General features: G+C 60.1%; 49 protein-coding genes, 2 tRNA genes, 3 rRNA genes and 3 pseudogenes (1 of these 57 cut by a window edge). 27 read left to right on the forward strand and 30 right to left on the reverse strand.

From position 1 onward, the window contains the following. Positions 1–1,364: the 5' portion of an MBL fold metallo-hydrolase gene (locus IPJ76_18775; GenBank protein ID QQR88512.1), read on the reverse strand. The gene continues 40 nt to the left of window position 1, outside the view; the window shows 1,364 of its 1,404 coding nt (coding positions 1–1,364); its start codon is at positions 1,362–1,364; the stop codon falls past the left edge of the window. 160 nt (positions 1,365–1,524) lie between these two features. Between IPJ76_18775 and IPJ76_18780 the strand changes: the two genes are divergently transcribed. The 3 genes from IPJ76_18780 (at position 1,525) to murQ (ending at position 7,128) form a co-directional block, all read left to right on the forward strand. Beyond that, a complete protein-coding gene (locus IPJ76_18780; GenBank protein QQR88513.1) occupies positions 1,525–4,356 on the forward strand; it encodes a TonB-dependent receptor in 2,832 nt (943 codons plus the stop codon). A 90-nt stretch (positions 4,357–4,446) separates the two neighbouring features. Further along, entirely contained in the window at positions 4,447–6,261 is a 1,815-nt protein-coding gene (locus IPJ76_18785; protein ID QQR86596.1) for a T9SS type A sorting domain-containing protein, read from the forward strand. A gap of 60 nt (positions 6,262–6,321) precedes the next feature. After that, complete coding sequence (gene murQ / locus IPJ76_18790) at positions 6,322–7,128, forward strand: N-acetylmuramic acid 6-phosphate etherase (protein QQR86597.1); 807 nt, start codon at positions 6,322–6,324, stop codon at positions 7,126–7,128. Position 7,129: 1 nt separating this feature from the next. Here murQ and IPJ76_18795 read toward each other — a convergent pair whose 3' ends face one another. The 3 genes from IPJ76_18795 to dnaB form a co-directional block, all read right to left on the reverse strand. Then, positions 7,130–7,747, reverse strand: a complete 618-nt coding sequence (locus IPJ76_18795; protein ID QQR86598.1) for an AhpC/TSA family protein — start codon at positions 7,745–7,747, stop codon at positions 7,130–7,132. Positions 7,748–7,762: 15 nt separating this feature from the next. Beyond that, the gene (locus IPJ76_18800) at positions 7,763–9,001 is read right to left on the reverse strand and encodes an asparagine synthetase B (protein ID QQR88514.1); all 1,239 of its coding nucleotides are present in this window, start codon (positions 8,999–9,001) and stop codon (positions 7,763–7,765) included. Positions 9,002–9,065: 64 nt separating this feature from the next. Further along, complete coding sequence (gene dnaB, locus IPJ76_18805; GenBank protein ID QQR86599.1) at positions 9,066–10,622, reverse strand: replicative DNA helicase; 1,557 nt, start codon at positions 10,620–10,622, stop codon at positions 9,066–9,068. Positions 10,623–10,800: 178 nt separating this feature from the next. Here dnaB and IPJ76_18810 point away from each other — a divergent pair, with 178 nt between their 5' ends. Continuing rightward, the gene (locus tag IPJ76_18810) at positions 10,801–12,093 is read left to right on the forward strand and encodes a hypothetical protein (protein QQR86600.1); all 1,293 of its coding nucleotides are present in this window, start codon (positions 10,801–10,803) and stop codon (positions 12,091–12,093) included. Between the two features lie 3 nt (positions 12,094–12,096). Here IPJ76_18810 and IPJ76_18815 read toward each other — a convergent pair whose 3' ends face one another. Both IPJ76_18815 and IPJ76_18820 read right to left on the reverse strand, forming a co-directional pair. Next, positions 12,097–13,083, reverse strand: a complete 987-nt coding sequence (locus IPJ76_18815; protein QQR86601.1) for an acetyl-CoA carboxylase carboxyltransferase subunit alpha — start codon at positions 13,081–13,083, stop codon at positions 12,097–12,099. A 63-nt stretch (positions 13,084–13,146) separates the two neighbouring features. Further along, on the reverse strand, positions 13,147–13,638 hold the full coding sequence (locus tag IPJ76_18820; GenBank protein QQR86602.1) for a cytochrome P460 family protein: 492 nt from the start codon (positions 13,636–13,638) through the stop codon (positions 13,147–13,149). Positions 13,639–13,698: 60 nt separating this feature from the next. Here IPJ76_18820 and ispE point away from each other — a divergent pair, with 60 nt between their 5' ends. Next, positions 13,699–14,529, forward strand: coding sequence for a 4-(cytidine 5'-diphospho)-2-C-methyl-D-erythritol kinase (gene ispE, locus IPJ76_18825; GenBank protein QQR86603.1), 831 nt, complete (start codon positions 13,699–13,701; stop codon positions 14,527–14,529). Here ispE and lepB read toward each other — a convergent pair. From lepB to mtgA, 9 genes are all read right to left on the reverse strand, one after another. Further along, entirely contained in the window at positions 14,518–15,216 is a 699-nt protein-coding gene (gene lepB / locus IPJ76_18830) for a signal peptidase I (protein ID QQR86604.1), read from the reverse strand. The two genes, ispE and lepB, sit on opposite strands and share 12 nt — an antisense overlap. After that, on the reverse strand, positions 15,213–16,541 hold the full coding sequence (locus IPJ76_18835) for a TlpA family protein disulfide reductase (protein ID QQR86605.1): 1,329 nt from the start codon (positions 16,539–16,541) through the stop codon (positions 15,213–15,215). The genes lepB and IPJ76_18835 overlap by 4 nt, the downstream gene beginning before the upstream one ends. A gap of 70 nt (positions 16,542–16,611) precedes the next feature. Continuing rightward, positions 16,612–16,724, reverse strand: a 5S ribosomal RNA gene (gene rrf, locus IPJ76_18840). A gap of 75 nt (positions 16,725–16,799) precedes the next feature. Further along, a 23S ribosomal RNA gene (locus IPJ76_18845) occupies positions 16,800–19,691 on the reverse strand. Between the two features lie 88 nt (positions 19,692–19,779). Then, positions 19,780–19,853, reverse strand: a tRNA-Ala gene (locus IPJ76_18850). 11 nt (positions 19,854–19,864) lie between these two features. After that, positions 19,865–19,941, reverse strand: a tRNA-Ile gene (locus IPJ76_18855). A gap of 110 nt (positions 19,942–20,051) precedes the next feature. Beyond that, positions 20,052–21,575: ribosomal RNA gene (locus IPJ76_18860) — 16S ribosomal RNA — on the reverse strand. Together the 16S, 23S and 5S rRNA genes with 2 tRNA genes alongside form the textbook arrangement of a ribosomal RNA operon. A gap of 381 nt (positions 21,576–21,956) precedes the next feature. Continuing rightward, positions 21,957–22,655: an SDR family oxidoreductase gene (locus IPJ76_18865; protein ID QQR86606.1), complete on the reverse strand. Its 699-nt coding sequence runs from the start codon at positions 22,653–22,655 to the stop codon at positions 21,957–21,959. 13 nt (positions 22,656–22,668) lie between these two features. Next, positions 22,669–23,598, reverse strand: a complete 930-nt coding sequence (gene mtgA, locus IPJ76_18870) for a monofunctional biosynthetic peptidoglycan transglycosylase (GenBank protein ID QQR86607.1) — start codon at positions 23,596–23,598, stop codon at positions 22,669–22,671. Between the two features lie 102 nt (positions 23,599–23,700). On the opposite strand from mtgA, the gene IPJ76_18875 reads away from it, so the two are divergent. The 7 genes from IPJ76_18875 (at position 23,701) to IPJ76_18905 (ending at position 31,206) form a co-directional block, all read left to right on the forward strand. Beyond that, on the forward strand, positions 23,701–24,264 hold the full coding sequence (locus IPJ76_18875) for a hypothetical protein (GenBank protein ID QQR86608.1): 564 nt from the start codon (positions 23,701–23,703) through the stop codon (positions 24,262–24,264). A gap of 804 nt (positions 24,265–25,068) precedes the next feature. Beyond that, positions 25,069–25,698, forward strand: coding sequence for a hypothetical protein (locus tag IPJ76_18880; GenBank protein ID QQR86609.1), 630 nt, complete (start codon positions 25,069–25,071; stop codon positions 25,696–25,698). Positions 25,699–25,849: 151 nt separating this feature from the next. After that, on the forward strand, positions 25,850–27,922 hold the full coding sequence (locus IPJ76_18885; protein QQR86610.1) for an N-6 DNA methylase: 2,073 nt from the start codon (positions 25,850–25,852) through the stop codon (positions 27,920–27,922). Then, the gene (locus tag IPJ76_18890; GenBank protein QQR86611.1) at positions 27,919–29,013 is read left to right on the forward strand and encodes a PD-(D/E)XK nuclease family protein; all 1,095 of its coding nucleotides are present in this window, start codon (positions 27,919–27,921) and stop codon (positions 29,011–29,013) included. The genes IPJ76_18885 and IPJ76_18890 overlap by 4 nt, the downstream gene beginning before the upstream one ends. Positions 29,014–29,078: 65 nt before the next feature. Next, positions 29,079–29,618, forward strand: a complete 540-nt coding sequence (locus IPJ76_18895) for a restriction endonuclease subunit S (protein ID QQR86612.1) — start codon at positions 29,079–29,081, stop codon at positions 29,616–29,618. Between the two features lie 56 nt (positions 29,619–29,674). Further along, positions 29,675–30,361, forward strand: coding sequence for a restriction endonuclease subunit S (locus tag IPJ76_18900; GenBank protein ID QQR86613.1), 687 nt, complete (start codon positions 29,675–29,677; stop codon positions 30,359–30,361). Then, positions 30,358–31,206, forward strand: a complete 849-nt coding sequence (locus IPJ76_18905) for a hypothetical protein (GenBank protein QQR86614.1) — start codon at positions 30,358–30,360, stop codon at positions 31,204–31,206. The genes IPJ76_18900 and IPJ76_18905 overlap by 4 nt, the downstream gene beginning before the upstream one ends. Positions 31,207–31,570: 364 nt before the next feature. Here the strand turns inward: IPJ76_18905 and IPJ76_18910 are convergent, their stop codons facing one another. Continuing rightward, positions 31,571–31,978 carry a hypothetical protein gene (locus tag IPJ76_18910; protein QQR86615.1) on the reverse strand — a complete coding sequence of 136 codons (408 nt, stop codon included), beginning with the start codon at positions 31,976–31,978 and terminating at the stop codon, positions 31,571–31,573. Positions 31,979–32,445: 467 nt separating this feature from the next. Between IPJ76_18910 and IPJ76_18915 the strand changes: the two genes are divergently transcribed. From IPJ76_18915 to IPJ76_18955, 9 genes and pseudogenes are all read left to right on the forward strand, one after another. Continuing rightward, a complete protein-coding gene (locus tag IPJ76_18915) occupies positions 32,446–32,673 on the forward strand; it encodes a hypothetical protein (protein QQR86616.1) in 228 nt (75 codons plus the stop codon). A 245-nt stretch (positions 32,674–32,918) separates the two neighbouring features. After that, complete coding sequence (locus tag IPJ76_18920; GenBank protein QQR86617.1) at positions 32,919–33,119, forward strand: hypothetical protein; 201 nt, start codon at positions 32,919–32,921, stop codon at positions 33,117–33,119. 1,467 nt (positions 33,120–34,586) lie between these two features. Next, positions 34,587–35,084, forward strand: coding sequence for a hypothetical protein (locus IPJ76_18925; GenBank protein ID QQR86618.1), 498 nt, complete (start codon positions 34,587–34,589; stop codon positions 35,082–35,084). Positions 35,085–35,253: 169 nt separating this feature from the next. Continuing rightward, a pseudogene (locus IPJ76_18930) lies at positions 35,254–35,469 on the forward strand (DUF488 family protein). 3 nt (positions 35,470–35,472) lie between these two features. Further along, a pseudogene (locus IPJ76_18935) lies at positions 35,473–36,308 on the forward strand (hypothetical protein). Between the two features lie 23 nt (positions 36,309–36,331). After that, a pseudogene (locus IPJ76_18940) lies at positions 36,332–37,682 on the forward strand (type I restriction endonuclease subunit R). After that, complete coding sequence (locus IPJ76_18945; protein QQR86619.1) at positions 37,675–37,824, forward strand: hypothetical protein; 150 nt, start codon at positions 37,675–37,677, stop codon at positions 37,822–37,824. Before IPJ76_18940 ends, IPJ76_18945 begins: the two are co-directional and overlap by 8 nt. Positions 37,825–37,899: 75 nt before the next feature. After that, positions 37,900–39,195 (forward strand): type I restriction endonuclease subunit R, encoded by a 1,296-nt coding sequence (locus tag IPJ76_18950; GenBank protein QQR86620.1) that lies wholly within the window; start codon positions 37,900–37,902, stop codon positions 39,193–39,195. 11 nt (positions 39,196–39,206) lie between these two features. After that, positions 39,207–39,365, forward strand: a complete 159-nt coding sequence (locus IPJ76_18955; protein QQR86621.1) for a hypothetical protein — start codon at positions 39,207–39,209, stop codon at positions 39,363–39,365. Positions 39,366–39,443: 78 nt separating this feature from the next. Here the strand turns inward: IPJ76_18955 and IPJ76_18960 are convergent, their stop codons facing one another. Further along, positions 39,444–39,626, reverse strand: a complete 183-nt coding sequence (locus IPJ76_18960) for a hypothetical protein (GenBank protein QQR86622.1) — start codon at positions 39,624–39,626, stop codon at positions 39,444–39,446. Between the two features lie 329 nt (positions 39,627–39,955). On the opposite strand from IPJ76_18960, the gene IPJ76_18965 reads away from it, so the two are divergent. Continuing rightward, positions 39,956–40,480: a hypothetical protein gene (locus IPJ76_18965; GenBank protein ID QQR86623.1), complete on the forward strand. Its 525-nt coding sequence runs from the start codon at positions 39,956–39,958 to the stop codon at positions 40,478–40,480. A 36-nt stretch (positions 40,481–40,516) separates the two neighbouring features. Here IPJ76_18965 and IPJ76_18970 read toward each other — a convergent pair whose 3' ends face one another. The 6 genes from IPJ76_18970 to IPJ76_18995 form a co-directional block, all read right to left on the reverse strand. Further along, positions 40,517–41,047 carry a hypothetical protein gene (locus IPJ76_18970; GenBank protein QQR86624.1) on the reverse strand — a complete coding sequence of 177 codons (531 nt, stop codon included), beginning with the start codon at positions 41,045–41,047 and terminating at the stop codon, positions 40,517–40,519. Between the two features lie 14 nt (positions 41,048–41,061). After that, on the reverse strand, positions 41,062–41,904 hold the full coding sequence (locus IPJ76_18975) for a T9SS type A sorting domain-containing protein (GenBank protein ID QQR86625.1): 843 nt from the start codon (positions 41,902–41,904) through the stop codon (positions 41,062–41,064). An 82-nt stretch (positions 41,905–41,986) separates the two neighbouring features. Further along, the gene (locus IPJ76_18980) at positions 41,987–42,232 is read right to left on the reverse strand and encodes a hypothetical protein (GenBank protein QQR86626.1); all 246 of its coding nucleotides are present in this window, start codon (positions 42,230–42,232) and stop codon (positions 41,987–41,989) included. After that, positions 42,232–42,453, reverse strand: coding sequence for a hypothetical protein (locus IPJ76_18985; GenBank protein QQR86627.1), 222 nt, complete (start codon positions 42,451–42,453; stop codon positions 42,232–42,234). Before IPJ76_18985 ends, IPJ76_18980 begins: the two co-directional genes overlap by 1 nt. Continuing rightward, positions 42,450–42,827 carry a hypothetical protein gene (locus IPJ76_18990; protein ID QQR86628.1) on the reverse strand — a complete coding sequence of 126 codons (378 nt, stop codon included), beginning with the start codon at positions 42,825–42,827 and terminating at the stop codon, positions 42,450–42,452. The genes IPJ76_18985 and IPJ76_18990 overlap by 4 nt, the downstream gene beginning before the upstream one ends. A 29-nt stretch (positions 42,828–42,856) precedes the next feature. Further along, positions 42,857–43,255, reverse strand: a complete 399-nt coding sequence (locus IPJ76_18995; protein QQR86629.1) for a hypothetical protein — start codon at positions 43,253–43,255, stop codon at positions 42,857–42,859. Between the two features lie 63 nt (positions 43,256–43,318). Between IPJ76_18995 and IPJ76_19000 the strand changes: the two genes are divergently transcribed. After that, positions 43,319–43,987: a hypothetical protein gene (locus IPJ76_19000; GenBank protein QQR86630.1), complete on the forward strand. Its 669-nt coding sequence runs from the start codon at positions 43,319–43,321 to the stop codon at positions 43,985–43,987. A gap of 69 nt (positions 43,988–44,056) precedes the next feature. Here the strand turns inward: IPJ76_19000 and IPJ76_19005 are convergent, their stop codons facing one another. Both IPJ76_19005 and IPJ76_19010 read right to left on the reverse strand, forming a co-directional pair. After that, positions 44,057–44,575 (reverse strand): DUF4440 domain-containing protein, encoded by a 519-nt coding sequence (locus tag IPJ76_19005; protein ID QQR86631.1) that lies wholly within the window; start codon positions 44,573–44,575, stop codon positions 44,057–44,059. Between the two features lie 493 nt (positions 44,576–45,068). Beyond that, entirely contained in the window at positions 45,069–45,293 is a 225-nt protein-coding gene (locus IPJ76_19010) for a CsbD family protein (GenBank protein QQR86632.1), read from the reverse strand. A gap of 170 nt (positions 45,294–45,463) precedes the next feature. Here IPJ76_19010 and IPJ76_19015 point away from each other — a divergent pair, with 170 nt between their 5' ends. From IPJ76_19015 to IPJ76_19030, 4 genes are all read left to right on the forward strand, one after another. Next, positions 45,464–46,294 (forward strand): hypothetical protein, encoded by an 831-nt coding sequence (locus IPJ76_19015; GenBank protein QQR86633.1) that lies wholly within the window; start codon positions 45,464–45,466, stop codon positions 46,292–46,294. 523 nt (positions 46,295–46,817) lie between these two features. Next, positions 46,818–47,414 carry an alpha/beta hydrolase gene (locus tag IPJ76_19020; GenBank protein QQR86634.1) on the forward strand — a complete coding sequence of 199 codons (597 nt, stop codon included), beginning with the start codon at positions 46,818–46,820 and terminating at the stop codon, positions 47,412–47,414. Beyond that, positions 47,396–47,833, forward strand: coding sequence for a hypothetical protein (locus IPJ76_19025; GenBank protein QQR86635.1), 438 nt, complete (start codon positions 47,396–47,398; stop codon positions 47,831–47,833). Before IPJ76_19020 ends, IPJ76_19025 begins: the two co-directional genes overlap by 19 nt. A gap of 2 nt (positions 47,834–47,835) precedes the next feature. Then, positions 47,836–48,066 (forward strand): hypothetical protein, encoded by a 231-nt coding sequence (locus IPJ76_19030; GenBank protein QQR86636.1) that lies wholly within the window; start codon positions 47,836–47,838, stop codon positions 48,064–48,066. Between the two features lie 171 nt (positions 48,067–48,237). Here IPJ76_19030 and IPJ76_19035 read toward each other — a convergent pair whose 3' ends face one another. From IPJ76_19035 to IPJ76_19055, 5 genes are all read right to left on the reverse strand, one after another. Then, entirely contained in the window at positions 48,238–48,675 is a 438-nt protein-coding gene (locus IPJ76_19035; protein QQR86637.1) for a hypothetical protein, read from the reverse strand. A 105-nt stretch (positions 48,676–48,780) separates the two neighbouring features. Further along, positions 48,781–49,107, reverse strand: coding sequence for a hypothetical protein (locus tag IPJ76_19040; GenBank protein QQR86638.1), 327 nt, complete (start codon positions 49,105–49,107; stop codon positions 48,781–48,783). Between the two features lie 134 nt (positions 49,108–49,241). Continuing rightward, positions 49,242–49,562, reverse strand: coding sequence for a hypothetical protein (locus IPJ76_19045; GenBank protein ID QQR86639.1), 321 nt, complete (start codon positions 49,560–49,562; stop codon positions 49,242–49,244). A gap of 217 nt (positions 49,563–49,779) precedes the next feature. After that, the gene (locus IPJ76_19050) at positions 49,780–50,040 is read right to left on the reverse strand and encodes a hypothetical protein (GenBank protein ID QQR86640.1); all 261 of its coding nucleotides are present in this window, start codon (positions 50,038–50,040) and stop codon (positions 49,780–49,782) included. Between the two features lie 142 nt (positions 50,041–50,182). Next, positions 50,183–50,416 carry a hypothetical protein gene (locus IPJ76_19055; GenBank protein QQR86641.1) on the reverse strand — a complete coding sequence of 78 codons (234 nt, stop codon included), beginning with the start codon at positions 50,414–50,416 and terminating at the stop codon, positions 50,183–50,185. Positions 50,417–50,925: the final 509 nt, after the last annotated feature.

Consider the following 50,925-nt stretch of genomic DNA (forward strand, 5'->3'; position numbering starts at 1 on the left):
CTCTTGAAGCCGGCCTCCTCGCACTTGGCCTTCAATGCGCTAAGACCCTTCTCAATGCCGTGCACGAGGAACGTCCGTTGCACTTTGCTTGCATCCTGGCAACTGAGGTAGCGCATCAGTTCGCTCTGCCCCGCATGCGCGCTGTAGAACTCCATGCACAGGATGCTTGCCTTCACCGGGATCGCATCACCGAAGATCCGCACTTCGGGCTGACCTTCCAGCAGCTTGGCTCCCAACGAACCCGGCGCACAGAATCCTACCACGAGCACAGCATTGCGCTCATCGGCCAGGTTGTAGCGCAGGTGGTGCCGTATGCGCCCCGCTTCCATCATGCCACTGGCGGCGATGATGATGCAAGGCTCCGTTCGGGCATTGAGGGCTTTGCTCTCCTCGGCCTTCTGCACCCATTGCACGCCATGGAAGCCGAACAGGTCGGGGTCGCGTTCCAGTTCGGCGCGCACGTCCTCCTGCAACAAGTTGCTGTGGCCGCGGTAAACACCCGTGGCATTGATGCTAAGCGGACTGTCCACGAACACCGGTATGCGGGGCAACTTGCCTGCATTGCTGAGCGCGTTCAACGTGTATAGGATCTCCTGTGTCTTGCCGATGCTGAAAGCCGGGATGAGCAGCTTGCCGCCCTGCTCAACGCACACGCGCTGCACGTGGTGCAGCAGTTCGTCGTGGGCGACTTCCACGGGCGCATGATCGCGATCGCCGTAGGTGCTTTCGCAGATCAGCACGTCGCACTGCGGAAAGGGCGCTGGATCGGGTAGCAGACGGTCCACATAGCGGCCCACATCGCCGGTGAAACTGATCCGGCGCGTTCCCTCGGGCTGTGCGATGGCCAGGTGCACGGCGGCACTGCCAAGGATGTGGCCCGCATCCGTGAAAGTCAGCTCCACGCCCGGCAGTATCTCCTGTGCCTTCCCATACGGTACGGTCTGCATTCGGGCCAGAACGGGCTTTACGTCATCAACGGTGTAGAGCGGTTCGGGCCACTCCGGGTTCCGGCCTTGCTTCTTCGCGCGCTTGGTGTCGAACTCGAAATCGCTTTCCTGGATGCGCGCGCTGTCCTCCAGCATGATGGCGCAGAGATCGCGCGTGGCGGGCGTGCACCAGATGGGCCCGTTGAAGCCTTCGGCGACGAAGCGTGGCAACAAGCCGCTGTGATCGATATGGGCGTGGCTGAGCACCACGACGTCCACTTCATGCGGTGCAAAACCGAAATACCGGTTGCGTTTATCGCTTTCGTGTCCTTCGCCCTGGCTCATACCGCAATCGAGCAGGATGCGCTTGCCGTCCACTTCCACCAGATGCTTGCTACCGGTCACGGTGCCGGCCGCCCCATAGAACGAAATGCTGATCGCCATGGGGCGAAGGTCGCGCGCAGCATCGTGCGCACCACTCACGCTTCTATATTGGCCCGACACCGAACGCATGCAGCACCCCTACTCCGGTCGCGCGCCGTGGCGCAAGCAGTTCACCTGCTGGCTCTGCGCCTTGCTCGCCATGGCCTTGGCTTCCATGGCCAACGCGCAGTACACCTTGAAGGGCAAGGTGACGGACAGCGGCACCGGTGAGCCGCTGTTCAGTGCCAGTGTCGGCTTGAAGGGCACCAACAACATGGTGCTCACAGAGGACGATGGAAGCTTCGCCCTGAAAGTTGACGGCCTTCCACCTTACACGTTGGTCATTGCGATGATCGGCTACGGACGGCAGGAGGTAGTGGTGCAGAGCCTCGACCAGGAACTGAAGTTCAAGCTCACTACCGAACAAGTGGTACTGAAAGAGACGAAGGTGCGCGGCAAGCGGATCAGCGAAAAGACGAAACAAGCGGCGCTCACCGTGGAAAGCATGGACCTCATCGCCATCCGCGAAGCGGCCAGCGGCGATTTCTACGAAAGCCTCGGGAACCTCAAAGGCGTTGACATGACAGCGGCCAGTTTCGGCTTCAAGGTCATCAATACCCGCGGCTTCAACAGCACCAGCCCGGTGCGGTCGTTGCAACTGATCGACGGTGTGGACAACCAGAGCCCGGGGCTCAACTTCAGTTTGGGCAACTTCCTGGGTGCAAGCGACCTGGACGTGATGAAGGTGGACGTGATCGCTGGAGCGAGCAGCGCGTTCTACGGTCCAGGTGCGTTCAACGGCGTGATCAACATGACCACCAAAAGCCCGTGGTTGTTCCCCGGCCATGCGGTGACCTTCAAGATGGGCGAGCGGGGATTGAAGGATATGGCGCTGCGCTTCGCGGAGATCTTCAAGAACAAGAAGGGCCGCCCCAACTGGGCCTTCAAGGTGAACCTGAGCGGCATGATGGCCGATGACTGGGAAGCGACCAGTCGCGAAGCCACGGTGAACAGCCCCACAGGCACCGGCAACCCCGGCCGCTACGATGCCGTGAACGTGTACGGCGACGAGAGCACCACGGTGAACAACGACGCATCGAGGGATTCGCTCGAGAACATCAACTACCCGGGCTTGGGCACATGGTTGCGTCGCGGGTACAACGAGGAAGACCTGGTGGATTACAGCACACGGAACCTGAAGATCGGCGCGGCCGTCCACCACCGCTTCACCGATAGCCTTGAGCTGGTCCTGGCCAGCAACTACAGCACAGGCAGCACGGTGTACCAAGGCGACAACCGCTACCGCTTGAAAAACGTCCAGTTCTGGCAGCAGCGGTTGGAACTGCGCAACGAGGGGAAATGGTTCCTGCGCGGCTACCTGACCAGCGAGGACGCAGGCGATACCTACGACATCTTCACCACGGGCGTGCGGCTCCAGGAAGCCACGGGTGAAAGCACCAGCGACTGGAACCTCCGCTACCAATCGCTTTACAGCAACTGGATCGTCAACGGTAACCTGAACAACAGTGCGGAGTTCATCGACCTGGGCGAGGCCCCTGGGGCGGGCTTCACTTCCGTGGCCGGTTACACCGCGTATCTGGACAGTTTCGTTACAGCGAACCAAGCGATGTTCACGGGCTTCCATCAATCGGTGCTCGATTCGGTGAACAGTGTCAATTCAGGTTTCGTGACGCCCTTCTTCGAGCCGGGTACCGCTCGCTTCGACAGCGCGTTCGCCGCCATTGCGAGCAAGCGGTTCACGGAGGGCGGCTCGCTCTTCTTCGATCGCAGCAAGCTGGCCCACGTCATGGGCGAATACCGTTTCAAACCCTCGTTCGGCGACATCGTGATCGGCGGCAATCACCGCTGGTACATGCCCAACAGCGCGGGTACCATTTTCAAGGACACGGGCGATGTGGTGATCCGCAACCGCGAGTTCGGCGTGTATGCGGGGCTCGAAGGGAGGATGCTGGAGGACAAACTGCGCCCTACGATAACCGTGCGCGTGGACAAGAACCAGAATTTCGATGCAGTGGTGAGCCCGGCCGCATCACTGGTTTACCTGCCGAACAAAGACAACGTCTTCCGTGTGAGCGCATCACGTGCGGTGCGCAACCCAACGTTGGCCGATCAATACCTCTACTACAACGTCGGACGTGCGATCCTTCTAGGGAACATCGAGGGCCAGTTCGCTGAGGGAGCCGACGACCTGTTCACCATCGAGAGCTTCAACGAATACCGGAACGCCGAGTCGCTCTCTGCCGGCGTGAGCCGCCTGGACTATTTCCATGTCGACCCGGTGCGCCCCGAGAAGGTGTTCACCCTGGAGGGCGGTTATCGGGGAACCTTGGGCCGCCGGATCTATGTGGACATGGGAGCCTACCACTCGTGGTACACCGACTTCATCGGTTATGTGATCGGCATCGATGGCGAGTTCGACGCGAGCGGTTTCCCGATCGGGGGCCTGCAGGTGTACCGCCTGGCGGCGAACGCCGCATCCCAAGTGACCACGTTCGGCGCGAACGCAGGGCTGAACTACTACCGCGACAACCATGTCTGGTCCGTCAACTACAGTTGGAACCGGTTGACAAGCGGCGCGGACGACCCGATCATCCCTGCGTTCAACACGCCCGAGCACAAGTTCAACATCGGCCTCACCGGCCACGATATCCGCATCAGCGACAACGAACGCGTGAAGTTCGGCTGGGGCCTCAATTACCGTTTCATCCAGGGCTTCACCTTCGAAGGGTCACCGCAGTTCACCGGTGACCTGCCGACGTACGACATGCTTGACCTACAGATGAACCTCTCCTGGCCAAAGGCCCATACCATGCTGAAAGTGGGCGCCAGTAATATCCTGGGCGTTGTGCCCCTATTCGATCCCGACGTGCCGGGCGACGAACGCTTGGTACGCGCCTGGGACAATGACGTGATGATGGTGTTCGGCGGCCCGCGCGTAGGGCGACTGGCGTACGTGCAGTTGATCTACGAACTGAACAACCGGTAGGCATGCCTACTTTCGGGGCGAACCCTTCCCATAGGGATGCATCCCAATGGGCCCGGCAACGATCAACGAACCAAACCAAAACGACAGGACATGAAACGAACCCTACGCAATGGTGCACTTGCTTTCGGCGTGCTCGCCGCTGGTGCGGTCACTGCGCAAACGCGGTACATCGATGAGGTGTTCACCGACGCGGAGATCACGGTGACCAGCAACGTTATTTACGGTACCAACATCGATTTCCTCCGCAGCGTTTTCACCCAGCCCGCCATTTACGGGCCCGAGATCGTGCAGCTGCAGACCTTGGTGAGCACGCAACAACCGATCCCGGCTGACTTCTATAGCCCCGACACGAACCTGACCAAGGTGAAGGTGACGGACCTGAGGATGGACGTTTACCAACCCGACCAGGGCGTGGACACCGTAGCTGCACGCCCGGTGATCCTGTACCTGCACACGGGCAACCTGCTCCCGCCGCCCTTCAATGGCAGCCCGAACGGCTTGAGGACCGATAGCTGTGCCGTAGTGGCCTGCCAGAAGCTCGCGAAACGCGGTTACGTGGCCATCAGCGTGTCCTACCGCGGTGGTTGGAACCCGCTGGGTGCGACCGTGCAAGTACGCCGAGGCACCCTGCTGAACGCGGTGTACCGAGCCATCCATGACGTGAAGCAGTGCACCCGCACCCTTCGTGCGGATGCAGCCGGTTCGAACTTATACGCCATCAACCCGGACAAGTTGACCGTTTGGGGCGAAGGCACCGGTGGCTACATCGCATTGGCCGACGCCACCATGGACGACCCCGCTGAACTGTTCGTTCCCAAGTTCCGCCCCAACCCGTTCGATCCCACGATCAGTTACATCGACACGAACCTGGTGGGCAACCTTGAGGGCTTGAACGGACAATTGGCCCTGTACCGGGACAATGGCTTCAGCACCGAGGTGAACATGTGCGTGAACATGGGCGGCGCGCTCGCCGATACGACTTGGTTGGAGCAGGGTGATGTTCCCATGGTGAGCATGCACACCGTGCGCGACGACTTCGCACCCTTCGAGTACGGCTTGGTGATCGTGCCCACCACGAACGAGGAGGTCGTGGATGTCCCTGGCCCGAACAAGTTCATCCCGTTGGCCGTGAGCTACGGTAACAATGCTTCGTTCGAGAACCTCAGCAACGACCCCATCACCGCTGCGGCCCGTGCTCTCTACGGCACGACTTGGGACCGTTTCGGTGACGGCGGCGCACCCACCACGGTGACCATCGCGAACGCTGAAGGGCTGTACCCCTTCGTTCGCGACCTGCGTCCATGGAAGGCCAATGAAGCAAGCCCCTGGCAGTGGTGGGACCAGAGCAGCATCCTTGCGCAACAGATCGTGGATCCCGGTCCCCCTCCTGTAACTGCCAACCAGGCCAGCCTGTTGAGCAACCCGGACATGACGAGCGCGAAAGGCCGTGCCTACTTGGATACTTGCATAGGCTACGCAGCCCCACGCATCGTTTGCGCACTTCAACTGGGTCCTTGCGCCTTGGGCACGCCTGATTGCCTCGGTGTGATCGACGGACCCGATGTGCCCGGCCAACCCTGCGATGATGGCAACGCGAACACGGTGAACGATTCGTGGACGGTGAACTGCGACTGCATCGGCCAGCCCATCGGCATCAACGAACCCGCCGCCGCAGCCGCCTTGGTGCTCGCTCCGAACCCCGCGCAGGACGTATTGCGCATCAGCAGCCCGGCCGGTAAAGTGCTCGGCTACACGGTGCATGCCACCGACGGCCGCCTGATCCACAACGCCAGCGTGAACACGAACAGCATCATGCTGGAGCGTGGTAACCTGGAGAGCGGCAGCTACTTCATAACGCTGCAGTTCGCTGACGGCCGTGCGGTGCGCCGTGTTGTGTTCAACTAGGTCATAACTCCTTCACGGGAAAAGGGCTCCGCCATGCGGGGCCCTTTTTCTTTGTGCATCATGCAACGCATAACCGAGCAACCCAGCAACCACGACCACCTCGAGAAGAAGAGCACGGAAGAACTGCTGCGCGGGATCAACGCCGAAGACAGCAAGGTTGCGGCCGCCGTGCAGGCGACCATCCCGTCCATCCTTCCGCTCGTGGATGCCATTGCCGAACGCATCGTGCGGGGTGGCCGGTTGTTCTATATGGGGGCCGGCACGAGCGGCCGTTTGGGCATCGTGGACGCCAGCGAGTGCCCGCCCACGTTCGGTGTGCCGCACGGCATGGTCATGGGCCTTATTGCAGGCGGCGACAGCGCTATCCGCAAAGCCGTGGAATTTGCGGAGGACGATACCGCGCAAGGCTGGAAAGACCTTCAGGAACACGCTATCGGCCAGGACGATACTGTGATCGGCATCGCAGCCAGCGGCTCCACGCCCTACGTCATCGGAGCGTTGAAAGCGTGCAACGAAGCAGGTATCCTTACCGGGTGCATCACATGCAATCCGGGCAGCCCCGTAACTCAAGTGGCGAAGCACCCGGTGGTTGCGGTCGTGGGACCGGAGTACGTAACGGGTAGCACGCGCATGAAAAGCGGCACCGCTCAGAAACTGATCCTGAACATGATCAGCACAAGTGTGATGATCAAGTTGGGCCGTGTGAAGGGCAACCGCATGGTGGACATGCAGCTGAGCAATAACAAGCTCATCGACCGGGGCACCCGGATGGTGATGGAAGGCTTGGGCGTGGATTACGCCAAAGCGAACGAACTACTGAAGGTGCACGGAAGCGTTCGGAAGGCCGTGGAAGCCTGGGCGAAGTGAACTAGCGGGGCAGTGCGGCGAGGATGGCCTTCACGCTCATGCGCTCCTTGTAGTCCTCTTCGAAGTGCATCGCCGCGATCCGGCCATCACTGCCGATGACGAACGTGGCCGGCACAGGCAGCACGCCGTCAGTGTTTCCGTTGGATCCGTCCACGTTGATCCCGACGAGCTTCAACCGCTTCTTCTTCTTTGCGTCCATGAAGTATGCAGTACCGTACGCGCACATGATGGAATAACCGGAATCGTGCACCACGCCGAAGGTGGCTCCGCTCTTGCGGATGATGTCCTCGGAACTCTCCGGCAATTCAGGTGAAACGGCGACCACCGTTGCGTTCCGGTCGAGCAACAGTTGCAAACTGTCCTGCAAATGGCTCATGTGCTTGTTGCAGTACGGGCACCAAGCGCCGCGGTAGAAGACCAGCACCACGGGTCCTTTGGCAAGCGCCTGTCCAAGCCGGAGCGTATCGCCATGGTTATCCGTCGCCGTGAACAGTGGAGCTGAATCCCCTACCCTCAGTTCCGCAACGCTATCGCACGGGTGGCCTATTGAAATGGGTTCTTGGCCCGCAATTCCAAAAGCATGGACCAACAAAGAGCAACTGATCAGGAGCCGCAGCATAGCCATTAATGTTCTTCAGGTCTTCTGCTTCTTCTTGCGCGCCGCGGGGAAGAGTATGTTGTTCAGGATGAGCCGGTAGCCGCTGCTGTTGGGGTGCAGGCTCAGGTCGGTCGGCGGGTCGCCCACCATGTGCTGGTAGTCTTCCGGGTCGTGACCTCCGTAGAACGTCCACTGACCAAGGGCATACTCACCGTGGATGTACTTCACGGTGCCTTGGGCCTTGTTCTCGCCCATCACGAGCACGTCGCTCTTCACCATCTGCTTGCGGAACGCCGTGGTCTGTCCCATGAAGCCCTTGATGACCTGCTCGTGGCTCTGGCACAGCATGGCCGGCACCACATCCCACTTGGCACTGAAGTCGAACAGCGTGAAGAAGTCGCGCTCTTGCCCGATAGAGCCATGGATGTCGGTAGCGTCGATGTTGCTGAACTCGTACACCGCCGGGTTCATCTCCAACAGGAAATCCTTGAAGGCGAGCGAGCGGGAGTAGTCTACCTTCTGCTGGCTGGCCGGATCGGCCGGATCACCGTCGAACATCTCAGCGCAGATGTCCACGCCCTCGGCCGCCAGCGCAATGTCGTAGCTGTCCGTGCCGCTGCACATGGTGAAGAGATAACCGCCACCGGCCACATAATCCCGGATGCGCGTTGCCACGCCCAATTTCATTTGGCTCACCTTCGCGAACCCGAGCCGTTGCGCCATCTCCTCGCTTTCGCGCTGTTGCTCCTGGTACCATGCGGCGTTGCGGTAGTTGCGCCAGAACTTGCCGTACTGCCCGGTGAAGTCCTCGTGGTGCAGGTGCAACCAGTCGTAAAGCGGCAGTTTACCAGCGATCACTTCTTCGTCGTAGATCCGTTCGTAGGGGATCTCCGCATAGGTCATCACCAGGGCAACGGCATCGTCCCACGGCTGGAAACTGCCGGGTGCGTACACGGCGATCTTCGGTGCCTTCTCCAGTTTCACCACTTCCATGTTGGCCTCGGGGTCGGAGATCTCCATGAGGATCGCATTCGCTTGGCCGTCAGCGATCACCTGATACGTAACCCCGCGCACGATGCACTCCTGCTCGATGGTCTTCAAGTGGTCGATCATGAAGCTGCCACCACGGTAGTTCAGCAGCCATTCCACCTCCAACCCCTGTGTCAGCGTCCAGTAGGCGATGCCGTAGGACTTGAGGTGGTCCTTCTGCGTTTCGTCCATGGGCAGCAGCAGCTTGGTGGCCGACGCGTTGCCTGAAAGCAGGAACAAAAGCAGGACAGCGAGCGCGTTACAAACGCGTTTCCCGAAGGTCCGCGTTGCAAACGCGGACCGGCAAAGCCTAGAACGGTGCAATGTCATCGTCTCCCCCGAAATCACTGTTCATCTTCGATGGACGCGTGACCGTTTGAGGTTGACCAAAGGTACCACCGGACACGCCGCCATCGCCGAGCCCTTGCCCGCCGCCCGGTGTGAACCCACCGAAATCGGTGGTCTCCAGGTCGGCGAACTTGGCCAGGTCAGCAATAAAACGCAGCAGCACGTTGTCCAGTGCGCCGTTACGATGTTTTGCAATAATGACCTCCCCTACGCCCAGCGTGCTGCCGTAGTGGTCTTCGTAGATCTTGTAGTACTCGGGGCGGTAGAGGAAGCACACCAGGTCGGCGTCCTGCTCAATGGCGCCTGACTCGCGCAGGTCGCTCAGTTGCGGGCGCTTATCGCCACCGCGGGTCTCCACGGCGCGGCTCAACTGGCTCAATGCGATGATGGGCACGTCCAGTTCCTTGGCGATGCTCTTGATGCTGCGGCTGATGCTGCTGATCTCCTGTTCCCGGTTGCCGCTGCGGTTGTCGCCGCCTGCGGTCATCAGTTGCAGGTAATCGATGACGATCAGCTCCACGTTGTGCTGGCTCTTCAGGCGGCGGCACTTGGCGCGCAGTTCGAAGATGTTCAGCGCTGGGGTATCGTCGATGAAGATGGGCGCCTTGTCCAGGCGCGCCATGTGGTGGTGCAGCAATTGGAACTCGCTGTCGGAGAGGTCGCCCTTGCGGAGCTTCTCACTGCTGATGCCGGCCTCACTGGCCATAAGACGGGTGACGAGCTGCGTACTGCTCATCTCCAGGCTGAAGAGCGCCACGGCCTTCTTGTGCTCCACGGCAATGTTGCGCGCCATGCTCAGCACGAAGGCGGTTTTACCCATACCGGGCCGCGCCGCCACGATGATCATATCGCTCTTCTGCCAGCCCGCTGTGAGCTTGTCCAGCTTCGCAAAACCCGTGGGCACACCGCTCACGCCGCCGGTGTTGTTCTTGGCGTGTTCGATCTGCTCAATGGCACCGCGGAGCAGGTCGCTCATCGGCTCGTAGTTGCGCTTCAGGTTGCCGCTGGTGATGGCGTACAGGTCCTGCTCGGCCTTGTCCAGCAGATCGAAGACGTCGCTGGTGTCGTCGTACGCGTCGCGTGTGGTTTCGGCGCTGATGCGGATGAGCTCGCGCAGGATGTGCTTCTGGCTGATGATGCGCGCGTGGTAGGCCACGTTGGCGCTGCTGGCCACCTTGTTGGTGAGCTGGCTGATGTAGTAGGGTCCGCCGACGATGTCCAGATCGCCGCTCTTGCGCAACGCCTGTGTCACCGTAAGGATGTCGATGGGCTGGTCGTCGCGGAAGAGGTTCTGGATACCGGTGAAGATGCGCTTGTGCGCTTCAACGTAGAAGCTCTCCGGCTGCAGGATGTCGATGGCCTCGTTCACCGCATTGCGCTCGAGCATCATGGCGCCGAGCACGGCCTGTTCGAGGTCGGGTGCCTGGGGCGGCAGTTTGCCGGCCTCCAGCGCAGTATCAAGGAGCGAGCTGGCAGTGCGCCGCTTGCGATCGTTCCGTGTTTGTGAAGTCTCAGCCATACCTATGATGACAGCTGCCGGGTGGGGATGCGGCCGCTGGAAGGGGCGCGAATGTAGAGTCGATGATTTCCCATGAAAGGTAACGTGGTCTTCATCCGTTCACCACATACCAACAATGCCGCTTGTTCACATGTTCTTCGCTGCATCCGCAGCAGGCCACCAGCGTACCTTTCCGCCGATGCGCTATCAACATTGCTTGCTGGTCGTGGGTTGCAGCGCGGCGCTCCTCGGCTCATGCAAGAAGGACAAGGAAAGCGGCCCGCCCGTGGTGACGATCACCGCCCCGGGCAATGGCCTCTCCGTCAGCGTGCCGGACACCTTCTTCATCAGCGCCTCGGCCACCGACGACGGCGGCGACCACATCGAGCTGAGCATGGTGGTGGTGGACGCGAACGGGATACCGATCGGGCCAACCATCATCCGCAGTGGAAGCAATGGTTCAGTAAGCGCTAACGAACTTTATCCGGTGGTGGGCGATCGGATCATCAGTGGACCGCACACCCTTCGTGTCGCGGCCATGGACGGAGAGCACACCACATTGGCCTTCCGCAGCATCAACGTTGTTGGTGCCCCGTTGAGGTTCAGGGCCTTGCTGGCACCCATGTCCGATGGAACAGTTCACAAGCTGGACAGTGTGTTCACGGCATCCACCTTGGGTTCGTTCGCTCAGGAAGTGAACGACGCGGCCGTCAGCTCCTGGCAACAGATGATCTACCTGAGCGGAGGGAACACCGGGCCTTGCACGGCCGTGGACGTCAACACCGGGCTCGTGCGATGGTCATTGCCCAACAACAACACCCAGGGCAGTCCGTACTTCACGTATTGCACCACCACGAACAGTGACACGCGGCTATTGGTTGGCCGCAACAACGGCTCATTTGCCACGGTGAGCAGTGCGCATGGCGGCGGGCTGACCACCTTCCAATTGCAAAGCGGCTATCGACCGACCGTGGGGCTGATGACCGAGCAGTACACCATCAGCGAGCAGCGGCACGAGGTGTTGGGCAATAGCGTCATCTCGGTGCACACGCTCTGGAGCAGCGATCTGCAGGCCGTTGACCCGGTCGATCAGCAGGTGGTTGCCATGTTCGACCGGTCGAGCTCGCACATGCTGGTCTTCGGCAACCGCAATGGCGAAGGCGTGGTGGAAGACCGGAACATCCTGCAGGGGGGTGGTTTCGAGCCGCACATCTTCACCCAAGGCGAGCTGCGCGCTGCCGTTCAATTGAACAACAACACGTACGTCATCGCATTACCGAACAGCATTGTACGGTACACCTACAACCCTGACCAACTGAGCCAGATCAGCACTCTGGCCGTTGACCACCTGGCCTACGATGCCGCAGGTGGTCGCCTGTTCGCTTGCGCCGGCAATACACTGCATGTCCTTGACCCGGTGACCGGGTCCAGTGCCGGCACAATCACGCTCCCGGCAGCGCCAGTGGGACTGCTCGTGCTGCTCAACCGCTGAGGGCTACTTCACTTTCCCGAGGGATCGGGAGGAGGACGTTTGCACTACGCCCATATCGCAGAACTTCTTCACGCGGCGTTCCACGAGCTTCTCGGCATCGGTCTTCACCAGTTTGTCGAGGTGTTTGATCACCTCGGCCTTCACAATGGCGCACGCACCATCAATGTCGGCATGTGCACCACCCACCGGTTCGGGGATGATGCCGTCGATGAGCTTGTTCGCAAGCATGTCCTCTGCGGTGAGCTTCAGCGCCTTGGCCGCCTGCTCCTTGAAGTCCCAGCTGCGCCAGAGGATCGATGAGCATGACTCGGGGGAGATCACACTGTACCAGGTGTTCTCCATCATCAGCACCTTGTCGCCAATGCCGATGCCGAGCGCACCGCCGCTGGCGCCTTCGCCGATGATGACGCAGATGATGGGCACCTTCAGTTGAACCATCTCAAAGAGGTTCCGTGCGATCGCCTCACCCTGCCCGCGTTCCTCGGCCTCCAGGCCCGGGAATGCGCCGGGGGTATCAATGAAGGTTACCACCGGCTTGTTGAACTTCTCGGCGAGCTTCATCAAACGCAGGGCCTTGCGGTAGCCCTCCGGGTTCGCCATACCGAAGTTGCGGTACTGCCGCATCTTGGTGTTGATGCCCTTCTGTTGGCCGATGAACATCACCGTGCGGCCCTCCACCAGACCGAAGCCGCCCACCATGGCCTTGTCGTCCTTCACCGTCCGGTCGCCGTGCAGTTCGATGAACGAACCGTCGGTCATCTTGTCGATGTACTTCAGCGTGTACGGCCGATCGGGATGCCGGCTCACTTGCACACGCTCCCACGGCGTGAGCTTGCTATAGATCTCCTTGCGTGCGGCCGACAGTTTCTTCTCCAGGTCTTTCAATGTTGGAGCGACATCCACCTGGCCGTTGGCCGCCACTTCCTTGAGCTTCTCGATCTGCTCGATGATGTTCTGGATGGGCTTCTCGAATTCGAGGAAGGTCTGCATGGTGCGCTGCTGGGAAGGGCGAATGTAGAAGGCGGTGGCAACGTGGCGCGGGCCGTCGGTGGCTCAGTAGAGATCGAACACACGCACCAGGTCACGGTTCGGGTCGTTGGAATGGCAGCCGATGCAACCATCGCCTTTCCGGCCCGCGCTGAAAACCACTGAGCCATCGGGCCTTACCTCGTTCCAAAGCCATCCACCGGCAGCAAGCTGGTCGCCTGGTGCTTTCTTCATCACAGCGAATAAGTCCAATGCCCCGTTGAGGTAGATGTCCTTCACCACCACACTGTTCGGCGGGAAAGAAGACCCGCCCGGCAGCTTGCCCGTACTATCCAAGGCCGCGGCCGCAACTGCATTGAACCTCACCCTGAAGGTTCCATGCGGACTGTTCCCGGCAGGGTCGGTAATGGCTGGCGTGTTCACGTAGTTGACCGTGGCAGTATCCAAGGCCGCTTCCAACAGCAGACGGTCGGTGAGTCCGCCATCCACGTCGTGTTCACAACCCGCGAGCACCAAGGCCGCAACCAGAAGTCCACCCAAGATGTTCCGTGACCGCATGCCGCTAAGTTGCTCATCAGAACGTTCACCACGCGCCCCGTACGAATTAGGTTCGCCGCGATGATCGCCTTCCCACCAGCGAAGATCAACTTGGGCCTCAACGTGTTGCGTATGCGCGCCGATGGCTTCCACGACATCGAGAGCGTGCTGGTTCCCGTTCCCCTGCACGATGCATTGGAGATCATCGTGGCGCCGGATGTATCTCCGGGCGAGGTGGTTTTCACCAGCAGCGGTGAGGCTATACCCGGCAACGCGGCCGACAACCTCTGCCTGAAGGCCGTGCAGCGCGTGAAGACACATTGTCCCTTGCCCGGTTTGCGCATGCACCTGCACAAGGTGATCCCCATGGGTGCCGGTTTGGGCGGTGGCAGCAGCGATGGCGCACACACGATCCGGCTGCTCGATGACCTGTTGGGCCTGCAGCTCGGCGACACGCTAAAGCATGAGCTGGCCTCGTCGCTCGGTAGCGATTGCCCGTTCTTCTTGTCAGACCGACCTCAGTTGGCCACGGGCCGGGGCGAAGTGCTCGCACCCATTGACCTCGACCTGCACGGCTGGTGGCTCGTGTTGGTCAACCCGGGCATTCATGTAGGCACGCCGGAGGTGTACAAAAACACCATACCCACCGATCGATCCATGGACTACGCATCGGCGCTTCGCAACACGGATCCCCGCCGTTGGCAAAGCACTGTGACGAACACCATGGAGACCTATGTCCTCCAAGCCTATCCAGCCGTGAAGACCTTGCGGGATGAACTCCTTTACCTGGGTGCGGACTTCGCGGCCATGAGCGGCTCGGGCTCCAGCGTGTTCGGCTTGTTCAAGCAGAAGCCTGCTCTGCCCGGAACTTGGCAAACCTCCACCCACAGGAGCTGGTGCTTACGGCTCTAAAGGTCGTAGCCGAGCATCGAGGGCTACCCCAACGATGTCCGCCTTCGCTATAAAACCGAAGTACCGGGAATCGAGGCTCCCGTAACGGCTATCCCCCAGCACGAACACGCTATCATCCGGCACCACCAAAGGACCGAAACTGTCCAAGTGCCATTCAGGTTGAGCGCGCTCCCACAATTCCTGCGTCGGTGTGGGGGCCGTGATCAAAGCCCGTGCAACGCCCGGCACTTTCGCCGCTTGCAACTCATCGCACAAGAAGAGCACCGTGTCCCGGTGATCGCTCGGCAATAGGAACCTGGTCTTCCCGCGTTGCTCGAACCCACGGGCTTTGCTGATGTGAGCTTTCCACTGGAGCTCGAGCCGGAGCTTTACATCTACATCCTGTCCGTTCACCAGTAGGCGCCCGTTGCTTATCACCACCGAATCACCTGGCATACCGCAAAGCCGCTGTACCCACACTTCGCCCACGCCGGTCGGCGCCTTCGACTTGTGCATGACGAGGTCGAGCATAACGGGTTCGCGCCACGCCGTTGCGAACAGCCGATCACCGGGCATCAAGTTGGGTGCCCCGGAGCTGCTGCTGATCGTGTACCACTGCAGCCCACCGGTCAGGCGCGCCACGATCAGGAATGCGCACGGCAACCCGAAAACGACCGCGAAGCCAATGATGAACTTGTAAAGCTTCATAGGACGGAGCCGAGGAACACCTTCATCGCCGCAATGTCCTTCGGCTTGGCAACGATGCGCAGGTTTGTGTCCAGCACGTAGAAGCTCGGCGTGGCCTTCACATGGAATGCTTGGGCTGCCGGTGATCCCCAGGCCATCTGCTCCGTGAAGCAGGGCCATGTGATGCCGTGCTCGGCGATGCACGTGCCGAACTCGCTCCGATCGGGATCGAGCGCGATGCCGATGGCCCCGAATCCCTTCGGGCCGAACGTGCGCAGCGCCTCGGCCAGTTGCGGCATCTCCGCATGGCAGTGGTCGCAGGTGCTGCTGTAGAACATGATGGCCAGGAACCGCCGGTCCTTGAGGAAGGAGGAAATGCTCACACTGTCGGCAGCGGGTTGCGGCAGGCGCACATCGGGGGCAACGGCGCCGATCGCCACGGTGCGCAGGCCATCGATGCGGGCTTTGAGCGTAGCAGAAAGCCGGGGCTCGGGCTTGGCGGCCAGCACATGCCGCTCCACCAGGTCCTGGAGCACCATCTCCGGACCGTACTGATCGAACAAGCCCAGCAGCAGGTCCAACGCGTAGGTGTGGCACTCCGTGCAAGGCCGAGCGTGTGCGAGCACGGAATCGGCCGCTGCCGTGAACGAATCCTCGGAATACACCTGTTGAAGCTGGATGACGGCCAGTACGGCTTTGGCGTACACGGTGCTGCGCAGCAGATCAGCGTCGGCGAAGTTGAAGGTGGTGAGCAGGTCGGCGCCGTTGGCGGTGTTGTCCACCAGGCGGCCGGCGTTCACCGCTTTGGCGAAGAAACCGTTGGGCGCCATGGCCGAAAGGCGCGACAGGTGTTTGCCCTGCATGGCGTGCGTGCGGCGCTCGAGCGAGTCCAGTTCGCGCGACCGGAGGACAGCGGTGGCCGGCAGGGCTTCACGCTCGCGGGCAATGTTGGAGCGGAGGGCCTGTGCCTCGCGGCTGAGCTGCTTGTATTCCCACAGGCGGTCGTTCTCCTCGCTGGCCACCACATGCAGGTGCTCCTGCAAGGGTTTGCCGGTGAAGGCAAGGACCACACGCGGCTCACGCACATCAATGATGAAGTCCACGCGGTCGCTGTCGGGCAGCATCAGTTGGTAGAAACCCGAACCGGGCCAGGTGCGCTCGAAGTGCGCCCGGCCCTGCGCGTCGGTGCTGGCGGAATCGAGCAGCACGCGATCGGCGCCGCGGCTCACGAACACCTTCACCACCGTACCCACGGGCAGGGGGAACCCCATGGTGGCGGTGAGGGGCTGAGCGAACGCGGGGGGCGCGAGTAGCAGGATGGCGAGCAGGCCGAACGATCGGAACATGATGGCGCGTGGGCGAAAGTCGTACCGGAGGGGGGTAAAAAAAAGAACCCCGCCTTGTGGGCGGGGTTCAGATCGGCGACGACATACTCTCCCTGGCTTTTGGCCAAGTACCATCTGCGCTGACAGGCTTAACTTCTCTGTTCGGAATGGGAAGAGGTGGACCCTGTCGCAATAGTCACCTGAAATCATCAATAAGAATTGACGTGTGTCAGACCAAACCAAGACAGCCGATGATCGCTCCACGAGAGAGCTTGTTCGGGTCGAAAGCGTTCGGGCAATTAGTACCACTCGGCTATGCCATTGCTGGCTTTACACCTGTGGCCTATCAACGTAGTAGTCTTCTACGGCCCTAATAAGGAAGTCTCATCTTGAGGTGGGCTTCGTGCTTAGATGCTTTCAGCGCTTATCCCATCCGGACATAGCTACCCAGCGATGCTCCTGGCGGAACAACTGGCACACTAGCGGTCCGTCCGCTACGGTCCTCTCGTACTAATAGCAGCTCCTCTCAAACTTCCGACGCCCGCAACAGATAGGGACCGAACTGTCTCACGACGTTCTGAACCCAGTTCACGTGCCACTTTAATCGGCGAACAGCCGAACCCTTGGGACCTTCTCCAGCCCCAGGATGTGACGAACCGACATCGAGGTGCCAAACCATTCCGTCGATATGAGCTCTTGGGAATGATCAGCCTGTTATCCCTAGAGTACCTTTTATCCTATGAGCGATGGCCCTTCCATATGGAACCACCGGATCACTTTGTCCTAGTTTCCTACCTGGTCGACTTGTTGGTCTCGCAGTCAAGCTCCCTTATGCCAATGCACTCAACGCACGGTTACCAAGCGTGCTGAGGGAACCTTTGAAAGCCTCCGATACACTTTTGGAGGCGACCACCCCAGTCAAACTACCCACCACACACTGTTTCCCTGTTTCGCAGGGATTAGACATCAGATGACAGAAGGGTGGTATTTCAACGTTGACTCCACGATGCCTAGCGACACCGCTTCAAAGTCTCCCACCTATCCTACACATCGGGCAGCCGATGTCAATGTGAAGCTATAGTAAAGGTTCATAGGGTCTTTCCGTCCCGTTGCGGGAACCCGGCATCTTCACCGAGACTACAATTTCACCGAGCTCGTGGCTGAGACAGTGCTCAGATCGTTACACCATTCGTGCAGGTCGGAACTTACCCGACAAGGAATTTCGCTACCTTAGGACCGTTATAGTTACGGCCGCCGTTTACTGGGGCTTCAATTCAAAGCTTCGCCTTGCGGTTGACTTCTCCTCTTAACCTTCCAGCACCGGGCAGGTGTCAGGCCTTATACGTCATCTTTCGATTTCGCAAAGCCATGTGTTTTTGTTAAACAGTCGCCTGAGCCATTTTACTGAGACCCCTCACGGGGTACCGCTTCTTCCGAAGTTACGCGGTTAATTTGCCTAGTTCCTTAGCCACGGATCACTCGAGCGCCTCAGGATACTCTCCTTGACTACCTGTGTCGGATTGCGGTACGGGCGGCATGCAGCTGAAGCTTAGAGGGTTTTCTCGGAAGTCTGATTAAGGTCAATGGATTCGGCCGAAGCTTCCTCCTACTGTCAGGTTTCGGCACCAACGGCGGATTTGCCTACCATCGGTATACCTACGCCCTTCACCGTGCTATTCCGTCAGCACGGAGACCGTTCACTCCTTCGTCGCCCCATCGCACTGCACGCCGGTGCAGGAATATTGACCTGCTGTCCATCAGCTTCGCCGTTCGGCTACGCCTTAGGCCCCGACTAACCCTGATCCGATTAACGTTGATCAGGAAACCTTAGTCTATCGGCGGACGGGTTTTTCACCCGTCTTATCGTTACTTATGCCTACATTTTCTTTTCCGGCCGCTCCAGCACACCTTACGATGCACCTTCAGCGCTGGCCGGAATGCTCCTCTACCGATCCTTACGGATCCCACAGCTTCGGTGGTATGCTTGATGCCCGATCATTATCCATGCCGGACCGCTCGACTAGTGAGCTGTTACGCACTCTTTAAATGAATGGCTGCTTCCAAGCCAACATCCTAGCTGTCAATGCAGTCCGACCTCGTTAGCTCAACTTAGCATACACTTAGGGACCTTAGCCGATGGTCTGGGTTATTTCCCTTTCGCGCACGGACCTTAGCACCCATGCGCTCACTCCCAAGTACTGACGTCATGGCATTCGGAGTTTGTCCGGGTTTGGTAGGAATCGCTTCCCCCTAGCCCGATCAGTAGCTCTACCTCCATGACGATAAACTTGAGGCTGCCCCAAAAGGCATTTCGAGGAGTACGAGCTATCTCCCAGTTTGATAAGCCTTTCACCCCTAATCACAGCTCATCCGAAGACTTTTCAACGTCTACCAGTTCGGACCTCCATTCCGTGTTACCGGAACTTCATCCTGGCCATGATTAGATCACTGAGGTTTCGCGTCTGCCGCCACTAACTATACGCCCTGTTAAGACTTGCTTTCGCTTCGGCTGCGGGGCTGAACCCCTTAACCTTGCTAGTGACGAGCAACTCGTAGGCTCATTATGCAAAAGGCACGCTGTCACCCCGCCGTAGCAGGGCTCCAACCGCTTGTAAGTGTATGGTTTCAGGTCTATTTCACTCCGCTGTTCGCGGTGCTTTTCACCTTTCCTTCGCAGTACTGGTTCGCTATCGGTCTCTCAGCAGTATTTAGCCTTGGGGGATGGTTCCCCCGGATTCAGACAGGATCTCACGTGTCCCGCCTTACTCAGGATACCACTAGGTACAGTATGCATTTCGTGTACGGGACTGTCACCCTCTATGGCCCCCCTTTCCAAAGGGTTCCACTACACATACTGAGTCCACATTGTGGTCCTACAACCCCGGTTGCGCCGAAACGCCGCCGGTTTGGGCTGTCCCCTGTTCGCTCGCCACTACTGGGGGGATCTCTGTTTTGATTTCTTTTCCTCCAGGTACTTAGATGTTTCAGTTCCCTGGGTTCGCTTCCCGTATCGCTACGGGATCCACGGCCTTCAGCCGTAGGGGTTGCCCCATTCGGAGATCCACGGATCACAGGTCATTATGCACCTCCCCGTGGCTTTTCGCAGCCTATCGCGTCCTTCATCGCCTCTGAGAGCCAAGGCATCCACCATACACCCTTAGTAGCTTTCTGACCTTACTTGGTCAAGCTCTTTGTTCTCGGTGGACCGATCGCTCGGTCTGTCTTGGTCGGTCTGACAACACGTCAAAGAACGTTGAGGTGGAGAATATCGGAGTCGAACCGATGACCTCCTGCTTGCAAAGCAGGCGCTCTAGCCAGCTGAGCTAATTCCCCGTTCCCTATCCTGGTTGTCCTGCGCAGATTTGAACTGCGGACCTCTACATTATCAGTGTAGCGCTCTAACCAACTGAGCTACAGGACAAGGTAGGTAACGGTGTACCTATCAACGATCAAGAATATTGTCCAGCCTGATAGAACAGCAGTATGTCGCCCCGCATCGCTGCGGGACAGAGACCTGCCTTTTTTCTCTAAAAAGGAGTTGTTCCAGCCGCACCTTCCGGTACGGCTACCTTGTTACGACTTAGCCCCAGTCACCGGTTTTGCCCTAGGTAGCTCCTTGCGGTCACCAACTTCAGGCACCCCCGGCTTCCATGGCTTGACGGGCGGTGTGTACAAGGCCCGGGAACGTATTCACCGCATCATGGCTGATATGCGATTACTAGCGATTCCAGCTTCACGGAGTCGGGTTGCAGACTCCGATCCGAACTGAGACGAGTTTTGGAGATCGGCATCCGCTCGCGCGGTAGCTTCCCTTTGTTGCTCGCCATTGTAGCACGTGTGTAGCCCAGGACGTAAGGGCCGTGATGACTTGACGTCGTCCCCACCTTCCTCACCGTTTACACGGGCAGTTTCTCTAGAGTCCCCGGCATTACCCGCTGGCAACTAGAGATGGGGGTTGCGCTCGTTATGGGACTTAACCCGACACCTCACGGCACGAGCTGACGACAGCCATGCAGCACCTCGCACGTTGTCCGAAGAAGATGACGTTTCCGCCACTGTCAACGTACGTTCGAGCCCTGGTAAGGTTCCTCGCGTATCATCGAATTAAACCACATGCTCCACCGCTTGTGCGGGCCCCCGTCAATTCCTTTGAGTTTCAGCCTTGCGGCCGTACTCCCCAGGTGGATCACTTAACGCTTTCGCTAGGTCACTGGCAGTGTATCGCCAATGACGAGTGATCATCGTTTACGGCGTGGACTACCAGGGTATCTAATCCTGTTCGATCCCCACGCTTTCGTGCCTCAGCGTCAGTTGTGGCTTCGCGAGCTGCCTTCGCGATCGGTGTTCTGTGCCATATCTAAGCATTTCACCGCTACACGGCACATTCCGCCCACGTCAACCACACTCAAGAGCGGCAGTATCAATGGCAATTCTACAGTTGAGCTGCAGGATTTCACCACTGACTTACCACCCCGCCTACGCACCCTTTAAACCCAATGAATCCGGATAACGCTTGCACCCTTCGTATTACCGCGGCTGCTGGCACGAAGTTAGCCGGTGCTTATTCCTCCGGTACCGTCAACCCAGGACACGTCCTGGGGTTTCTTCCCGGTTAAAAGCAGTTTACAACGCGTAGCGCCTTCATCCTGCACGCGGCATGGCTGCGTCAGAGTTGCCTCCATTGCGCAATATTCCTCACTGCTGCCTCCCGTAGGAGTCTGGTCCGTGTCTCAGTACCAGTGTGGGGGATAACCCTCTCAGGCCCCCTAACGATCGTAGCCTTGGTGAGCCGTTACCTCACCAACTAGCTAATCGTGCGCATGGTCATCCTGTACCGCCGGAGCTTTCAAACCAAGGTGATGCCACCTCGGCTGTTATGGGGCATTAATCCTCCTTTCGGAGGGCTATTCCCCAGTACAGGGCAGATTCCATACGTGTTACGCACCCGTGCGCCGGTCGCCGGCGATGTATTGCTACACCCCGCTGCCCCTCGACTTGCATGTGTTAAGCCTGCCGCTAGCGTTCATCCTGAGCCAGGATCAAACTCTCCATTGTAAGTGTTTGTTTGATCTGCTCGAAATTTGACGAGGTCTCCCACTTCGATCGGTGTGATCGAAAGGACACCTGCTGTTCTAAATCAGGCATGGACAATACTTCAAAGAACGCTATGTGATGCCTTGAGGCATACAAGTCTGTTCGGCCTCGCTCGCTTCCCGGGACTGACCCCTTTTGCGAGCGGGGCGGCAAATGTAACGGCGCCTTCCCTTCATTCAGGCACTATGTCGAAAAAGATTTTCGACCTCCTGCCCTCCTCCTTCCACACTGCCCCTTCGGGCGCCGTACCAAAGAACGTTTTTCTGAAACGGGCTGCAAATGTAGGCGGCTCTCCCATACATGCAACACCTAGGCAACAAAAAAGTGAGGTTCCCGCGCCCATCAAGGGTTTGAAGAGGCCACCGGAAGTACCTGCCCGTTGAACTGGCGGTGCCCCTCCACCGCGAACCGCGCCACGAAGGCCCCCATGGCCTCGGCCGTGGTGGGCGCCGTGTAGCCGGGGAAGGCCGCCCGCAGCATGGCCGTGTCCACCGCGCCCAGGCACAGGCAGTTCACCCGAGGTCCATTAGCGCTGAACTCGGCTGCCAGGCACTGGCTAAGACAGGCCAAGGCCGCCTTGCTGCTGCTGTACGCGCTTAGGCCGGGGTATTTGCTGGCCCCCTGGAAGCCGCCCATGCTGCTGATGGATACGATGTGGCTCTGCGGCCCCAACCTCGGCAACAGCGCCTGCACCAACTCCACCGCGCTGAAGACGTTGGCCGTGTACACCGCCTGCAGGTCGGTGCGCGTGATGGCCGCGAACGGCTTGTTGATGAGCAGTCCGTGGTTGAGGACCAGACCGGCGACGGGGATGTCGCCCACCACGCCGGCCAGGCGCACGCCAGCGCCCTCCGCGCTGAGGTCGAGCGGGAGCACCTCTACCCTGCCCTGCGCTGCGGGTTCCTTGGCAAGGGTGCGCAGAGCATCGGCGTTGCGGGCCACGGCCAGCACGGTGCAGCCATGCGTGCCGGCCAGCTCCAAGGCAGTGGCGCGGCCTATGCCTTGGCTGGCGCCGGTGACGATGATGAGGGGGGCGGGCATAAGGATCAGAAGATCAGGTGATCAGAAAATGGATGCACTGTGCTGGATCGCTTCGCAGAGCCTCGCGATGACGCACGCCCAGGGCCTGCTGCGGCGCAACGGGCTCATGGGGCTGGCTCGCGGCGTCCATCGTCATCGCGAGGAGGCTTTGCGACGAAGCGATCCAGCCCACCGGTGCCATCCAAGCCACCTTCTTCTTGCGGCGGGCTTTGCGGGCTTCCTTGTCCTCTTTGGCCTTGGCGTTCTTCTCGCGCACGGCCGGGTCCAGCACGTTGCCCAGGTTGTTGATGTTGCGCACCACCCAGGCGGCACGGCGCGTGGTGAAAGGGCCCGGCCGCTTGCAGCTGTAACGGCGCGGCGAGGGCAGTTGCACGGCGATGAGCGCAGCTTCGCGCTGGCTGAGCTTGGCGGCGGCTTTGCCGAAGCAGCCCTGCGAAGCGGCCTCGGTACCAAAGCGGCCCTTGCCGGTCTCGGCCACGTTCAGGTACACCTCCAGGATGCGCTCCTTGCTCCAGAAGGCTTCGAGGAGCACCGTGAACCACGCTTCGATGCCTTTGCGCACAAGGGTGCGGCCGTCCCACAGGAAGACGTTCTTGGCCGTTTGCTGACTGATGGTGCTGGCGCCCTTCAGCCTGCTGTTGCGCCGCTTGGGGTTGTTGTAGTTGGCCCAAGCCTCTTCCAGCGCCTCCCTATCGAAGCCGCGGTGGTCCATGAATTTCTGGTCTTCGCTGGCAATGACGGCCAAGGGCATCCACAGGCTCATCTCGTCCAGGTCCTTCCACGTGCGCTCGAAGCTCTCTTGCGCCCCGGCTTGTTCTACCATCACCCCGGTAACCGGCGGGTCGGCCACGCGGAGCAGCAGTACCCACAACACGCTCACCACCACGCACCAAAAGGCCATGGCGCACAGCCAACGCAAGGGGGGGAGGATGAAGCGGCGCATGGGTGGCGCGACGAAGATGGCGAACCACGGCTATGGAAGGACTACCAAGCGGAGCAGCCCAGTAATGTCGTGCGTGATGGCCCGGCCGTTTAGTTTGCCGGCATGCTGCTCATCTTCTTCTTTTTGGTCGTCACGGGCTTGCGCTTGTACAAGTCGTACAAGCGCGACCCCGGTGAGCATGTGGCTGCCAAGGTGACGTTGGCCTGTGTGATCATCTATGCCATCATCTTCTACACGTCATCGGTGGCATGGATCGGCGGGCTACTGCGTTACTCCGATCAATTCCGGCGGACGTACGAGGTGCCCGTTGGGGTGCTTTCTGCCGATGTGGTAGCCGGGGCCGCCATCCTGCACATCCTCGGCGGCACGGTCCTCCTGTTCTCAGCCACCAGCATGGCCATGCGTTCAACGAAAGCGTTGAAGTGGTTCCGCCTGCTGCTCTTCGTGGTTGCACCGGCCGAGGTGGTGAGCTTCTACCGCGGCCTGGAGTCGGAACCCACCGGCTTGCCTCCCGTGATATCACTGGGCTTCTCCGTCATCGTGGTATCCGTGCTCACGGGTTTCCTCTTTGTCATCATGGGGCGACCGTACATGCGTGCGTTCTTCAAGGGACCGCAGCCCATCGACCTTTCCCCGCTTTCACCCTCAGCACCTGAGCACCGCTGACCGTTAGCGACCCTGGTACGGCGCACTCCGCGCCAACGGTGCGGGACAGACTGCTTGCCCACACCGCCCAGCACCATGCGTTCATAGCGCTCCCCATGCGCAGGTCGCCTCAGACCATACACACTCTGCGCAAAACCATGCGTGGGCAGCCCCGGACCATGCGTCGTAAGCCCGAGACCATGCATGCTTTGCCATGGAGCATGCATGGAACGCACCAGACCATGCATGGATAGCGAAAGACCATGCACGCTCGGCCGCAAACCATGCATGGCCAACGCAGGACCATGCATGCATGACCGCAAACCATGCATGGATAGCGCAGGACCATGAACGGTAAGCCAGAAACCACGCGTCGTCAGCGCAAAACCATGCGTGGTGAGCCGCAAACCATGCATGGTCAGCAAAAAACCACGTGTGGTCAGCAAAAAACCATGCATGGTTTTTGAAAAACCATGCATGGAAAATCCCCATCCGTCCCTACCCTCCCCTTCGGAAGCCGTGCGGCCGCCCTGGTTTGCCCTTTTTCCGGAGAACGGGCAACGGCGCGCTCCAGCCCGGCATCGGCATCCGGAAAGCCTTTAACGGCAGCTATTGCACAGGGTACGCCTCCGGAAAAGCAGGCTCGGCGGTCACTTCAACACAACAACGCCCGGAAAGCCACGTTGATGTAAGCGAACGTCGACCTGCCATCGGCGTGAGGCAACAAGTCGGCAACCAGCGATCGGACCGGGCCCGGGTACTGGCACCCCGGCCAGGGAAAGCAAAAGGCCCGGACCCGGTGCCATCGCACAACACCTACGAGTCATGAAAATGGCAAAAACAGGTATGGCGGGTTTGAACCCTGCCGAGAAGGTGGCCCACGCCCGCAAGGTGGTGACCGCCATGACCGGCAACCTCAGCTTCGCCACGCCCACGCCCACCCTGTTGGTGGTGGGGGATGCCGCTACCGACCTGGAGGACAAGAACAACGCGGCCAAGAACGGCGACCACGAGAAGATCGTGCTCCGCAACGAAGCCGCCGACGTCCTTGACGACCTCATGGTGCGCCTCTCGCTCTATGTGAGCAACACGGCGCAGGGATCGGAGAGCATCATCCTCAGCAGTGGGTTCGAGGTGCGCAAACCGGGCGAGCCCGTCGGGCTTCCCGCCAAGCCGGAGAACTTCCGGGCCGATATGGGCCCCCTACCCGGCAGCGTGGAAATGCGTTGGACCCCCGTGCACGGCGCCTACCTCTACCATGTGGAAGTGAACGCCAGCGACCCGCCCACCGCCGACGGCTGGGCGCGGCTGGACGAATGCTCCACCGCCAGTTTCGTTGCCCAAGACCGTGAGCCTGGTCGGTACCACTGGTTCAGGGTGCGCGCCATTGGCGCTTACCCCGACCCCGGTCCGTTCAGCGACCCCGCCAAGGGCTACGCCACGCCGCTGCCGTAATGCAGTAGCGTGAGCACTTCAAACATCCCGCCCCAGTCGAAAGGCCGGGGCGGGGTGTTTTTTGGGGAGGGTGCGTGTTCACGGCCCCAGGACCGAGCGCCATGCGGAAAATCACTTCATTGCGCTAACGAACGCCTCTATCAGGATCTCCATGTCCACCGACACCCATCAGCAGCTTGCGAATTTCATCTGGAACATATGCAATCTGCTGCGCGGGCCCTATAAGCGCAACGAATACCGAAAGGTTATTCTACCGCTCACCGTGCTCAAGCGCTTCGACAGCATCCTAGCACCAACCAAGGCAGCGGTGCTGAAGAAACATGCCTCCTTCGCGGGGGACGAGACCAAGACCGAGACTGTGCAGGTCAGCATGCTCACCTCCGTGAGCGGCGTGAAATTCTACAACACCAGCCAGCTTGATTTCAGTAAGCTGACTGCCGACGTGAACAATGTCGCCGCGAGCGTGGTGGGCTATATGAACGGCTTCAGCCCCAACGTGCGGGCCATCTTCGAGAAGTTCAAGTTCGGTGAGCAGGTGGCCTACATGGCCGAGAAGGACCTGCTTTACCGCGTCATCAAGGAGTTCCAGAAACCGGAAGTGGACCTGAGCCCGGCCAGGGTGGACAACACGCAAATGGGCTACGTCTTCGAAGAGCTCATCCGGATCGGGGCGGAACAGAGCAATGAAGAGGCCGGTGATCACTTCACGCCGCGCGAAGTGATCCAGCTGATGGTGAACCTGTTGCTGAGCGATGAGACCGACCTGGCCAAGAGCCATGTGGTGAAGACGATCTACGACCCCACCTGCGGCACGGGGGGCATGCTCAGCATGGCCGAGCACTACCTGCGCAACCTCAACAGCAAGGCAAATCCGCAGCTCTTCGGACAGGACTTCAACGACGAGTCGTGGGCGGTGTGCAAGAGCGATATGCTCATCAAAGGCGAGAACGCCGACAACATCAAACTGGGCGATACACTGAAAGACGACCAGCACGCGGGCGCGCAGTTCGATTACATGCTGGCCAACCCGCCGTTCGGTGTGGAGTGGAAGCAGCAGCAGAAGGTGGTGGAGACGGAGCACGAGAAACAAGGCTTCAACGGCCGCTTCGGTGCGGGCCTGCCACGGATTAACGATGGGGCCTTTCTCTTCCTGCAGCACATGCTCAGCAAGATGCGGCCGGTGGACAACGGTGGCAGCCGGATAGCGATCGTTTTCAACGGCAGCCCGCTCTTCACGGGTGATGCGGGCAGCGGCGAAAGCGAGATCCGCCGCTGGATCATCGAGAACGACTGGCTGGAAGGCATCGTGGCATTGCCGGACCAGCTCTTCTACAACACAGGCATCAGCACCTACATCTGGGTGCTCACCAACCGCAAGACCAAGGCGCGCAAGGGAAAGGTGCAACTGCTGGATGCCCGCCTCTTCTTCGGCAAAATGCGCAAGAGCCTTGGCAACAAACGCAACGTGATCAGCGACAAGCAGATCGACGCCATCACCCGGTGCTACGGGGCCTTGGCCGATGGAGGCAAGGAAGTCTTCACCATCGACGGCAAGAGCGAAGCACGGATGGTCAGCAAGGTGTTCCCCAACGCGCACTTCGGCTATCGCAAGATCACCGTGGAGCGCCCGCTGCAACTGAACTTCCGGGCGAGCGCCGAACGCGTTGCGCGGCTCGATGAAGTGAAAGCCTTCGCGAACCTGGCCAGCAGCAAGAAGGTGAAGAACGAAGCCGAACGTCTGAAGGAAATAGAAGCCGGAAAACAACGCCAGGAAGCCATCAAGCGCTTGCTCAGGCGACTACCTGCGGACAAGCTCTACATGGACCGCAAGACCTTCTTGGCCGAACTGAAGAAAGCGGCCAAAGTCGCGGACCTTAGCTTGGATGCTGCCGAGGTAAAAGCCATTGTGACCGCCTTGGGCGAGCGCGACCCCAAGGCTGCGGTGTGCACCGATGCCAAGGGCCGCCCCGAGCCCGATGCCGACCTGCGCGACACCGAGAGCGTGCCGCTGAGCGAGACCATCGAAGCCTACTTCCAGCGCGAGGTGTTGCCGCATGTGCCCGATGCCTGGGTGGACACCACCAAGACCAAGGTGGGCTATGAGGTGCCGTTGACGCGCGAGTTCTATGTGTACACCCCGCCGCGCGCGTTGGAAGAGATAGAGGGCGAGATCGCGGGCTTGGAGAAGGAGATATTGGGGATGCTGAAGGACATTACGGTATGAGCCCTCTGGATGATCTTGCGGAATTGCTGAAGGAGTTGCCGGGGGAAGACTTACCCCCGCGACCAGACCTTTTCTCCATCTCAGGTTATCCTCACTACGAGGATGTGCTGAGCAACTGGTATTCCTTCTTCATGGACCCTAGTGGGCTACACGGACTCGGTACAATGTTCCTTGATACGCTCGTGGATCTTGCGAATGCAGGGAAGAGGGTAAGGGTCGGCAAGAGCATGTCCATCAGAAGGGAGTTCACGACGGAGAAGGGGCTTGCTGTGGACATCATCGCACATGATGGAATTGAAGTCGACGGCCGAATCGGGGGCGCGGAGAATGCTGTGATCATCGAGAACAAGGTCTTCCATGTGCTCAACAATAACCTCGATGACTATTTGACCTCAGTTCCCAATGCAAAGAAGATCGGCATTGTGCTATGCCTAAAAGCAAGACCTGTGGGTCACCCGCAGTATGAATGCATCACTCATGCTGCACTTATGGAGGCTGTGGTCGCACAACTTCCGATAACCTACCCAATGCCGGAACCATACCGGCAGTACCTGATCGACCTGGAACAGAACATACACCTATTGACCGAGAACATGGAGATCACGGACGAAGTGAGATTCTACCTAGAGCATGCCGAGAGGATCCAACGTGTGATCGCCTTGGAAGGCAGTCTTCGCGTCTATCTGACCACGGCTTTGAATACGGCAGCTCAGGCAATGCAAATGCAGTTAACGCGCAACCCGGGTCGTTCTTGGTATATTTCCGTTCACCGCGAGGATCGCGCGTACGTGACCGTCCTGTTGGAGGACGCTTTTACCAAGGGAACAGAGCTGGTCATTGTTGTGGAGGTCCGCGATGAGCATGAATTGAAGAGCAGTGACACCCGATTGGACAGCATCAAAGGGGTTATCGGCACGGAACGTCAAGTCGTCCATAAGGTCGATCCAAATGGGAAGTGGATACAGTTCGCTCCCATTAGAATTCCACTTACGCGTGAACGTGGCTTTGATCTAAGCAAGACTATTGAGGAGCGGATCAAGACAGACCTTCTTCCCGTACTGGATGCAGCACGCTTGGCCTTTCCGCAATGAAGGGAAACGCAGCCACTAAACCCTCCGGCATCCCCTGGCTCGGGGAGGTGCCCCCGGATTGGGAGATGAAGAAAATCCGCTTCCTCTTCCGGTTCCAAAGTGGTGGCACCCCAAGCACTACGAACGAGGCATACTGGGAAGGAACGCTGCCTTGGGTGTCTGCAAAGGACATGAAGAAGATGTGGATCTCTGACACAGAAGACCACATATCGGAGCATGCTCTTACAGAGAGCGCGGCGAACACAGTACCACCGAACAGCCTTCTACTGCTTACGCGCTCTGGCATTCTGCAACACACGATCCCGGTCTGCGTGAACAGCCGACGAATGGCGATCAATCAGGATGTGAAGGGATGCATCCCTGTGGCTGATAATGTGGACGTGCGCTTCTGTGCGTATTTCATACACGGCTCACAAGAGCAACTGCTTCCGCTGTGGCGACAAGAAGGTGCAACCGTGGAAAGTCTGGAGTTCGAGACGGTCAAGAACACCGCCTTCGCCCTTCCCCCTCCCCGAACAACGCGCCATCGCGGCCTTTCTGGACGAGCGCACGGCGCGCATCGATGGGCTTATGGCGCGCAAGCAGCGGCTGGTGCAATTGCTTAAGGAGAAGCGCCAGGGCCCTTATTACCCGCGCCGTTACGCGGGGCTTGGTTGCGAAAGTGAAGTTGAAGGAGAGCGGGGTGCCGTGGTTGGGGGAGGTGCCGGAGCATTGGGAGGTGAAGGATCTGAAACACATTATCGGCCCGATGGAACAGGGCTGGTCGCCACAATGCGACAACTACCCCGCCGACGAAAGTGAATGGGGTGTGCTTAAAGCGGGGTGCGTGAACGGCACCAGCTTGAACGAGATGGAGAACAAGCGGCTTCCCGATACCGAGGAGCCGATACCCGCGCTGGAGATCAAGCCCGGTGATATTCTCATGAGCCGTGCGAACACTGTGGATCTGATCGGAAGTTGTGGATACGTGGACAAGGTTCGGCCGCGACTGATCCTTTGTGACAAGTTGTATCGCTTCCACGCATTACCCGGCGTGAGCAACGGACGCTACCTGGTACACTTCCTTCGGTCACGCGCAGGGCGCTCATACATGGAGCAGAACACATCCGGCGCAAGTGATTCCATGCAGAACATCGGACAGGATGTGGTGCGCAACATCGTGATGCCTTGCCCACCACTCAAGGAGCAAGAGACCATCGTTGCATACATCGAGTCATCGACCATCCGCATCGACGCGCTGATCACCAAGGTGGAGCAAGCGGTGTTGCGTTTGCAGGAGTACCGCACGGCGCTGATAAGCGCGGCGGTAACGGGGAAGGTGCGGGTGGCGACCAACACAATCGTATGACCACCACGGACTACAAGGAGTGGATGCAGCGTGCGTTCCTAAAAGTGGAAGCGGCGCTGAGCGAAGAGCTGATCACGCCAGCATCATTATGTATGACCGAGGATCACATCCGGTCGGCGTTGGTCCGTGGCTTGGCTGCAGCCATGCCCACACATGCACATCGTATTGACACCGAGAAGACAGTCAGTTGGACGAACAATCCTTGCTGGTTAGGCACTAACCGTGTTCCGGAACAAGGACGCCCCATTCAGCATGACGTTTTCATTGCGCCTCACGATGGTGACAACGGGCTCGCTTGCGAAGTGAAGTGGCTAAAGAACGAGAAGGCCGGCGAGGTCCTAAAGGACATCTGGAAGCTCGTGCTATCCAGAGGTATTGCCTCGGAGGGGAGCGCAATGCGCATCTATTTTCTTCTGGGTGGAGAGGGGGAACATTTCAGAGCAACGATCAATGCGCTGTACCACCATACCCCACGCATGGCCGATCTTTCGTGGCAGCGCACGGATCAAGCACTGCCCAACCCCAAGCGGCTCACCATGGCCAATTTGCTTGGAACAGCGAAGGGAAAGAATGCCGTCAGGGATCTACTAAAATGGGGTTCCCCTCCTACCTATCGAACGCCACCATCCTGTAGGAACGAGTTCTACACGGACACACGCGCTACATGGAGACGGCCTCTTGATGGACAAATCAAGAAGAAAGATGGCGGAGTGCTGGTTTGGAATGCCGCGCTCTGGGAGATCACGGCTTGGGGTTTAAGTACCCGCCCCGCATTGAACTGGACAGCGAAGCGCGATGCCATGTTAGCCCCTAGCCCCGACAGCAAGAGTACCGTGCGGCGCTGATCAGCGTGGCTGTCACAGTGAATATGCGGGTGGAGTGAGGTTTCCATCGTTGCATTTCGTTTTCGGAGACCTTGGAACTACCTTTTATCATGAGTACTACACATACCCCCAACAGTGAGCACAATAGGAGCATGAAGGCCTTGGTCTTTCTCGCGCACCATGCGGCTGCATGGAGTGCAAACGACCACCGTCTGCAATGCGTGCCCTTCCGGTTCGGCCTTGACCTGTCACGCTGTTCGGGAAAGCCGCAGAGAACGATACCCGCAATGCGCTAGCACTCTCCCAAATGGCCTACCATGCCAGGCTGCATGCGCCGGATCTCCAGCGATAACGCCTTCGTGAAAAACGCCATGGAGTTCGCCGATCAGATGAATGAAAAGAGCGGGCTTGGGTCATCAGTATGCAACGGCTTGGGTCCTTCAGTTCCTCCGCTGACCAGGGTGCCTTGCAGCGGTTCTTCGCAGATGAGCATTTCTTGCCCTTGCAGTGCCGCGACATTGTGGACCGTCACGCCGCATCCGTACCGACGGAACAGTCTGAAGCGGATGCGCAAGGCCGTAGCAGGTTCCTTCAAGAAAAGTTCGAAGCGAACTACGGGCTGCTCGCCGGACTGATAGGCAAGTTGCGCGCTCCTACAGGGATCAATGTCGAAAGCAAACGGAGGAAATGGTGGAACTTCATTTGGGACGAGGATCTGTGTTGGATGATCGGACCGGCCCATGCCATCGGTAAAGCCCCAGTGCGTTTCGTTACCACCGATGGAGCGTTCCATACTGCTGCGGCCGAAGCGAGCTGTACTGACCGCGTTATGACCCTTGCTTCGTACCTAACGGCAACTGGCGGTGCCATAGGCGCCGAATAGTGCTGGAGCCAATGCGAGCGCCAGTAAAAGGGAAGGTGCGGGCGATACCTCCTCACCGTCGGCTGGACTTTCCTGAGGCCTACTGAACACACCGTGCGGGTCCATCGGAATATTCACCACTTTCATCATCCGCCCCCAACTCCATGAACCGATCCATACCGTTGCTCCTACTGTCTCTCATAGGTTACAACGCTCATTGTTTTGGGCAAACTTCTGCCTGTGTATCCAACGAGCTCATCGTCCAGTTCAGAAGTGGGGCACCGCTCTTGGGCGCCCAATGCGCCACTTGCACAGGCTTAAGAGCGTGGACCGTCTGAACTCGGCAATGGGCATTGTGGCCATTGAGCGGATTGTTGCATCAAGGCCGCAGAACGAAAATGAAAGCGAGGCCGGAAACGGATGGCCTCCTGCTGTTGCGCTATTCCACGGCCATCGATCCGGACAAAGCGATCGCGCAATACATGGCAACGGGGGAAGTGCAATTCGCCGAACCGAACTACCTGGCGCAAGGCAGCGCGCCACCACCAATAACACCGAATGACCCGCACCATTATCCGCGTCAATGGTCACACTTCAACGATGGAACCTTCAACGGGACCGAGTGAGACGACGCGGACATCGATATCCGCGCGAGGCATGGGAGATCGCCACCGGGATCGGTCGGGGTGGGTTGCGGCCATCTTGGACTCAGGCTTCAAATTGGACCATCCTGACGTTGCGGGCCGGATATGGAACAACAGCGACGAGATCCCCGGGAACGGCATCGACGATGATGGGAACGGGAGGTCGATGATCGCCAAGGTTGGGACTTCGTGAACAACGACAACAGTCCGATGGACGATACGTGGCCATGGCACCAACGTGGCCGGGCTGCTCGGCGCTACCAGACAACAATGGTATCGGATATGCTGGCGTCGATTGGAACTGCAAACTGATGATCACGCAGGTGCTGAACAGTTCCAATTCAGCCACGAGCGCGAACATGACTGCGGCGTTCTACTATGCTGTGGACAACGGCGCGGATGTGAGTGAACATGTCGATCGGCGGTAGCGGGTTCTCAGCTGCCATGCAAACAGCCATCAACTATGCCTACGCCAACGACGTGGTCATCGTGGCTTGCATGGTGAACTTCAACAACGCGGTGACCTACTACCACGCAGGTACAACAACGTGATCGCCGTGGGCGCCACCGACACGAACGACGAACGCGTAGCGCCTTTCTTCTAAGGACCCGACCAGCGGCAACTTCGGTACCCACATAGACCTTGTAGCACCGGGCAACTACATGTACGGATTGAACTACTCGTCGAACACGAACTTACAATTTACTGGGGTGCTATCCTCAAGCGTCCCCCATTGTTTGCGGGGTTGCTGGATTGATCGAGCACTGATGTCACATTGGGAGCGGACAGCATCGGAGCATCCTGATGGCCACGGCCGACGACCAAGTAGGCGACCCCGCTGAAGACACGCCAGGTTGGGACCAGTACCACGGTGCAGGCCGTTTGGACGCCTATGCCGCACTTCGGTCGATTGCGGCAACGATTACCGAAATCCGTGGCGATCGAAGTCTTCTTGGGCGGTCCATATGACACGGGAACAGCACTGATGCGACGGCCTTCGGGCTGCCGGGCTTGTTCCAGTGACGGAGCCGTATTCCTCCCTCGGCTATGTCTTCCGAGGTGAAAGCAGCCAAGCCATCTCACCAACCGTCCTTGCGGTACAAGGCAACAACGCCATCGTTGATTGGGTTGTGCTCGAACTTCAGCCTGGGGATGCCACTACCTCGATTACAGCCTCAGCAGCATGTCTGGTGCAACGCGATGGTGATGTAGTAGACCTCGACGGCTTTTCCGTACCCGGGACACATGCTCCGGAAGGGAATTACCATATCGCCATCAGGCACCGCAATCACCTAAGCGTTCTGAGCCCCGCCCCGAGTTCACTTGTCGATGACCGGAACCCTGGTGCACGATTTCACGGCCGGCTCGGCCTTTGGGTCAGCCTCACAGATTGAGGTCTCCGGTATTCACGCGTTATGGCCTGGTAACACAAACGGCGATGAGAAGTAAAGTACACGGGCGTGAACAACGACCGTGATGTAGTCCTTGTTGAATTGGGTGGAGTACTCCCGACCAATGTGGTTTCTGCCTATGACCGAAGTGATGTGAACTTGGATGGCCGGGTCAAGTACACCGGTATACACAACGACCGCGACCGGATCATAGTCACGATCAGGGAACACTACCGACAGCGGTGGTGCAGAGCAATTGCCTTAGTCGTGCAGGAGACTTCCTTGAGTGGAGCCTTTGGTCATTGAAGGAGTGTCGCACATGACATTGTAGGTGTCAAAGGTGCACGGCCCGGGTGGCAGCACCTTCCCATGTACTGGCAGCAACACCACGATGCAATTCTGGAAGGTGCCATGTGGAAGTGAAGCCCCATCCACTGAGGTGCGTTGGCAAGCACGTTGCGCGTGGTCCATCAAGCCGGTTCCGATGCGGGTACTTTTGCCTCATGTACTACCGCCGTCGCCTGCTCTTAGCCCTGCTGCAAGCTTTGGGCGGCCGCGCTGAGAAGATGCGCCTGCATAAGTTGCTGATGCTATACGTGGTGCAGCGCGGCAAGGCGGACTATCACTTCGTGCCCTACCGCTTCGGTGCCTTCAGTTTCCAAGCCAATGCTGACCTGGTGGCGTGGACTACCCGCGGACTGATGGCCAACCACGAGCGGGAATGGGAACTGCTGGACAAGGAAGACCACTTGGCCGCACTGGGGCCCACCGACCGCAATGCGCTGGATGCACTGCTTGCCACTTACGGTGCTTTGGATCCGCGAGGCGTTGGTGCGCGAGACCTACGTACGCTACCCCTCACGGCCTTGCGCAGCGAAATGGCGGCCCGTTTGCTGACCATTGCGCAGCAACAATCAGTTGTCCAAGCCCTGCCAGCGGCGGACCGGAAGGCTTGCCACCATCGGTTACGAGGGTCTCGACCTGGACGCCTTCCTGAATAAGTTGCTGAAAGCGCACATCGCCGTGCTGTGCGATGTGCGGCGCAATACCTTCAGCATGAAGTACGGGTTCAGCAAAAGCAGCTGCAACATGCCTGCGCAGGCGTGGGGATCGCTACGAGCACTTGCCCGATGTGGGCATCGCCAGCGATGAACGGCAGGAACTGAACACACGCAGGCCGATCGCGATGCGCTCTTCGCACGCCACACGGAACGCACGCTATCGACCACCGCTAGTGCACAAGCGCACATAGCGGCATTGGTAGAACAGCATCGGCGTGTGGCCATTATGTGCTTCGAGCACGAGGTGGGTTGCTGCCACCGCAACGCCTTGTCCAAGGCCGTCGTGCAGCGCCCCGACTTCCACGGCCAACTCACGCATCTGTGAGCCATGGCGCGGATGCGGGTGCTCCTGACGGTGACAACCTACCCGCTGCCGAGCCGTAGCTACGATGAGTTGGTGTGCACCGCAGGTATCTGCGAGGACGGCACATGGGTGCGCATCTACCCGGTGCCATTGAGCTTCCTCATGCAGATGAAACGCAGCGGCCAGATGCCGGTGCGCAAGTACACCTGGATAGAAGCCGACCTCGAACGCCGCAAGGATGACTTCCGGCCGGAAAGCCACTCGCCGGTGAACCGTGACTTCAACGCCATTGCCGTTGGCGAGCATATCGGCACTGAACGCGCGTGGGCTGAACGAAAGCACTTCTGCCTGCGAAAGGTGTACACCAGCATGGCGCAGCTCATTGCTGCAAGCCAGGGAGCCCACCAACGTTTCGCTTGCCACGTTCAAGCCAGCACGGTTCATCAGTTTCGACGTTGAGAAGGATGAGCGCGACTGGAAACCGGTATGGAAGGATGCGCGACAGCAGTTGGACCTGTTCGCGGAGGGAGCTCAGGAAGAGCCCAAGGAGATGATCCGAAGTTGCCCTACAAGTTCTACTACCGCTTCGTGGATTCCGACGGCAAGGAAAGCCGCATGATGATCGAGGATTGGGAGATCGGCCAGCTCTTCTGGAATTGCCTGCGGGACGCTGAAGGGAATGAAGAAGTGGCAGTAGCCAAAGTGCGCGCGAAATACGGGGGGCCTTCCTCAAGGAGCATGACATCCACCTCTTTTTGGGCACCACCCAGAAGTTCCACGCCATGCGGGCTGCAAATCCCTTTGTGATCGTCAGGGTGTTCTACCCGAAGCAGCTCGACCAGTTGGGCCTTTTTGAATAACCGCCGACGGCTACCTTGCTCGCATGACCAAGGTGACCAGCGAAACCATGTTCGAAGCGAACCTGGAAGACATCCTGCACGCCCGAAGCGGGTGGGAGAAACTGGCCAATACTGGATGGGACAAGGCGAACGCGTACTTCCCGGATGAAGTGGAGGGCTTCATACAAGCCACGCAAGGCGCATTGTGGCAGCAGATGGAAAAGCTGCACGGTGCAGAACTGAAGGCGAAGTTGCTGGACGCTCTGCTGAAAGACCTTGACCTGAAGGGCACCCTGCATGTGCTCAGACACGGCTTCAAGTTCTATGGCAAGCTCTTCCGGGTTGCCTACTTCAAACCCGCGCATGGCTTGAACCCGGAGGTATTGGCGCTGTACGCGAAGAACCGGTTGACCGTGACGCGGCAGGTGCTGTGCCATCCGGGCGATCGCAAAGAGATGGACCTCACCTTCTCCTTGAACGGTCTTCCGGTGGCCACCTGCGAACTGAAAAACCCCGGAACGCGTCAGACTTGGCACGACGCCGTGAAGCAGTACCAGGAGACCCGCGACCCGCGCGCACCGCTCTTCAGCTACCAGAAGCGCGCGCTCGTGCACTTCGCTGCCGATGTGGACGAAGTTCACATGACCACCAAGCTCGAACTGGAGAAGACGTTCTTCCTGCCGTTCAATCAGGGTAGCCACCCCGGTGAGGTGCAATGCGGGGCAGGCAATCCGGAGCACACAAGCGGGTACCGCACGGGCTACTTCTGGGAAGAGGTGTTGCAACGCGACAGTTTCCTGGACATTCTCGGCCACTTCATTTTCACCGAGCACAAGGAGGAGCAGGTGAACGAAGCCGGTGGCAAGAGCCGGATGGTGAAGAAGGAGACCGTGGTGTTCCCGCGCTATCATCAACTGGACGCCGTGCGAACGCTCATCAATGCGGCACGAGCACATGGCCCCGGCAGCAACTACCTGATCCAGCACAGCGCGGGCAGCGGCAAGACCAACAGCATAAGCTGGCTCGCTCACCGCTTGGCCAGTTTGCACAACGAGGGCGACGAGAAGGTGTATGACTGTGTAGTGGTGATAACCGACCGGCGCGTACTCGACCAGCAGTTGCAGGACGCCATCTACCAGGTCGAACACGCACAAGGCGTGGTACAGGCCATTGACGACAACAGCAGGCAACTGGCCGAGGCGCTGGTGGACGGCACGAGCATCGTCATTACCACCCTCGCAGAAGTTCCCGTGGGTGCTGAAGGGCCTGCTGAACCTCGCAGCCGGTGGCAACTATGATGGGTTATCGGAAACCGAGAAGCAGCTGGCCGCTGAACAAGCCGCCGTGTACGAGACCAAGATCAGCCAAGCGCCGTTACGCGATCGTAGTGGATGAAGCGCACAGCAGCCAAAGCGGCGATGCTGCCAAGGAACTCAAGGCGATCCGTGGCGCAGGCACAGCGGAGGAAGGCGAGGACATCAGCAGCGAGGACGTGCTCACGAAGGTGATGAGCGCCCGAGGAAAGCAGAAGAACTAGAGCTTCTTCGCGTTCACCGCGACCCCGAAGGGGAAAACCATCGAACTCTTCGGGAAGCCCATCCACCACTACAGCATGCGGCAGGCCATAGAGGAAGGGTTCATCCTCGATGTATTGCAGCACTACACCACCTACAACACGTACTACCGGTTGGTGAAGGCCATCGAGGACGACCCGAAGCTGCCGAAGAAAAAGGCCACCAAGCAGCTCGGCAAGTTCATGAGCCTGCATCCGCACAACATTGAGCAGAAGACCGAAGTGATGGTGGAGCACTTTCGTCTGCATGTAAAACACCTGCTCGGTGGCAAAGCCAAGGCAATGGTGGTCTGCGGTTCTCGTTTGCACGCCACGCGCTACTTCGAAGCTTTCCAGCGCTACATCAAGGAGCACGGTTATGCCGACGTGAACCCCATGGTGGCGTTCAGTGGCAAGGTGAAGGACCCGGTCAGTGGAGCAGAATACACCGAACCATCGCTGAACATCGACGTGGCGACAGGCCGATCGATCAGCGAAGCCCAACTACCCGAACGCTTCGATAGCCCTGACTACAATGTCCTGCTGGTGGCCAACAAGTACCAAACAGGCTTTGACCAACCCAAGCTGCACACTATGTACGTGGACAAGCGCTTGGACGGTGTACAAGCCGTGCAGACGCTCAGCCGGTTGAACCGGCGCTTTCCCAGGAAGGAGCATCCGTTCGTGCTGGACTTCGTGAACAGCGCGGACGATATCTACACGGCCTTCAAGCCCTTCTTCGATGTCACGCAATTGAAGGAAGAGTCGCGTCCGGAACAGCTCGAGGCATTGAAGCATGAATTGGACGGCATGCAGGTGTACCACTTGCACGAAGTGGAGGCCTATGCCGCCATCTATTACCAGCCCGAGCATCGTCACAAAAAGGCCGACCATGAGCGACTGGTCAAGCACATACAACCGGCCAAGGACCGCTTCAAGTCGTTGGAGAACGACGACCACCAGCAACACTTCAAGGACAAGCTGCAAGCCTATGTGAACTTATACGCGTTCATGAGCCAGATACTCCCGTGGGCCGATGCGGACCAGGAAAAGCTCTACTCCTTCGCACGTGAGCTACGCGCACACCTGCATATTGGAAAGAAACGCGTTCAATGGACCCTACAGGCGATGTTAACCTTCGTTACTACCGCTTGGAGCGTTTGGGTACCGGGGCCATTGACCTCAAAACGGGCGACATCGTACCGATCGGTGGACCAACAGCGGTCGGCACGGGCAAGGAGGATGACCCTGAGGTACCCCTTTCCACGATCGTGGGTGTCCTCAATGAGCGTTTCAGCACCGAGTTCACGGAAGCGGACCAGTTCTTTTTCGATCAAATACAAGCCGAGGCTGTAGAGGACCAACGAGTGATTGACACGGCTCTGGCCAACCCCGAGGACAAGTTCCTGCTTGGCATCCGTGAGATCATGGACAACCTGATGGTGCAGCGCATGGAGAAGAACGATCGCATCGTCACCAAATACTTGGACGGTCGGAAGCCTTCAAGGACCTCGCTTTCAAGCTGATGGGAAAGGCACTCTATCAGCAAATCGTGGATCAAGCAAGGAAGTAGTCCGAGCTCCGCCTTACAGGATGTTGGACACCTACGGCATCATCTTGTCGCTCCGCGCAATTGAGCCCGAGCATTGAGCGTTCCATCGCCATACCTCACAACCGTGCGCGCTCCGCACCTCTCCCCCGCTGACGTCATAGCCAGGTATACCATAACCGAAGTGGCCCAGCATGTAGGTGCCAGTGAGCAGCTGTTGGCCTGTTGTGCCGAGCACCGGCTACGCACCATGATCCAAGTGCGCAAGGCAGCTGAGACAGAAGGAGGGCTCAGCACTGATTTGGGTTGCAGCGCTGACGTGGAAAAGGAACTACTGGCGCTGTTCAGTCCGCCCGGCATCCCCATCCAATGGCCGCCACTTTCCAAGCAAGAGGATCGCATACGGCAGCATTATGCCCACCTTGACGCTCGGTGCCGATCCGTACTCGACGCCTGGATCTTCAGCTTCAAAGACGCTGAAGTTGCCCTACACTACCTGGTGCACAGCAGGGAAGACTTCCGACGCATGCGGAATGTTGGCCCACAGACGTTGACTGTCCTCACCGAGTGGCGCACGCTTTTGCGATCATCGTTCCACGCCGGGATCCGCTGGTCGATCCGCGGATCAGCGCCAAGTCGCAGCCGGAGCCATTGCTCTCCGTAGTGCACCGCACCCTATCCCTCTTTGCCCTTGAGATCAGGCTGAAGCATTGGTACGGGAAGGAGCGCGAAGCCGTGAGCTATTACGCATTCGCCTACTTGGCCAAAGCTTGCAAGCGCGGCACTGAACTTCACGACCCGGGCCAGATCGCCATCGAAAGCCGCATACCCGGTGGCCCATTGAACGCGAAGAAGGAGGTGTGCAAGGATCCGGCGATCTGGTCCAAGTCCGGTGAGAACTGCTGGGATGAAAAGCACGAGAGCACGCGATACCCGCTGGTCGTCATGGAATGGAAAGCTGGCAGCGATCGTTTCTCCACGTACGATCTCCGAACACCTCGTGAGCCTCTGCGGTCAGGCGCCCGGCACGGTGGGCATAGCAGTGACTTTCGTCGTTGGCGAGAAGCCCATGCTACGCGCGACACTTGTTGAGAACGGCACGGTAAACGATGATTGGCTCCAGGTGGGCTAGCGTAGACGCCACTCCACCATCAGAAAGTCCTCGACGGTCATTCCACACGTGAGGGCTGCTTCCAACCAGCGCAACTGCGTGCCGCGCAATCGGTCCTTCTTCTGTTTCTTGCTTTCAGCAAAGACCAGTCTGCCCTCCTTCCACGCGACCACATCCCAGCAGCCTGCGTAGGTGTTGCCATTAGCAACGGCGATCGCGTGCAGCCGTTCGATCGCCCAAGGCACTTCAATGGAAACGTGTTCTTGTGCGGCCGGGCCCTCCAGTTTCCATTCGCGCCACAAGGCGGGCTTCATGGCAGGCTTGCCGTAGGTCTCCAGCCAGCGTCCCTCCCACCCCTCTGCTTCAAAGGCACGCAGGATGGCCACCTCAGCGAACTGTGCACGATCGTCCACGAGCACCAGGTCCTTTCCACCGAAGGTGTGGACGTCCTCGGCAGCGATGGCCTTGGTGAATTCGGCTCGATGCACCGCCACAGCGAACCCCGGCACAACTTCCTCCGACCGGTCGAACGTGAAGACTGGGATCATGAAGTGCATGTGCTTCACTCCCGCACCACCCTCACCGCATTCCCGCCGCCTGCTTCGCGCAGGATGTAGAGCCCGGCGGGCAGGTGGTGCAGGTGCCTGGTGGCGGTGGGGCCGTTGGTGTGCTGGGTGTGCAGCACGCGGCCGCAGGCATCGCAGAGCAGCACGGTGCGCGGGGCGGCATCGGCAAAGGAGAGGGTGACGCTGCCCGTGGTGGGATTGGGGAAGGCCGTGAAGGCAGTGGTGGTGGGCGCTGGCGCGGCGGTGTTGATGATCTGCACCGGCACGGACGGTGCGCTGGTGCAGCCCAGCGCATCGGTGTACACCACCGTGTAGCTGCCGCTGGTGGGCGCGGTGATGCAGGGCCAGGTGGCGTTGGGCGGCGGCAGGCCATCGAGGTACCACTGCGGCTGCGGGCGCCATGCGGTGCACAGCGTTTGGCCGCTCTGCGGCACGGTGGGCACGGCCGGCACGGTGGGACAGGCCAGCGGAGCGCGGTACACATCGCCGTAGCGCCCCACGGCGATCGGCGCACCGTCGGCCAGCGTGGCATCGCCGATGATGGCGTCGAAGGGTGCGGGCACGATGTTCACCCAATCGTTGCCTCCGTCGGTGGTGCGCACCACCTGGCCGCTCACGCTCACGGCATAACCGGTGTCGGGGTGCGTGAAGAAGATGCTCTTGGTGTACTGGGGCAGTCCGCCGAGGTAGGTCCAGGTGTCGCCGCCATCGGTGGTGCGCAGGCCACCGCCACCGCCTGTGAAGCCCAGGGTGTCGTTGAGGAAGAAGATGCTGTGGATGTCGGCGTTGGTGCCGCTGGCGAGCGGTTGCCAGCTGGCGCCGCCGTCGGTGGAGCGCAAGAGGGTGCCGCCTTCGCCCCGGCAAAGCCGAGGGTATCGTTCACGAACCAGAGGTCGAAGATGTTGCCGCCGGACGTCTGCGTCAGGTGGCGCCGGTGTTGGTGGTGCGGTAGCAGCCACCGTTCACGTAACCGCCGCCCACGATGGCCGTGCTGTCGTTGAAGGCCCAGGTGCAGCGGATGGCGATGTTGGGCCCGGGGTGGTTGGTGCTGGTGGCGAAGAAGTCGGTGGTGCTGCGGTTGGCGCCAACGCCTCCGCCGAGCCAGCCGGTGCCGTCGGCGCGCAGGTGCACGCCCAGCCATTGCGCATTGCCGGCGCTCACGTTCATCAAGTGCGGCCGCCGGTGGCGGTGCGCAGCACGCCGTTCTGCACACCGCCCGAGGTGAGCCAGCCTGCCGTGGCGCCGTTCTGATCGGTGCCGAAGCTCACCTTGTTGAGCATGGTGTGGTAGGTGCCCGATTGCACGGGCGTCCACGAGGCGCCGAAGTCGAGGGTGCGGTACACGCAGGCTTCGCCGGTGAGCACGCCGATGCCGGTGCTGTCGATCACACGCTGTAGAGGTCCTGCGGTCCGAGCGACAGCAGCGTCCAGTTAGCGCCGCCGTTGGTGCTGCGCAACAGGGTGCCGTTGTTGCCCGGTGCCAGCAGGATGCTGCCTTGCACGAAGAGGCTCAGCAGGCTGTTGGTGGTTGGGCTGGGCTCCAGCGTCCAGTTGTCGCCGCCGTCGGTGGTACTGATGATCTCGCCACCGAGCCCAAGGGCGATGCCGTTGAGCGGATCGGCGAAGTGGATGCCGCGCAGGTTGTAGTTGATGGGCGTGGTGACCTGGGCCCAGTTGGTACCGCCGTCCACCGTGCGCAGGAGCAGGGCGCCGGTGGCGGCCGCGAAGCCAAGCTGGTCGTTAACGAAGTGCAGGGCCACCATGGCGTTGGTGGTGCCGCTGGTCTGCTGTGTCAGGTGGCGCCGCCGTCGGTGGTACGCACGATCTTGCCGCTTTCGCTTCCAGCCCAGCCCAGCGTGTCGTTGACGAAGTGCAGCACGGCCATGTTGCCGAAGGTGGGCTCGAAGACGGAGGTGGCCGAGGCCCAGCCGTCGGTGGTGCGGTAGAAGCGGCCCGAGTTGGCACCGATGATGCCGCGCTGGTCGTCCCACATCCACAGCATGCGCGGCTTGTCGATGAGGTTGTAGGGTTGGCGCTGCCAGCTGGCACCGGCATCGGTGGTCTTGAGCACGAAGCCCAGGATACGATGCACGGTGAAGCCGGTGACGGCATCGACCATGTGCACGGACGATAGCTCGCTGTTGTTCTTCACGGGTGTCACCAGTTCCCAGGTCTGGGCAGCGGCGAACAACGGAAGGAAGAGCGGCAGGAGAAAGAACGACGGAGCTGCATGGTTGCAAAGTAAGTTCGTGGCATGCCCGTGCTGGCCTACGTGCTCTTTGCCGCAGCGGTGCTGTGGTGCATCGGTGCGGTGCATGCGGCCACGCGCAGCAAGGTGTTCACCGCTGCGGTGGTGGCGCTCGGTGCGGTGCACAGCGTGGTGGCATGGCGTGGTACCTACACCAACGCGTTGGCCTTCCCTCCCCCGCAGATGCTGCTGCTGGCGCCGGTGGTGGTGGCGCTGCTTGTGGCGCTGGCCATGCAACGCGGGCGCGCGTGGCTGGGCGGGTTGCCGCTGGTGCCGCTCACCGCCGTGCACGTGCTGCGTTTACCGGTGGAGCTGGTGCTGCACCAAGGGTACGAGGCGGGCCTTGTGCCGCGCGACATGACGTACAGCGGCTTCAACTTCGACATCGCGAGCGGCATCAGCGCGGCCTTGATGCTACTGTGGCTGCGCAGCAAGCGACCACCCGGCAGAGGCGTGCTCATCGCGTGGAACCTTGCTTGCCTGGTGCTGCTCTTCATCGTGGTGGTCACCGCGGTGCTGAGCATTCCGAGCAGCGTGCAGCGCATCAATTTCTCCACGCCCAACGTGCTGGTGACTGCCGTGCCGTGGGTGCTGCTACCGGCCATGTTGGTGCCGGTGGTGCTGTGGGCGCATGTTGCGGCATTGACCGGTTTGCTCGGTGGGCGGAGGCGGTAGTGAGGCAAGCGCAAAACGAACGCCCGCCCTGTTGTCCAGAGCGGGCGTCGCTGCATGATCGATCGATGCTCAGGGCTGCACCGCGGCCACGGCGGCTTCCTCCTTGGCCTTGCTGCTGGTGCTGATCTCGCGCACGCACTGCCAGCTGTCGCCGCTCTTCTTGAAGATGGCGAAGTAGGTGCCTTGGTCCACCACCGCGCCGGTCTTGTCGGTGTCGGTCCACGAGCCGATCTCGGTCACGTGGTCGGTGCCAGCGAAGACATCGATGACCTTGAAGGTGGGCGTGCGGCCCAAGGTGTCGTTGGCCATCTTATCGGCCATGTCCTGGCGCAGGCTGGCCTTGCCCATGAGGGGTTCGCGGTGCATGCCGTAGCTCACCACATCGTCGGCGTAATAGCTCATCACGGCATCCACGTTCTTGGCGGCTGCGGCTGTGGCATAGGCATCCTCCATGCCTTGGATGGTGGCGGTGAGGGCAGCTGCATCCACGGCGGGCGCGGCCATGGGCTCGCTGGGTGCAGGGCTGCTGCGGGCGGCGAAGAGCGCGAGACCGCAGACAGCAATGGGGAACAAGGTGCTTGTGCGCATGGTGAAGAAGGGGTTGGTTGGGCGAGGGACGGGGAATTCCGCCTTCGTATCAAAGATGATCGTTTATTCCGGACCGATCCCGCGCTGACGCCGTGTGCTCCCGAACGAAGCCATGCAGCGGCGAAGTCCGTCACGCCAACAAGAGCCATGCTGCGGCAGCCAGCAGCACCAGCACCGAAACCGCGAGCAGGAAGCGCGCGGCGGCACGCTTCCACCGCGGTGTGTCGTTGTTGAAGAACCAAGGGTAGAACTGCTTCACGGCCCTGCAAGTTGGCCCTAAGAGCCTGTTTGGGATCCCTTCGAACTCGCTCTCCGGTCTCTTTTCCGCCCATGCTTCGCCGGAAAATAATCCCGTAGGCACCGCTACGCGATGATTTTCCGGATGCGCCTGAACGAAAAATAGCCTCCAGGCCCTTCGTTCAAGAGAGCCCAAACAGGCCCCAACGCCGAAGCCCTGGCAATACCAGGGCCCCGGTGTTGGGCACGACGCAACTCAGCTGTTCGCCTTCCGCTCGTGCGTGGGCTTGCCCAAGCGCTCGATCGGCTCGTGCACCTGTTCTTTCGTCTGGCCGAGCTTATTCTGCGGGCGGCCGACCAGTTCATCTTCCTTGCCCTCGGCGTAGAGCAGATCGTTGTCGGTGAGGTCGGCGTACTGCTGCTTCAGCTTGCCTTTGATCTCGTTCCAGTTGCCTTTGATCTTGTCCGTTGTAGCACTCATGGCTGTTGGGGTGTTTGGGGTTCGGGCTGTGTGGACCACGGGCGTGCCACGCGCGGAAAGTCGCGCCAGGCAGGGCATTCGTTCAACTTGGTGTTCCGAGGCGCGGGGTGGTGCGGCCTCGTTCGGGGGCGATCGCGCCACGCGATGGGACTGCACGCTACCTTCCCACCATGAGAACACTTCTCCTCCCCTTCCTCATCGTTGCCGCGGCGCTCAGCGCGCAAGTGGTGATCGCGCAAACCACGCAATGGACGGTGCCTGCGGGTGTCGATACCGCCACGTTCAGGCTGATCGGGGCGGGCGGCAGCGGTGGCACCAACGGCGGTGGTGGTGGTGGTGGCGGTGGTTACGCGCGACGCACCACTGCGGTGACGCCCGGCACAACGTACAGCATTGTGGTGGGCGCAGGTGGCAGCGGCACGGGCACCATCGTGGGCGGCTTGGGCATGTTCGCCGGGGCCGGTGGCAACGGCAGCAGCGTGCCCAGCCCCAACCTGGGCGGCGGCGGTGCTGGCGGCAACGGCGTGGGCGGTCAGGTGAACCGCACGGGCGGCACGGGCGGTGGTGGCTACTGGACCTACTTCGGTGGCGGCGGCGGCGGCGCGGCAGGGCCCACAAGCAACGGCGGCATTGGCGGCAACACGATCGTGTGGAACGGCAACAACTGCCTCACACCCGGTGGTGCTGGTGGCACCAGCGGTGGCGGCCCGTCCGGTACCGGGGGCAAGGGCGCGGGTTTCACCGATAACAATTGCACGGTGACCGACCCTGAGGGCAATGGCGACAACTACGGCGCGGGTGGCGGCGGTGGTAATGGCATCGGTTCGCCCGGCGGCACGGGCAGCGGCGGCGTGTGCATCATCTCTTGGAATTCATCGAGCGCCGTGGCCGAGAGCGGTGCGTTGGAGAGCGTCTCTGCCGTGTTCATTGATGGGCAGCTCTTGGTGCGCAACGCGCCAGCGGGTGCGGTGTGCCGTTGGTGGATGCGCGCGGCGCAGTGATCAGGAGCGGTGCGGCGAATGCGTTTGCAAGTGATGCGGCCCCGGGTGTGTATGCATTGAGCGTGAAGGCGGGGAAGGAAGAGAAGGTGGTGAGGGTAGTTTGGTGAGGGTTTCCACCTTTTCCTTGACGAAAAGGTGGAGCCAAAAGTCAACCACGATCGAAGCCGCAATCCGGCTCGCACGGGCCCGCAGCACAGGCTCCCCGAGCCGGATGCGGCCGCGCTGATCGTGGACACCTCCCCGCAGCTGCCTGCATGGAAGCTCCTTAGTGGGAGGGATCGCACCCTCGTCATCGCGAGGGTCGCATTTGGACCGAAGCGATCCAGCATGGCATCAGTCCCTGGCTGGATCGCGTCGCTCGCAAAGCCGCGCTCACGATGTTGGAGGTGGAACGTATTGATGGCCGGTTGACCTGTCGCGATACGCCAGCGGGTGCGGCGCGCGTTTTGACAAGCGACGTGTTGACGATACGGACCGGCTTCCCTGTAACCAACGCGGCCTCCGAACGTCCTTTACACAGCCGATGAAACGAACCGCCCCGCTCCTGCTGCTCCTGTCCTCGCTATTGGTGGATGCCACCGCCCAGGACTGTAGCACCGATTTCGTCACCAAGCGCTTCAAGACCACGGTGGAGCGCAACGTGGAGTACAGCAAGGCGCTGAACTACCGCGGCGTGATGGACACCCTGCGCATGAACATCTGGAAGCCGGTGAACGACGGCCTCACGGAGCAGCCGGTCATCATTTTCGCTCACGGCGGCGGCTTCATGGGCGGGCACCGCGCCACGCTCGATTCGCTGTGCATGCAGTGGGCCGCGCGCGGTTACGTGGCGGCCACCATCAGCTACCGGCTGGGCTTCCATGCCCCATGGCCGAAACGTATGCCGTACACCTACGACCGCGCCGAAGTGGTACGCGCCGCCTGCCGCGCCACCATGGACATGCGCAACGCCGTGCGCTTCCTCAAGGCGCGCGCACCCATGTACCGCGCAAGCACCGAGGACTTCTTCGTGGGCGGCTTCAGCGCGGGCGCTATCACGGCATTGCACGCCACGTACATGGACAACGAGAAAGAGATCCCGTCGAATGCGGCGAGATGGGCATGGTGTACGAGAAGTTGACGCCCTATGCGCGTCCTGACCTGGGTATCCGCGAGCAGGAGCTCTCCCCCATGGCCACCGACGCTTCGGTGAAGGGCTGTCTGAGCTTCTTCGGCGCCATCCTCGACACGCGCTACATCGATGCCGCAGATGACCCCGCGTTGTTCACCTACCACCAGGTGGGCGATCCCGTGGTGGGCTGCGGTTCGCAACCCGCCCTTTGGGGCCTGCGCCTGGAGATGAGCACCAACTATCCCGTGCTGCAAGGCGCATGCGGGATCGATGAGCGCGCCATGGACCTTGACATGTCCGCCGACCATTACCAGACCTACCTGCACAAAGGCCCCGATCATTGCGGTGCACAACATGGAGCTAGTGGACAGTCTGGCGGCCGTTTTTGCTGCACAGCAGATACGCCCGCGCAAAACCTTCCAGTATGACGATGCCCGCGAAACCCGCACAGGACGAGGTGCCCCAGATGGGCGACGACAACGACGGTACGCACGCCACCGACAGCCTGGGCCGCCCCACCATCGTGGGCATCGGCGAGCGCTGGTTGCGCCGCTACGTGGAGAAGAAGATCCAGGAGAAGGACGTGGAGGGCAAGAGCATCGGCACGCAGCTGATGAACGAAGGCATCCGTCGCTGGACGGAGAGCATCGTGGAGCCCTGACGCGATCCCGGCTCAAGGCCGGGATGATAGCGTCGGAACGGTGCTCCCTGTGGAAACGACAGAGGCCCGGTCCCGCCTCTTGGCCGGGATGACAGACCAGGATGGAGGATGTGGGAACGACAGAGGCCCGGTCTCCCGACCAGGCCTCGTCGTTCAACTGCACCTGCTACCTCACATGTTCCCAAGGTCTGACTGGAACTCCGCCAACGTGGTTGGCGAGAGCTGGATGGTCTGGTTCATGCCCGCCGACACCGTGGTGGTGGTGAACGACGACGAGACCGCTCCATTGATGCGCGAAATAGCAACAATGATCGTGTTCATGCCCACCGGCAAAGTGTAGTAGCTGCCTGTCGAGAACACACTGCCCGAAGTGTTGTGCACGGCGGTCATCGCGTTCTGGTCAGGGAACACCAGCCAGACGAAGGTGTTGTCCTCGTTGTGGCCTGCGGGGCACGTCACCTGCACGGAAGTCTGGTTGCCGCCGCCCATGAAGTAGTCGCAGTTCACCCAATCGAGCGTGTCCTCACCGATCGCGAAGGCGCTGGAATCAATGCTCAGATCGGGGTTCGCGAACGGATCCACACACGATGGTGCCGTCAGCGTCCACATCGCCGATGAAGAGCCCCATGTTGGGATCGACGCCGTTGGGCGCTGGCACGATCGCGGTGGTGCTGCCGGTGGCGAGCCACAGCTGTTCGCCGTTCTGCGTGGCGTTCAGTAGTACTGCCCACCGCTGATCGGCGGCTTCATCTGCCCGTTGTCATTGCCGAGCGTCTGCTTGTTCAGCCACACCATGTCGGCCACATTGAGCGCTTCGACCAGCACCACTTCCACAGCGCCGGTGGCAACAGTACCGTTCTGGCGCATGAAGGCGTTAGGTGCGAAGAACGCGGTGACACCATCCTGCCCGCTCACCTGGCCGCCCGTTGCAGCCTGCACGGTGAACGTCTGCTTCGCGTCCTCAACATTGTCGCTGAAGATCGCCGCAACGGGTTCTGCGTGACGGGCGCGGGGCCACCGCTCGATGTTTCCTTCTTGCAACCAACACCACCATCGCCACCGCGACGCGGCCGGTCAACATCCACTTCATGCTCTTCATGGTCCGATCCATTTAGGGGTTTCGGATGCATGACGCGGCAGCTCGTTGCACCGCGCTGCCCCGGAACCTGAACTATTTATTTTCCGGGCTGCACAATACGCCGCGTGCTGATGGCGGCCATGCCGATGTACGTGAGCGCACCGTTCACCAGCAGCGTCTCGAAGCCCATCTTGTAGCCACCGAAAGACCGGCGGAGTACATGCGCAGCACGAACGTGATGACCGCCGAGGCGATGGTGATGACCGGCACCAGTTCCTCCCCGGAGACTTGCCCGCTTGCCGAAGAGCCCGAAGGCAAAGAGCCCGAGCAACGGCCCGTAAGTGATAGCGGCCAAACCGAAGAGCGTGTTGATGATGGTGGCGTCCTGCCGTCGGAAGAACCAGAGGATGCACAGCATGAACACACCGGCCATAGCCAGGTGCGCAAACGCCGGATGCGGCGCTGCTAAGCTTCGTCCCACCCACGGTCGCGGATGCCGATGAGGTCGATGCAGGTGCTGGCGGTGAGCGCGGTGAGCGCACCATCAGCGCTGGGGAACAGCGCGCTGATAAAGCCCACGATGAAAAGCAAACCAATCCTGCGGGAAGTGTTCGAGCGCGAGCATCAGGAAGAGGTCATCCGCTCTTGGCAGGCGCTTCAATGCCCATCTGGCCGAGCTTCAACCACAACAGAGCACCGAGCAACAAGAACAGCACGTTCACCCCGAGCAGCACCACGCTGAACACCCGCATGTTCTTCTGCGCGCCGTCCACCGTGCGCACGCTCAGGTTCTTCTGCATCATCTCCTGGTCCAGACCGGTCATGGCGATGGTGATGAACATGCCGCTGAGCACCTGTTTGAGAAAGAAGCCCTCGCTGCGCCAGTCGGTGTTCATTCCACATCCAAGCATGCCGCTGTCCGGAGAGCGCGGTGGACCAATCGGCCATGCCAGCGCTGTTAGTGATGTACACGATGGTGCCCACCAGCGCTGCAAGCATGAAAGAGCGTTTGCAGGGTGTCGGTCCATACGATGGTCTTCACGCCGCCATGCAGGGTGTGAGAGCACGATCATCAGCATCACCACACCCGCCGTAACCCAGAAGGGCACCTCCCATGTCACTCATGGCAGTTGGTGGATCAGCATTGAGCACCACATGACGGCGCAGCGTCGCGCCCATCAACCGGCTGATGATGAACCACGATGCCCCCGTGCAGTGGCTCACCATGCCGAAGCGCTCGCGCGGGTAGCCGTAAATGCTGGTGAGCTGCATGCCGTATATGCGAGAGCGGCAGCAGGATGCCCGCCACGATCCATCAACCGATGGCGAAGCCGATGACCAGTGCAGGTAGTGCCGCTTGCCCCGCCTGCACCGCGCCCGGCACTGATGAAGGTGACGCCGCTGGGGCTGGTGCCGATCATGCCGAAGAGCCACCACCCACAGGCTTTTCTTGTCGCCGCTGTAGAACGCGTGCTCACCAGCGCCACGGCCCGTCCCCAGGCAATGCCCAACAGCACCAGGAAGTAGCCGGAACGATGGAGAGAGGAGAAGGACCAGGCTCATGCCACGAAGGCGGGGCGATTAGATGATCGGACGATGGGGATGATGAGGATGATGGAACAAGGCGCGGGGTTGTTTCCAATGACCGGACGGTCGCATCACAATCTACCTTTCCGTGCGCCGTTCCAATATCACACATTTCAACATGTCAAGACGCTGGGTACATCCTTCCGTCCTTCATTGCCCTTCAGGCGATGTCGCAGTGCGCTACGGTGCTCGGA

It is taken from the genome of Flavobacteriales bacterium, from assembly GCA_016699575.1.
GTDB lineage: Bacteria > Bacteroidota > Bacteroidia > Flavobacteriales_F > PHOS-HE28 > PHOS-HE28.

Excerpts from the sequence above, each read along its gene's own strand:
- IPJ76_18780 (QQR88513.1), top strand. The coding sequence starts at position 1,525 with ATGGCCAACGCGCAGTACACCTTGAAGGGCAAGGTGACGGACAGCGGC.
- IPJ76_18785 (QQR86596.1), top strand. The coding sequence starts at position 4,447 with ATGAAACGAACCCTACGCAATGGTGCACTTGCTTTCGGCGTGCTCGCC.
- murQ (QQR86597.1), top strand. The coding sequence starts at position 6,322 with ATGCAACGCATAACCGAGCAACCCAGCAACCACGACCACCTCGAGAAG.
- IPJ76_18795 (QQR86598.1), bottom strand. The coding sequence starts at position 7,747 with ATGCTGCGGCTCCTGATCAGTTGCTCTTTGTTGGTCCATGCTTTTGGA.
- dnaB (QQR86599.1), bottom strand. The coding sequence starts at position 10,622 with ATGGCTGAGACTTCACAAACACGGAACGATCGCAAGCGGCGCACTGCC.
- IPJ76_18810 (QQR86600.1), top strand. The coding sequence starts at position 10,801 with ATGCGCTATCAACATTGCTTGCTGGTCGTGGGTTGCAGCGCGGCGCTC.
- IPJ76_18815 (QQR86601.1), bottom strand. The coding sequence starts at position 13,083 with ATGCAGACCTTCCTCGAATTCGAGAAGCCCATCCAGAACATCATCGAG.
- IPJ76_18820 (QQR86602.1), bottom strand. The coding sequence starts at position 13,638 with ATGCGGTCACGGAACATCTTGGGTGGACTTCTGGTTGCGGCCTTGGTG.
- ispE (QQR86603.1), top strand. The coding sequence starts at position 13,699 with ATGATCGCCTTCCCACCAGCGAAGATCAACTTGGGCCTCAACGTGTTG.
- lepB (QQR86604.1), bottom strand. The coding sequence starts at position 15,216 with ATGAAGCTTTACAAGTTCATCATTGGCTTCGCGGTCGTTTTCGGGTTG.
- IPJ76_18835 (QQR86605.1), bottom strand. The coding sequence starts at position 16,541 with ATGTTCCGATCGTTCGGCCTGCTCGCCATCCTGCTACTCGCGCCCCCC.
- IPJ76_18865 (QQR86606.1), bottom strand. The coding sequence starts at position 22,655 with ATGCCCGCCCCCCTCATCATCGTCACCGGCGCCAGCCAAGGCATAGGC.
- mtgA (QQR86607.1), bottom strand. The coding sequence starts at position 23,598 with ATGCGCCGCTTCATCCTCCCCCCCTTGCGTTGGCTGTGCGCCATGGCC.
- IPJ76_18875 (QQR86608.1), top strand. The coding sequence starts at position 23,701 with ATGCTGCTCATCTTCTTCTTTTTGGTCGTCACGGGCTTGCGCTTGTAC.
- IPJ76_18880 (QQR86609.1), top strand. The coding sequence starts at position 25,069 with ATGAAAATGGCAAAAACAGGTATGGCGGGTTTGAACCCTGCCGAGAAG.
- IPJ76_18885 (QQR86610.1), top strand. The coding sequence starts at position 25,850 with ATGTCCACCGACACCCATCAGCAGCTTGCGAATTTCATCTGGAACATA.
- IPJ76_18890 (QQR86611.1), top strand. The coding sequence starts at position 27,919 with ATGAGCCCTCTGGATGATCTTGCGGAATTGCTGAAGGAGTTGCCGGGG.
- IPJ76_18895 (QQR86612.1), top strand. The coding sequence starts at position 29,079 with ATGAAGAAAATCCGCTTCCTCTTCCGGTTCCAAAGTGGTGGCACCCCA.
- IPJ76_18905 (QQR86614.1), top strand. The coding sequence starts at position 30,358 with ATGACCACCACGGACTACAAGGAGTGGATGCAGCGTGCGTTCCTAAAA.
- IPJ76_18910 (QQR86615.1), bottom strand. The coding sequence starts at position 31,978 with ATGGAACGCTCCATCGGTGGTAACGAAACGCACTGGGGCTTTACCGAT.
- IPJ76_18915 (QQR86616.1), top strand. The coding sequence starts at position 32,446 with ATGAAAGCGAGGCCGGAAACGGATGGCCTCCTGCTGTTGCGCTATTCC.
- IPJ76_18920 (QQR86617.1), top strand. The coding sequence starts at position 32,919 with ATGGCACCAACGTGGCCGGGCTGCTCGGCGCTACCAGACAACAATGGT.
- IPJ76_18925 (QQR86618.1), top strand. The coding sequence starts at position 34,587 with ATGTACTACCGCCGTCGCCTGCTCTTAGCCCTGCTGCAAGCTTTGGGC.
- IPJ76_18950 (QQR86620.1), top strand. The coding sequence starts at position 37,900 with ATGCGGCAGGCCATAGAGGAAGGGTTCATCCTCGATGTATTGCAGCAC.
- IPJ76_18970 (QQR86624.1), bottom strand. The coding sequence starts at position 41,047 with ATGATCCCAGTCTTCACGTTCGACCGGTCGGAGGAAGTTGTGCCGGGG.
- IPJ76_18980 (QQR86626.1), bottom strand. The coding sequence starts at position 42,232 with ATGAACGTGAGCGCCGGCAATGCGCAATGGCTGGGCGTGCACCTGCGC.
- IPJ76_18990 (QQR86628.1), bottom strand. The coding sequence starts at position 42,827 with ATGGTGGCCCTGCACTTCGTTAACGACCAGCTTGGCTTCGCGGCCGCC.
- IPJ76_19000 (QQR86630.1), top strand. The coding sequence starts at position 43,319 with ATGCCCGTGCTGGCCTACGTGCTCTTTGCCGCAGCGGTGCTGTGGTGC.
- IPJ76_19005 (QQR86631.1), bottom strand. The coding sequence starts at position 44,575 with ATGCGCACAAGCACCTTGTTCCCCATTGCTGTCTGCGGTCTCGCGCTC.
- IPJ76_19010 (QQR86632.1), bottom strand. The coding sequence starts at position 45,293 with ATGAGTGCTACAACGGACAAGATCAAAGGCAACTGGAACGAGATCAAA.
- IPJ76_19015 (QQR86633.1), top strand. The coding sequence starts at position 45,464 with ATGAGAACACTTCTCCTCCCCTTCCTCATCGTTGCCGCGGCGCTCAGC.
- IPJ76_19020 (QQR86634.1), top strand. The coding sequence starts at position 46,818 with ATGAAACGAACCGCCCCGCTCCTGCTGCTCCTGTCCTCGCTATTGGTG.
- IPJ76_19025 (QQR86635.1), top strand. The coding sequence starts at position 47,396 with ATGGTGTACGAGAAGTTGACGCCCTATGCGCGTCCTGACCTGGGTATC.
- IPJ76_19030 (QQR86636.1), top strand. The coding sequence starts at position 47,836 with ATGCCCGCGAAACCCGCACAGGACGAGGTGCCCCAGATGGGCGACGAC.
- IPJ76_19035 (QQR86637.1), bottom strand. The coding sequence starts at position 48,675 with ATGTGGACGCTGACGGCACCATCGTGTGTGGATCCGTTCGCGAACCCC.
- IPJ76_19045 (QQR86639.1), bottom strand. The coding sequence starts at position 49,562 with ATGCTGTGCATCCTCTGGTTCTTCCGACGGCAGGACGCCACCATCATC.
- IPJ76_19050 (QQR86640.1), bottom strand. The coding sequence starts at position 50,040 with ATGAACACCGACTGGCGCAGCGAGGGCTTCTTTCTCAAACAGGTGCTC.
- IPJ76_19055 (QQR86641.1), bottom strand. The coding sequence starts at position 50,416 with ATGCAGCTCACCAGCATTTACGGCTACCCGCGCGAGCGCTTCGGCATG.